48 protein-coding genes (1 of these 48 running past the window's edge) are annotated in these 48,547 nt (G+C 56.1%); 11 read left to right on the top strand and 37 right to left on the bottom strand.

What is annotated here, in order from left to right; genetic code table 11:
- Positions 1-491: the beginning of a malto-oligosyltrehalose trehalohydrolase gene (gene treZ, locus COMA2_RS18580; RefSeq protein WP_342672630.1), read on the bottom strand. Its footprint begins 1,450 nt before the window's first position; only the first 491 of its 1,941 coding nucleotides appear in the window; its start codon is at positions 489-491; its stop codon lies off the left edge, out of view.
- A 184-nt stretch (positions 492-675) separates the two neighbouring features.
- On the opposite strand from treZ, the gene glgX reads away from it, so the two are divergent.
- Positions 676-2,817 carry a glycogen debranching protein GlgX gene (gene glgX / locus COMA2_RS18585; protein ID WP_175304725.1) on the top strand — a complete coding sequence of 714 codons (2,142 nt, stop codon included), beginning with the start codon at positions 676-678 and terminating at the stop codon, positions 2,815-2,817.
- A 79-nt stretch (positions 2,818-2,896) separates the two neighbouring features.
- Positions 2,897-3,433, top strand: coding sequence for a hypothetical protein (locus COMA2_RS18590; RefSeq protein WP_090902018.1), 537 nt, complete (start codon positions 2,897-2,899; stop codon positions 3,431-3,433).
- A 228-nt stretch (positions 3,434-3,661) separates the two neighbouring features.
- Here the strand turns inward: COMA2_RS18590 and COMA2_RS18595 are convergent, their stop codons facing one another.
- On the bottom strand, positions 3,662-4,009 hold the full coding sequence (locus tag COMA2_RS18595) for a hypothetical protein (protein WP_090902021.1): 348 nt from the start codon (positions 4,007-4,009) through the stop codon (positions 3,662-3,664).
- Between the two features lie 590 nt (positions 4,010-4,599).
- Between COMA2_RS18595 and COMA2_RS18600 the strand changes: the two genes are divergently transcribed.
- Positions 4,600-5,085, top strand: a complete 486-nt coding sequence (locus COMA2_RS18600) for a universal stress protein (protein WP_090902024.1) — start codon at positions 4,600-4,602, stop codon at positions 5,083-5,085.
- A gap of 241 nt (positions 5,086-5,326) precedes the next feature.
- Complete coding sequence (locus COMA2_RS18605; protein WP_090902029.1) at positions 5,327-5,710, top strand: hypothetical protein; 384 nt, start codon at positions 5,327-5,329, stop codon at positions 5,708-5,710.
- Positions 5,711-5,869: 159 nt separating this feature from the next.
- On the opposite strand, the gene COMA2_RS18610 is transcribed toward COMA2_RS18605, so the two are convergent.
- From COMA2_RS18610 to COMA2_RS18690, 16 genes are all read right to left on the bottom strand, one after another.
- Complete coding sequence (locus COMA2_RS18610) at positions 5,870-6,856, bottom strand: hypothetical protein (RefSeq protein WP_090902031.1); 987 nt, start codon at positions 6,854-6,856, stop codon at positions 5,870-5,872.
- A 5-nt stretch (positions 6,857-6,861) separates the two neighbouring features.
- Entirely contained in the window at positions 6,862-7,728 is an 867-nt protein-coding gene (gene ku / locus COMA2_RS18615; protein WP_090902034.1) for a non-homologous end joining protein Ku, read from the bottom strand.
- 6 nt (positions 7,729-7,734) lie between these two features.
- Positions 7,735-8,727: a YihY/virulence factor BrkB family protein gene (locus COMA2_RS18620; RefSeq protein ID WP_090902039.1), complete on the bottom strand. Its 993-nt coding sequence runs from the start codon at positions 8,725-8,727 to the stop codon at positions 7,735-7,737.
- A 92-nt stretch (positions 8,728-8,819) separates the two neighbouring features.
- Entirely contained in the window at positions 8,820-9,380 is a 561-nt protein-coding gene (locus COMA2_RS18625; RefSeq protein ID WP_090902041.1) for a mechanosensitive ion channel family protein, read from the bottom strand.
- A 233-nt stretch (positions 9,381-9,613) separates the two neighbouring features.
- Complete coding sequence (locus COMA2_RS18630; RefSeq protein ID WP_139077490.1) at positions 9,614-10,357, bottom strand: hypothetical protein; 744 nt, start codon at positions 10,355-10,357, stop codon at positions 9,614-9,616.
- The gene (locus tag COMA2_RS18635) at positions 10,321-10,749 is read right to left on the bottom strand and encodes a phage holin family protein (RefSeq protein WP_175304726.1); all 429 of its coding nucleotides are present in this window, start codon (positions 10,747-10,749) and stop codon (positions 10,321-10,323) included. The genes COMA2_RS18630 and COMA2_RS18635 overlap by 37 nt, the downstream gene beginning before the upstream one ends.
- A 166-nt stretch (positions 10,750-10,915) precedes the next feature.
- Positions 10,916-13,822 carry a malto-oligosyltrehalose synthase gene (gene treY, locus COMA2_RS18640; protein ID WP_090902050.1) on the bottom strand — a complete coding sequence of 969 codons (2,907 nt, stop codon included), beginning with the start codon at positions 13,820-13,822 and terminating at the stop codon, positions 10,916-10,918.
- Positions 13,819-15,054, bottom strand: coding sequence for a glucose-1-phosphate adenylyltransferase (locus COMA2_RS18645; RefSeq protein WP_090902186.1), 1,236 nt, complete (start codon positions 15,052-15,054; stop codon positions 13,819-13,821). The genes treY and COMA2_RS18645 overlap by 4 nt, the downstream gene beginning before the upstream one ends.
- A gap of 103 nt (positions 15,055-15,157) precedes the next feature.
- Entirely contained in the window at positions 15,158-15,706 is a 549-nt protein-coding gene (locus COMA2_RS18650) for a gluconokinase (protein ID WP_090902053.1), read from the bottom strand.
- A gap of 310 nt (positions 15,707-16,016) precedes the next feature.
- Positions 16,017-16,298, bottom strand: coding sequence for a hypothetical protein (locus COMA2_RS18655; RefSeq protein WP_090902057.1), 282 nt, complete (start codon positions 16,296-16,298; stop codon positions 16,017-16,019).
- Between the two features lie 575 nt (positions 16,299-16,873).
- On the bottom strand, positions 16,874-17,266 hold the full coding sequence (locus COMA2_RS18660; RefSeq protein ID WP_175304727.1) for a response regulator: 393 nt from the start codon (positions 17,264-17,266) through the stop codon (positions 16,874-16,876).
- Between the two features lie 928 nt (positions 17,267-18,194).
- Positions 18,195-18,416: a CsbD family protein gene (locus COMA2_RS18665; RefSeq protein WP_090902062.1), complete on the bottom strand. Its 222-nt coding sequence runs from the start codon at positions 18,414-18,416 to the stop codon at positions 18,195-18,197.
- A gap of 44 nt (positions 18,417-18,460) precedes the next feature.
- Positions 18,461-18,778, bottom strand: a complete 318-nt coding sequence (locus COMA2_RS18670; protein WP_139077493.1) for a hypothetical protein — start codon at positions 18,776-18,778, stop codon at positions 18,461-18,463.
- A 239-nt stretch (positions 18,779-19,017) separates the two neighbouring features.
- Positions 19,018-20,319, bottom strand: a complete 1,302-nt coding sequence (locus COMA2_RS18680) for an ATP-binding response regulator (protein WP_090902071.1) — start codon at positions 20,317-20,319, stop codon at positions 19,018-19,020.
- A gap of 31 nt (positions 20,320-20,350) precedes the next feature.
- On the bottom strand, positions 20,351-21,841 hold the full coding sequence (locus COMA2_RS18685) for a DUF7125 family protein (RefSeq protein ID WP_090902074.1): 1,491 nt from the start codon (positions 21,839-21,841) through the stop codon (positions 20,351-20,353).
- Complete coding sequence (locus tag COMA2_RS18690) at positions 21,838-22,263, bottom strand: hypothetical protein (protein ID WP_090902077.1); 426 nt, start codon at positions 22,261-22,263, stop codon at positions 21,838-21,840. Before COMA2_RS18690 ends, COMA2_RS18685 begins: the two co-directional genes overlap by 4 nt.
- 707 nt (positions 22,264-22,970) lie before the next feature.
- On the opposite strand from COMA2_RS18690, the gene COMA2_RS18695 reads away from it, so the two are divergent.
- On the top strand, positions 22,971-23,642 hold the full coding sequence (locus tag COMA2_RS18695; protein WP_139077495.1) for a hypothetical protein: 672 nt from the start codon (positions 22,971-22,973) through the stop codon (positions 23,640-23,642).
- Between the two features lie 14 nt (positions 23,643-23,656).
- Here COMA2_RS18695 and COMA2_RS18700 read toward each other — a convergent pair whose 3' ends face one another.
- From COMA2_RS18700 to COMA2_RS18745, 10 genes are all read right to left on the bottom strand, one after another.
- A complete protein-coding gene (locus COMA2_RS18700) occupies positions 23,657-23,890 on the bottom strand; it encodes a hypothetical protein (RefSeq protein WP_090902084.1) in 234 nt (77 codons plus the stop codon).
- Positions 23,891-24,063: 173 nt separating this feature from the next.
- The gene (locus COMA2_RS18705) at positions 24,064-24,495 is read right to left on the bottom strand and encodes a hypothetical protein (RefSeq protein ID WP_139077497.1); all 432 of its coding nucleotides are present in this window, start codon (positions 24,493-24,495) and stop codon (positions 24,064-24,066) included.
- Positions 24,496-24,597: 102 nt separating this feature from the next.
- Positions 24,598-24,927, bottom strand: coding sequence for a ribonuclease H-like domain-containing protein (locus COMA2_RS18710; RefSeq protein WP_090902089.1), 330 nt, complete (start codon positions 24,925-24,927; stop codon positions 24,598-24,600).
- A gap of 74 nt (positions 24,928-25,001) precedes the next feature.
- A complete protein-coding gene (locus COMA2_RS18715) occupies positions 25,002-26,171 on the bottom strand; it encodes an outer membrane beta-barrel protein (RefSeq protein WP_175304728.1) in 1,170 nt (389 codons plus the stop codon).
- Positions 26,140-26,409, bottom strand: a complete 270-nt coding sequence (locus COMA2_RS20385) for a BON domain-containing protein (RefSeq protein ID WP_175304729.1) — start codon at positions 26,407-26,409, stop codon at positions 26,140-26,142. The genes COMA2_RS18715 and COMA2_RS20385 overlap by 32 nt, the downstream gene beginning before the upstream one ends.
- 262 nt (positions 26,410-26,671) lie before the next feature.
- Positions 26,672-27,526 (bottom strand): SDR family oxidoreductase, encoded by an 855-nt coding sequence (locus COMA2_RS18725; RefSeq protein ID WP_090902098.1) that lies wholly within the window; start codon positions 27,524-27,526, stop codon positions 26,672-26,674.
- Between the two features lie 97 nt (positions 27,527-27,623).
- The gene (locus COMA2_RS18730) at positions 27,624-27,887 is read right to left on the bottom strand and encodes a GlsB/YeaQ/YmgE family stress response membrane protein (RefSeq protein WP_090902101.1); all 264 of its coding nucleotides are present in this window, start codon (positions 27,885-27,887) and stop codon (positions 27,624-27,626) included.
- 464 nt (positions 27,888-28,351) lie between these two features.
- A complete protein-coding gene (locus COMA2_RS18735; RefSeq protein ID WP_090902104.1) occupies positions 28,352-29,299 on the bottom strand; it encodes a hypothetical protein in 948 nt (315 codons plus the stop codon).
- Positions 29,300-29,870: 571 nt separating this feature from the next.
- Positions 29,871-30,356, bottom strand: coding sequence for a hemerythrin domain-containing protein (locus COMA2_RS18740; RefSeq protein ID WP_175304730.1), 486 nt, complete (start codon positions 30,354-30,356; stop codon positions 29,871-29,873).
- Between the two features lie 208 nt (positions 30,357-30,564).
- Positions 30,565-31,176 carry a cysteine hydrolase family protein gene (locus COMA2_RS18745; RefSeq protein ID WP_090902110.1) on the bottom strand — a complete coding sequence of 204 codons (612 nt, stop codon included), beginning with the start codon at positions 31,174-31,176 and terminating at the stop codon, positions 30,565-30,567.
- Positions 31,177-31,371: 195 nt separating this feature from the next.
- Here COMA2_RS18745 and COMA2_RS19925 point away from each other — a divergent pair, with 195 nt between their 5' ends.
- A complete protein-coding gene (locus COMA2_RS19925; RefSeq protein ID WP_139077499.1) occupies positions 31,372-34,617 on the top strand; it encodes a PAS domain S-box protein in 3,246 nt (1,081 codons plus the stop codon).
- Positions 34,618-34,653: 36 nt separating this feature from the next.
- Here COMA2_RS19925 and COMA2_RS18770 read toward each other — a convergent pair whose 3' ends face one another.
- From COMA2_RS18770 to COMA2_RS18795, 6 genes are all read right to left on the bottom strand, one after another.
- Positions 34,654-35,760, bottom strand: a complete 1,107-nt coding sequence (locus tag COMA2_RS18770) for a YihY/virulence factor BrkB family protein (protein WP_090902113.1) — start codon at positions 35,758-35,760, stop codon at positions 34,654-34,656.
- Positions 35,761-35,912: 152 nt separating this feature from the next.
- Complete coding sequence (locus COMA2_RS18775) at positions 35,913-37,109, bottom strand: DUF1207 domain-containing protein (RefSeq protein ID WP_090902115.1); 1,197 nt, start codon at positions 37,107-37,109, stop codon at positions 35,913-35,915.
- 198 nt (positions 37,110-37,307) lie between these two features.
- A complete protein-coding gene (locus tag COMA2_RS18780) occupies positions 37,308-37,529 on the bottom strand; it encodes a CsbD family protein (RefSeq protein ID WP_090902118.1) in 222 nt (73 codons plus the stop codon).
- Positions 37,530-37,690: 161 nt separating this feature from the next.
- The gene (locus tag COMA2_RS18785) at positions 37,691-38,239 is read right to left on the bottom strand and encodes a ferritin-like domain-containing protein (protein ID WP_090902120.1); all 549 of its coding nucleotides are present in this window, start codon (positions 38,237-38,239) and stop codon (positions 37,691-37,693) included.
- Positions 38,240-38,408: 169 nt separating this feature from the next.
- Positions 38,409-38,807, bottom strand: coding sequence for a CBS domain-containing protein (locus COMA2_RS18790; protein WP_217490829.1), 399 nt, complete (start codon positions 38,805-38,807; stop codon positions 38,409-38,411).
- Positions 38,808-38,926: 119 nt separating this feature from the next.
- A complete protein-coding gene (locus COMA2_RS18795; RefSeq protein WP_090902125.1) occupies positions 38,927-39,409 on the bottom strand; it encodes a PRC-barrel domain-containing protein in 483 nt (160 codons plus the stop codon).
- A gap of 365 nt (positions 39,410-39,774) precedes the next feature.
- Here COMA2_RS18795 and COMA2_RS18800 point away from each other — a divergent pair, with 365 nt between their 5' ends.
- Positions 39,775-40,146 carry a hypothetical protein gene (locus COMA2_RS18800; RefSeq protein ID WP_090902129.1) on the top strand — a complete coding sequence of 124 codons (372 nt, stop codon included), beginning with the start codon at positions 39,775-39,777 and terminating at the stop codon, positions 40,144-40,146.
- A 150-nt stretch (positions 40,147-40,296) separates the two neighbouring features.
- Here COMA2_RS18800 and COMA2_RS18805 read toward each other — a convergent pair whose 3' ends face one another.
- Positions 40,297-41,769 carry a B12-binding domain-containing radical SAM protein gene (locus COMA2_RS18805; RefSeq protein ID WP_175304731.1) on the bottom strand — a complete coding sequence of 491 codons (1,473 nt, stop codon included), beginning with the start codon at positions 41,767-41,769 and terminating at the stop codon, positions 40,297-40,299.
- A 281-nt stretch (positions 41,770-42,050) separates the two neighbouring features.
- Between COMA2_RS18805 and COMA2_RS18810 the strand changes: the two genes are divergently transcribed.
- Positions 42,051-42,467 (top strand): hypothetical protein, encoded by a 417-nt coding sequence (locus COMA2_RS18810; protein WP_090902135.1) that lies wholly within the window; start codon positions 42,051-42,053, stop codon positions 42,465-42,467.
- Between the two features lie 385 nt (positions 42,468-42,852).
- Here COMA2_RS18810 and COMA2_RS18820 read toward each other — a convergent pair whose 3' ends face one another.
- A complete protein-coding gene (locus tag COMA2_RS18820; protein WP_090902141.1) occupies positions 42,853-43,983 on the bottom strand; it encodes a Gfo/Idh/MocA family protein in 1,131 nt (376 codons plus the stop codon).
- A gap of 275 nt (positions 43,984-44,258) precedes the next feature.
- On the opposite strand from COMA2_RS18820, the gene COMA2_RS18825 reads away from it, so the two are divergent.
- The 3 genes from COMA2_RS18825 to COMA2_RS18835 all read left to right on the top strand — a co-directional run bounded on the left by COMA2_RS18825 (position 44,259) and on the right by COMA2_RS18835 (position 46,631).
- The gene (locus COMA2_RS18825; RefSeq protein ID WP_139077503.1) at positions 44,259-44,528 is read left to right on the top strand and encodes a hypothetical protein; all 270 of its coding nucleotides are present in this window, start codon (positions 44,259-44,261) and stop codon (positions 44,526-44,528) included.
- A 74-nt stretch (positions 44,529-44,602) separates the two neighbouring features.
- Entirely contained in the window at positions 44,603-44,983 is a 381-nt protein-coding gene (locus COMA2_RS18830; RefSeq protein ID WP_139077505.1) for a hypothetical protein, read from the top strand.
- A 295-nt stretch (positions 44,984-45,278) separates the two neighbouring features.
- A complete protein-coding gene (locus tag COMA2_RS18835) occupies positions 45,279-46,631 on the top strand; it encodes a hypothetical protein (protein WP_090902149.1) in 1,353 nt (450 codons plus the stop codon).
- 87 nt (positions 46,632-46,718) lie between these two features.
- On the opposite strand, the gene COMA2_RS18840 is transcribed toward COMA2_RS18835, so the two are convergent.
- Positions 46,719-48,530: an ABC transporter ATP-binding protein gene (locus tag COMA2_RS18840; RefSeq protein WP_090902152.1), complete on the bottom strand. Its 1,812-nt coding sequence runs from the start codon at positions 48,528-48,530 to the stop codon at positions 46,719-46,721.
- Between the last annotated feature and the right edge of the window lie 17 nt (positions 48,531-48,547).

Genomic DNA, 48,547 nt, shown 5'->3' on the forward strand with positions numbered 1-48,547 from the left:
ACTTCCAAGAGAGTCACGCCCAAGCTCTTGAGCCCGTCCAATTTCTCAATCGCCGCATCGAACGTGCCTTCCCGTGTGAACGCTCCGATATGCATTTCATACACCACCTGTCCCTGCATACGGACGCCTTCCCATTCTTGATCGGTCCATTCGTATTCAGACGGATCGACGATGAGCGACGGGCCATGTGGCCCCTCAGGCTGGAATCTTGAACAGGGATCGGGAAGGGCTATTCCCCCGTCCATTCGATAACGATATGTCATTCCTGCTTGGGCATCGGCCACCTGTCCTGAAAAGTATCCCCTCGCCTCTTTGGTTAACGGACAGACGCGGTTATCCGGCAGCAGCACGTCCACATCCGTCGCCTTGGGGGCCCACACTCTGAAATGCACGCCATTCTGCTCGACAGTAGCCCCTAGCATCATTCGCCATGGACTGACATTCGACCGGTGTGAATCAGCACTGCCTGCCACAGTCATACTTGATTGCATCGATCCGCCCCGAAACCGCCGTATCGTGGTGTCGCCAGCATACCCCCTGTTGGATATCAAACCTCCACCAGGTCCCGTACTGGGGAACCCACTAGTTTCAATCGAACCTTCCACACGTTACACGTACTGACTACGTACCTGATCGTGGACAGATCCGCGGCAGGAGCCTTTGGAGGATACCCGTATGCGAATCTGGCCTGGCAGTCCCTATCCTCTCGGAGCGACATGGGATGGACAAGGGGTGAATTTCGCGATCTTCTCTGAAAACGCCACCAAGGTTGAACTGTGTCTGTATAACGAACCGCAGGACACCCAACCCATCGCGTGTATCCCGATCGAGGAACGGACCGACGAGGTCTGGCATCTCTATTTACCCGAGGGGATGCCCGGACAGTATTATGGCTATCGCGTCCATGGCCCCTATGATCCGGCGCAAGGCCATCGCTTTAATCCCGCCAAGGTCCTCCTTGATCCCTATGCCAAGGCCCTATCGGGAACCATCCATTGGTCGGATGAAATGTTCGGGTATCCCATCGGCCATGAGAATGCGGATCTCGAGCGTGACGATCGTGACAATACGGCCTTTATCCCCAAAAGCGTCGTGGTGGACACGGCCTTCACGTGGGGCAACGACCGCCTCCTGCGCACGGCCTGGGATCGGACGGTGATTTATGAAGTTCACGTCAAGGGGTTGACCGCTAGGCATCCGGACGTGCCGGAATCGCAGCGTGGAACATACCTTGGCTTGACCTCACCGGTCATTTTGGATCATTTCAAGCAGCTGGGCATCACGGCGGTTGAGCTGCTTCCCGTCCAACATTTCGTCAGCGATCGGTACTTGACGGATAAACATCTCAGCAATTATTGGGGCTACAACTCCATAGGGTTTTTTGCGCCGGATATCCGGTACGCATCGGCGCACACGCACGGTCGCCATATCCGTGAATTTAAGACGATGGTGAAGACCCTTCACAATGAAGGGATCGAGGTGATTTTGGACGTGGTGTACAACCATACGGCCGAGGGCAATCAGCTGGGCCCGACTCTCTGCTTCCGGGGCATCGATAACGCCGCGTACTACCGATTGGTCGATAACGACAAGCGGTACTACATGGATTACACGGGCACGGGAAACACCTTGAATATGAATCACCCGCGAGTCCTCCAGCTCATCATGGACAGCCTTCGATACTGGGTGCAGGAGATGCACGTGGACGGCTTTCGGTTCGATTTGGCCTCCACGCTCGCGCGCGAGCTTCATGACGTCAACCGCCTCGGCACGTTTTTCGACATCATCCATCAGGATCCCGTGCTGTCCCAGGTCAAGCTCATTGCGGAGCCATGGGACTTGGCGTCCGGCGGATATCAAGTCGGCAACTTCCCATTGGGCTGGGCGGAATGGAACGATCGTTATCGAGACACGATTCGTCGGTATTGGAAAGGAGACGGAGGACAAGTCGCCGAGTTGGGTTATCGATTAACAGGGAGCAGCGACTTGTATGAACAAAGCGGCAAACGCCCCTATGCGAGCATTAACTTCGTGACGGCACACGACGGTTTCACATTGAAAGATCTGGTTTCCTACAATCAGAAGCACAACGAAGCCAACCAAGAAGAGAACCGCGACGGCAGCGACAATAACAACAGCTGGAATTGCGGGGCTGAAGGCGGCACGGAGAATCCTGATATTTTGGCCCTTCGAGAGCGGCAAAAGCGCAATCTCATGGCGACCCTTTTTCTCTCTCAGGGAGTTCCCATGCTCTGTGGAGGAGACGAGATCGGGCGGACTCAACAGGGGAACAACAATGCGTACTGTCAGGACAACGAGACCAGCTGGTTCGACTGGAAGCTCCACAAAAGTGCACGGGAGTTCTTGTCGTTTACGCGGCAGTTAATCCGCCTTCGCAGGGAACATCCGGTGCTCCGGCGCCGTCTGTTTTTTCAGGGGCAACGTATCCATCGTTCGGAAGTGAAGGATATCGAGTGGTTCAAACCCGACGGCCAGGGAATGACTGATCAGGACTGGCATGGCGATCATGCGCGATGCTTGGGGGTCCGGCTGGCGGGAGATGCCATAAAGGAGAAGGATTACAAAGGCCAACCTATCACGGGAGACACGCTCCTGATTCTCTTGAATGCTCATCACGAAGCCGTTCCTTTTATACTGCCCGCGCATCGCAGCGGGGTTCGATGGGAACCTATATTAGACACGGCCATCCAAGAGATCGATGAGAATGGGGACGAGTATCGCCAATTCCACGGTGGAGAACCTTACAATCTTCAAGCGCGATCCCTGGCAGTGCTCCGGTTGAGACGGAAACATTAGGGCTGGTCCGAGTGATTCGGAATCATCATCATGTGTTTTGGCATGTGTTGTAGATAGATGCATGGAAAGGAGATCGCCAATGGTAATCAATCTTCTGCGTGACGGAATCTTTGCGCTGATGGTCGTCGTGCTAGGAGCATACACCGCACAGTCCGAAGAGACCGCTCCACTTCACCGAAGCCTTCAAGGCACCGTCGTCGAGAAAGGCGGCGCTCTTGCCGTGAAGGTCCCCGACGGCACGGTCTACCAACTGAACACCAACCGATCGCTCCGGCATGGTCATAAGCCGCCGCAGCTGGGAGAGGAAGTGACGGTCGTCATCGATGAAAATAATGCGGTACTCGAAGTCCATCCGAAGGGAAGCAAGATGAATCATAGGTTTATAACCGGGGATATAGTGTCGGTAGGGCTTCGACAAGGAACGATCACCTTGAAGACGGCGAAAGGGGAACAGTCTTTTCCTTTGGAGAAACGGGAAATGTCGGCATCGGTACGGGATGGATCGACGGTGACGGTAGAAATCAATGAAGCGGGAAGTGTCATTGACGTACATCCTGAAGAGCACCGGCAGCTGGATCCCAACGAGAAAAGCACGCCGATCAACCGATCGCATTAGCTGAACGCTCCGGCAGGGCGCCGGAACCGTTTTCGGACGCATCCCGCATCCGATACCGACTACCGGCGCCCATGCTCGGGTTTGCAATTCCGATTGCGGCAGCGTGGCAGGCGAGATTCTCAGCATGACAACCATTCACTTCGCCGCGCCCTTCGCACGCATGGAGAGAATGGCCCGGTCCGGGAGAAACCTCTTTCAAACTATGCGGCCGGCGCAGCGCGCTATGAATCATGAATCACGAATCATGCGGTGCTTATTGATATTCACTGTTCCGTTTCGATGTAGAATATCGGTTATCTCGTTCATGACACTATCATTTGCCCTGACACTCATCACTGTTCCCCCCTGACGGACATCGTCCTGATCCAGAGCCTGATTGGAGGGACCGAACACGAGGGTCTCATAGAGCTTTTCCCAATAGTCTATCGTCGAGGCCTCGCTTCCTCCCATGAGCTGAACACCCGTCCGATCATAGATCTCGATATCGATGGTGGGAATCTGTAGAGCCATTATTTCCGATCTCGCCTGCTCCGCCTGCACCAGATCCTCGAATACTCCTATAACCGTACTGTCCATCACTAATCTCCTTTCGTGAGGAGGATTATGCGTCCGAGGTGGCGAACGATTCGAGCGCGCGTCCTTCGCAACAGCCAAAGCAACGGTTATGCCCTGCATTCTCTTTACTCGAACCTGCATACTGAGCCCACAGCCCCCTCGGAAGCGCATTTCATTCGGCAAGGTTGATAACGCGCGTGAACGATGCCAGACAGATTGTCGGCATCAGGACAATCTGTCTGGTGAGAGTGATACGATCTTCAGAAAGAACAAAAGACCCGCTTGTCCAGGGCATCACGTCCAGATCAGCACGTCCGCAGACTGAATATGAAGGGGGACCGCAGTCCCGATATGCTCCTGCCCTTTCCTCTATCTGCTCTCGCTTTTCTTATCTTAGGGACTTTCCGAGTATCGGATGACAGAGAGCCGCGGTATCGTATGATCAGAACAAGCAATGGAAACATTGTGAAGGCATAACGGAAACGTTATCCACGCATAATGTAAAAATTGCGTGTTCGAAGGCTCCGTCCTTGAAAAGGGGCGGAGCCTTTCAAGGACCGCACAGCAGTCCACATGTCACTCATCGAGAAGGGCATAGGTTTGAGGCCGGGATGCGGCTTCTACTAGCCATCGACGACTCCGAAAATGCCCAACGTACCGTCCGGTACGTGGGAACACTCCTGAAAAGCACTCCGGATATCGCTTTGACGCTGTTTCATGTGTTGAAGCCGATGCCGCGCGCGCTGTTGGAACACGGAGGTTCGGAGGATCCAGTCATCGAAGCACAATTGAGCGCCCACTTGCGCGAAGATCGGGAAGCCTGGCTCCGGAAGGAAAGGGAAACCGAATGCCCGATCCTGCTGAAAGCCTGCGAGACGCTGGCGCAATCCGGGTTTGATACGAGCGGCGTGACCGTGAAGTTCGGTCATGAGGACGATGTCGCCGCGAATATTCTCGACGAGGCGCGAAGCGGACGACACGACACGATCGTGATGGGCGGCCACGGGATGTCTCGCGTCACGCGGATGTTCGGGGGCGGTGTCACCAATCGATTACTACGCGACGCGAAGGGGTTTACGATTTGGATTGTCGAATAGCGATGGCGCGCGAATTCATCATCGAACCAAGACATTCATTCCCTATGCGGACAGATTGCCTTGCCTCGCGAAGCGCTTCTGAAACCGTGCGCCGCAATTGAATTTTCGAAACCCTTCAGTCTTCACGTATCTAGATGCATTACCATGCAGGAGGTAACGGCATACCCTTTGCACTCTTGTCTTACGGTCGCGCGACGATGGGTGTACTTCACATCTTGGTGCAATCGAAACGGAGGTTACAATGATGAGAGGAGCGTTGATATTGGCAGGACTGCTTGGCCTGGGCGCGATGTCCGCCTATGCCGCGGCAGACATCGAATTGAAGACAGTGGACAAGGCTTGTTGGGCCGAGATTTACGAGGATACCGGTTTTGACCTGAAAGATCCGCATGTCAAAATCCAAGGCCCTGCGCAGATCGCGACATTGAAGGATTACAGCGGCCGAAACTGGAGTAATGAGATTCAAAGCATTGTCGTGGGCCCCAATGCACACCTCAAGGCCTATTCGGATAAGGATTTCAAAGGAACAGAGTTGGAATTGACGCCGAATAAGCGAGCCAACGACTTGAGTGAGTTGAATATGGGCGATGAAATTGAGTCGTTGAAGATCACCTGCGGTGGGTGACCCACCGCAGGACTATCCGCAGGGCTGGATCCGGCAATGAGTGGGGAGGAGAGTCAGGTCTTGCCGGACCTGCTCCTCCCATGGTCCACTTCGTCATATCCGCTTCGTCATATCGAAATCATTATGGATCTGTCCAACCGTCAGAAACTTCAGTATCCGTTATTCTTCCATCGCCTGCCTGATCAGCACTTCACGCAACAGGGTTTCTAGGTCTTGATGCATAAGTTGGATACTCGATTCCAACTGTTGCAGCATGGCCTCCCGCCTGTGTAAATCTTCCGCGTCGTAGAGCCCCCCACGACCAAAGATCAAAGATTCACGTTCTTGTTCTCGTCTGGAACCAGACTCGCCAAGTCGACTCTCCTCCCGCCATGCTTGGAGCAGCACATCGCGCAAACTATGTCCTTCCAGGTCACGCATATCCGGTTGAGTCAGAAACCGCCAGACCCGCGGCGGAAAATAATCATTGTTTTGTGCGCCCTCCAGAAGGGCTTCGAGATGATTGCGTGGGTGGCTGAACTCTTGCCGCACTTTTGCAAAGTTCGCGGATGTCCCGAACAGGACCTCCAGCCCTCCTCCCACGACTGTAACGATATGCGCCGTATCCCCTGCTCCGGTTGCCGACCCTACCCCCCCGGTGATCACGTTCGTCACACCTCCGAACACCACTGCGAGGATGGTTTGGAAAGTGGTCCGCTTGGTTTGCGCCTGTTTGAGTCGATCCTGCACCTCGTCCGCCCTTTGAGTTTCACATTCGATTTCCGCCACCAAGCTGGACACTTCCATGGTTGCCAGCTGAATCCTCGTTGTCAGCTTTCGGCGTGCCCGATCAATCTCCGTGGGATGTATCGACTCATTCTCCAGTCGCGCCAGTCGGTTGAGCAGCGGAAGCTCGTCGAGGATCTCCGCGATGTGTATCGCGATGGGACTGTACAATTTGGCGGCTTCGCCGTCGGTGATTATTTCTTCCTTTGCGGGAACAGGATCGACGTCGCTGACCGGGATGGTTTTCAGGTTTGAACCGACCGGTGTGCAACGACGGTCAAAACTGTAAGTCGCCTTGACCGGCGGGAGCGTCGTGGCGCAGCCACCGTTGAAAAACGCCGAACAGGCTGAGAGCAGGCACGCAAAGGGAACCGCTCTCATGCGCCTCACGCGATCGCGCGGCGAGGCCGGCGTTTCCGGTGGGAATGCTTTCGCTCCAATGATCGGCGTCCTTCGCCTTTCGTCTCCACGCTCCGTTTTAGGAGCGCCATCAAATCGATGATCTCACCTTTGGTGGACTGCTTTTTCTCCTTTTCCGGCGGGGTGACTATTTCAGTCCGACCGGTTTTGATGCGCTTCTCGATGAGCGCCATCAGATCTTCATGGTAGGTGTCATGGAATGCTTCCGGCTTCCAGACCTCATCCATCTCCTCCACCAGGCGGCGAGCCATTTCGACTTCCCGCTCTTTCACACCGACTGTTTTGAGAGTGCCCGCGGGCGCTTCTATCTCGCCCACCGCTCGCAGTTCATTGGCATAACGCAGTGTGTTCAACACGATGACGTCGCCGACCGGGATCAACGCGGCGACATATTGCCTGGTTCGGATCACCACGTTGGCGATGCCGACCCTTCCTGTCTGCGTCAAGGTCTCGCGCAACAGCGCATAGCCTTTGTACCCCCGTTTGTCGGGCCCAAGATAGTACGGCGTCTCGAAATACATGGGCGCGATTTGCTCTTGCTTGACGAAGCACAGGATATTGATCGTCTGTGTCGCTTCCACATTGGCCCTTTTGAAGTCCTCCTCCGTCAGCACCACATACCGATCTTTCTCGTATTCATAGCCTTTGACGATCTCGTCCCATTGGACGTCCTTGCCCGTTTCTTTGTTGTATCGTTTGAATCCCACGGGCGTCATCGTGCGACGATCAAGCATGGTGAGGTCGAAGCTGTTGCGTTCCTCGGCGGAATAGAGCTCGACCGGGATATGCACAAGTCCGAAACTGATGGCGCCTTTCCAGAGGACGCGAGACATGGCCTGTCATCCCCTCGTCATTCGGGACTCATCGCTCGCGCAGAGGCTGTCCTCCTCCGTTTCGCGACCGGCATTCGCTATCCGGGCGGCCGCCGAGCGCGGCCCTTCGGTCGCGGCCTGTCGTATTTCAGCGTTGATCTCCCCCCCGATCAGAAGAACGACGCCGCTCCAATACAACCACAGCATCATCACGATCGTTCCCGCAAGCGACCCATAGACCTTGTTATAGTGGCCGAAATTGTCGACGTACAATTTGAACCCGAGGGACACAAGAAGCCACATCGCCACCGCGAACACGGAGCCAGGGGAAAACCATTGCCAATTCAGTTCGATATCGGGACACACATAGTAGACGACGGCGACGGCGACGAGCATCAAACTCACGACGACCGGCCATTGCAGCACGGACCAAGCCCAGCTGAATGCCGTGCCCAGCCCGACGAAGGCGGCGAGCCATTCTCCGAGCGGTCCGCCGTAAAGAATCAGCGACATCGAAAGAATAAGAAACACGGCCAGCCCGATCGTCAAAAGAATCGCGGTCAACCGGACTCGCCAGAACGGCCGCGAATCTTCCTTGACGTTGTAGACCACATTCAGAGCTTCCATGATGGCGGTAACCCCGCTCGACGACGCCCACAATGCGCCCAGTCCCCCGAGCGAAACGATATCAGCGCCACTGCCCTCCGCCACCTGATCCAGGAAGCGCTCAACCATGGACAGAGCATCCTCGGGTAGGACCGTGCGGAGATAATTCATCAATTCGGGCATGTAACTTTGCACGGAGAGCAAACCCATCGCCGCCGTGAGGACGATCAAGGCGGGAAACAATGCCAGCAGGACGTAATAGGACAGTTGGGCGGCGCGGCCCAGCACTTCGTCCTTTTGGCTCTGCTGCCAGAGCCGATGACCCAATTCCGTCAATGTCAGACCGCCAAGCTTCCATGGATTGTAGTTCGACGAGGGACCGGAGAGAGATGTATCGGCGGTGGTGGAGCTCATACGTAGCCTTCAAGCGGGGAAAGCCATCGCGTCAAGAGAAGCGTTCCGGACAAGACCGATTGCGTCCGTATCCATTACCATGTTCCAGCAATTTACGACGGCGCGAGCGGTTGTTGCTGGAGATCGGTTTTTACCGGACCATCCGCCTGTAGCCCGATCGTATTCGTAATCATCATCGAGTTAGGAATAAGAAACGCTTTCCCCTCCTTCTCCAGTCGCGTGTACCGCAAGTCGATATCCGTCACAATGCCTTCCATCCCGGCCACAGTGATTCGGTCATGGATCGAAAAGGGTCGATACAGCAGAATCAAAATGCCGGAGACCAAATTCGACAGAATATCTTTCAACCCAAAACCCAATGCAAATCCCGTGAGTCCCAATCCGGCAACGAGGGCGGAGACATTGATGCCCATCGTGCCCAGCGCCGTGACTCCCCCCAACAACACCATTCCAAAGGACAGCGTCCGTCCGATGACCTTGAGAACATATCCTGTGTTGAAGTCAGCCCGTCGACCGAGACGGACAAACAGATTCCACGCGAGGAGGCTTCCCAGCCAGAAGCCGAGAAACACGAACACGCCGACGGTGAACTTGGGCACCCAGAGAATGATCTGGCCCGCCAACTCTTGGAGTGAATGGTTGAAAAGTTGCATGGTCGATAACGAGCATCAGGGGAATTCCCTTCCCCACAGATGCTTTTCGTCGACGGTGTTGAAACTGCGCCGTCATGAGCACTCCTGATCCGGCGAAGGCCATCACGGTATATGCACAGCCGACACACAGCGTACCGCCGCGACATGCCCTGTTCTCGAATAGGCCGGCGCATTCACCTAATGAGTCTAGAGGCTGCCCTCCGGCATTCGCACACCTTCGCCGTCGGATGACTTCATCGGCCTCTCGGCTGATGTTGCCTGCTCTGATCGCGGCCTGCATCGGTCAATTGCTCCATGAACGAAACCAACGATTGGCCGGCGATGTGCACCATGTCCTGAGCAAAGGAACGCCCTATTTGCAGAGCAGCCTGTTGCAGGCGCACTCGCTCCTGGGTTAAATCGTCCTTCAAACCGTGCAAGAATGTCGACAACTGCCGGGGGAGCGAGAATGAATTGTCCTCGCCGTCGTTTTTCTTGATCTCGCGGTTCGGATTCGACTGACGCGCGTGAGTCGAATGCGGCTCGCCACTCCCCCTCCGCCGTGCATCCTCGCTCTGTGGCATGACGTCCGCGCCCTCGGCTCGAGGAGGAAAGTAAGGATAGACTCCCGATCTTCCCTTCCGTGGCACACCGTCCGCGTCCCCAGCGTGGGGATAGTAGGGATAGACACCTGATCTTCTATGTGGTTTCTGTTGTGTCATCCAGATCGCCAGCAGGCCGATCGCTATCACACCCCCCGCAATGACCGGGGGCCGCCGCCCCAGCATTTCAATGGGACTGAGCCGGCCTCTGCTCGACGTCATCCACTCCATGGCCTTGTTTTTGGCGGCTTCCATGGTATTCATGGCGTTCTCCCTCGCGCCTCGCGCCGTATCTTCCACCCGTTGCTCCAGAGACTGCACTTTGTCCATGAGAGCCATACGGGTGCGTATGATACTTTTTAGGTCTTCCTCGACGTCATGTTCTCTTTGATCCATTGTATGTTTTCCTTCATCGAAAAAATGGTCCGACGCGGGATCGGTTCCACGCTTCCGGCCAATGCCTGAGCCTTCATCACACAGGCGAGGCCGATAGCGGCGAGAATGAAGCCGATCAGCCCGTAACTGGCCCATAGAGGCAACGCGAGCCACTCGTGCAACCCATGGACCAGCATGAGGAACAGAAAGATTCCCCCTACGCCTGACAGTGCAACCCCTACTCCAAATCCTGAGGCGGCACGGCCTACTTTGGACACCTCCAATTTGACTTCGTCTCGCAGAAGCTGTGCTTCCTGTTGCATAAGAGACTTGAAGTCGTGCAGGATCCCGTTAAATAGATCCATCAAACCCACACGTCGTGGTGGAGTCGTCTGCTCAGATGTCTGATTCATAATCACCTCATCTCGTTCTATGTTTACACTACCGTTTGGCATCGGAGCCCCCAACTGGGATCGTCCCTAGCTCTTGGAAGCACACCATGACGAGTGGATTGCAACTACAAACCATGGAGTGAGACATTTTCCCGCACAGGCCGTCTACTCCCAGCCAGTGTCTCTATCAGGAGAGTCTCTCGAGGAGCGCGATAGGGCAGTGCTGGAAGACTTTTGCCAGGGGCAGGACCCACCGGCCACGTACCGATTCGGTGATCACAATCTCCCCGGTGAAAAGATGACGAAACTCGCTTGGCCCCGGCCAAGGCGGGGCGGCGATACAACTGCCCTCCCACACGGCCTCCCCGATCGGAGTCTGTTGCGAATCAGGGTTCAGCACGGCCACAAGCCGGGGCACCACCGCGACGAGCGCTTTCCCCTCTTGAATGCGAGCGAAGGCGCAAACATGCTGTCTTTTATTTCCGTCACACTCCAACGGCTGATATTCGCCGCGCTGGAACAGTTCCGGTCGGAGACGTCGACAGTCCAAACCCATCATCGAGATATAGAGCTTGATTCGCCCGTCATGGGCTTGTTCGAACAAAGACTGAACGAAGCGCGCGCGGTTCCAGCCCAATTGCTCGACCGTCCGCCGCAGCTGCTCGATCATCGTCGTTCGGATATGATAGTCGACGGCGCTACGATTGTCGGGATCGACCAGGTGGAGGCTCCACAACTCCGTTCCCTGAAAAAAGTCCGGAATGCCGGGCGCCGTCATTTTCAGGAGAAGCTGCGAGAGCGAATTGTACAGCCCATACCGAGCGACACGCGCCTGGAACGGAAGAAAATCCTCCAGGAACCGATTCGTCTTCGTGCGATCCAACACCGCCTCGACGAAGCCTTGCAACGCGTGATCATACGTCGGATTAGGATTGATCCAACTTGTATGCACCTTGGCCTCGTTCGCCGCCTTCCGCATGTACCGTTGCACTCGTGCACAGAAACTGCGGTACGCGCCGTCGTTCATCGGTTCGAACGGCCATATGCCGATGAGTGTCTGGTAGAACAAATACTCGTCGTTCGGGTCCGGCAGGACTTCGCCTTCGGTTTCACGCCGGTGCCGCCGATTCAAACGCTTCCAGCGTCTGACGCGCATGTTCCACTCTCGCGGCAGCTCGGACAGCACATTGATCCGAGCCCTCGCATCTTCGCTCCGCTTGGTATCATGCGTTGAGGAGGCGGAGAGGGCATAGGGCCACCGCACCTGCCGGTCGCGCATGCGTTTATGAAAGTCTTCCACCGGCATTCCGAAATGCTCCGGATCTCCGCCCACTTCATTGAGTGAAACCAGTCGGTGATAGCGATAGAACGCCGTGTCCTCCATGCCTTTCGCCGTCACCGGACTCGTCGTCTGCTGAAACTTCATGACGAACCGGATTTGGTTGTCGGAGTCGTCCGTATTGCGAGCGTCACGTTGTTTCAAAAGAATCGACCGAACGAAATCGAACACCTGCCCGCTGATGGCCGGATTTCGTCGCTTCGCCTGCGCCACCGCCATATGGATGTAGGAGGCATCCCGTTCGGTCACGGGATCCGGTCCTTCGGTCACATAGGTCCGATATACCGAAAAACAGGCGATGATCTCTCGGATGGCATGCGTGAGATTGTTCAGCGTGAAGTCGCGCGACCGCCGGTCTCGCTCCGAAATGTGGTTGAGTTGGTTGCCGAGGACGTTGAGCTCGCTGGCCATCGACGCGCGCATGATCAATTGCTTGCAGCCGTAGGCGAGGTCCGCGTAGGACACTTCGCGACCCAGCGCTTTCGAATAGAGATCAGTGAACAACTTCTCATGCATGCACGCGACGAACAGACCGTTGACCTGATTCAGGAAGTCGTAACCGGTCGTGCCCTGTATCGGCCAGTCCGGCAGCGGCTCCTCTCGGCCGAGGATCTTTTCCACGACGATGTAGAACGGCGTGGAACCATCCTCCTGCTTGAGTCTCGTCAGCTCTCGCAGCCGCGCGAGGTATCGCCCAGGATCATAGAGCCCATCCACGTGATCGATACGACATCCGCGCACCACGCCGTCGCTCACCAGCTGGAACAACAGTCGGTGAGCTTCCTGGAACACCGTTTCGTCTTCCATTCGAATCGCGGCCAGCTCGTTGATGTCGAAGAACCTGCGATAATTGATCTCCTCGGACGCCACCTTCCATGACGCGAGACGATACACTTGATCGTTGAGCAACGCATCGAGCTGGTCGAAGCTTTCCGAGCGACCCTTCTCTCCATTGAACAACCTCACGTTCTCCATCACGAAGGCGCGAATACCCTCGTCCTCCTCCATCAACGCGGCCAAACGTTTTTTGATGATTTCTTTTTCGCGATACCGTTCCGCAACCCGTTCGAGCTCCCGCTCATCGCGACTCGGCAAGTTCCTGATCGCCGTGAGGATGCTTTGCAATTCCAACACCGGCATCGTCGGCTCGCTCTTCTCGATCACACACTCCAACCGATACGAAAGAAGATTGGCCCACGACTTCGGAGCCAACGGCAAACGATAGTCCTGGCACTGCAAGAAGAAGGCGCCGTCCTCATACACGACCTGCATGTCCTGTTCTTCCAGGACAGCGCCGTACTGATCCGGCAAGATGGGCAGCAATACTTTATCCGTCAATTCTCGCTTGATCGGATGCCAATCGATGTCGAACGCAGAGGCATAGCGAGAACTCGGACCGTTTTCCAACACATCGAACCACCATCGATTCAACGCTTTGGTGATGCCCATATGGTTCGGGACGACGTCAAGAATCACACCCATTCCATGCGATTTCACGGCGGCAATGAATTCCGCGAACTCTTCATCGGTGCCGAGCTCGGGATTCAGAACGGTAGGATCGATTACGTCGTACCCGTGATCGCTGCCGGGAACGGCCTTGCTGATCGGAGACAGGTAACAGTCCGAGATTCCCAAGACGTGGAGATAGGGAACGATCGCGCGGGCATCGTTGAAGGTGAAGCCACGGTGGAGTTGCAGGCGGTAGGTCGCGCGAGGAAATGATCCAGGCCGACATTCCCCTGCTGTGGTCGTCATGATACGCGCGCGGCTTCGACTTCCAGAACGGATGAATGCGGCAGCACGACGAGCCCCTCCGTCGCATACTGAAACCTCGCGCGATCATGCGCCGGATCGTACCCGAGGCGACTGTGCGGCGGGATCACGCTGCGTCGATCAGCGATGACGCGACGGAGGCGCGCATGCGAGCCGATCCGCACATCATCCAAGATAATACATTCTTCCAGTCGAGCCCCCCGATCGATACGAACCCCTCGTCCGATGATCGAGCGGCGAATGTCCGCGTCGACGCAATGGCTGGCTTGCCCGATCATTGACTCATCCGTGGAGGTGCGCACAAGGGATGCCATCGGACCGTCATAACAACCGGAAAAAATCGGCCATGCGCGGTTACGAAGGTCGAAAGCCGGCGCGCTTCCAAGCAGATCCATGTTCGCCTTCCAATAGGCGTCCAGAGTTCCGACATCTCGCCAATAGGCCTGTTCTTCGTACGGCTGAAGATCGGGGATCTCGGTTTTCCGAAAGTCATAGACCTGCACGCGATGATCGGCCAATAGTTCCGGCACGATGTTACGCCCAAAATCGTGGGTCCCCGGTCTGGATGCGTCACGCACCAGCATCGGGATAAGCGTCTCGGTCTTGAATAGGTAATTCCCCATGGACGATAGGGCGAACCCCGGCCGATCCCGCATCGGCTTTGGGGCGGCAGGTTTTTCTTCAAACCCGATCATACGGCCGCTCGTGTCCGCTTCAACAATGCCGAAGCCGCTCGCCTCCGTTATCGGAACGGGCAAGGCCGCGACCGTCGCATCCGCGTCGGTTTCGAGGTGATACCGTATCATCCGGCCGACATCCATCCGGTAAATATGATCGGCGCCGAAGACGGCAATCACGTCGGGGGCGAAGTCGGCGATGAGATTCAGGTTTTGATAGACGGCGTCTGCCGTGCCCTCATACCAGCCGTCCCGAGCCCGCATTTGAGGAGGGACGACGCTCACAAAACTATCCTGCGCGCGACCACCGATCTGCCACGCCGCTCGAAGGTGTTCGATCAGCGATTGCGAACGATACTGCACGAGGACATGGAGGGCCGTGATGCCGGAGTTGATGAAGTTGCTCAGGACAAAGTCGATGATTCGATAGGTGCCGCCGAACGGAACCGCGGGTTTGCTGCGAGCTTCAGTGAGAGGAAGAAGGCGTTGGCCTTTTCCTCCTGCCATGATCATGGCTAGTGTTCGGACCTGGCGCATCGAACCTACCATAGTCAGGAGACGTGTTTTCTAACACTCGTGAAATCCCTAGTGACATGTCAAAACATCCGAGCCCCATGGGGCCCAACGCCTAGGAACCCGGCTATTCATGAGATACCCTTTGCGCCGGACTACATCCTTGCGATATCAGCTGCCTTCGCAGCCCACTCACGATATCACGTGGTTTCCGCGCGGCATTCACCACGATGGCATCATCCCTCGGCTCCTCAAGCGCAGCGAACTGAGACTGGAGCAAGTCCGGATTCATGAAATGTCCCGTTCGTTGCCGGAGCCGGCGCTCGACCAGAGCAGGTTTGACCTTGAGATACACAAACATGACCCTGTCGGCGATGCGCAGATGCCGACGATACGATCGCTTCAAGGCTGAACAGGCAAGGATCATGGAATGATGTTCCGTCAGGCAGTGCTTGATGGTCCGCCGCAACCGATTGAGCCATGGCCATCGATCCCGATCCGTGAGGGGGATACCTCGTTGGAGTTTAGCGCGATTCTTCCGCCCGAGAAAATCATCGGCATCGTAAAACGTCCAGCGAAGCGATTTCGCCAAAGCAGCCCCGATCCGCGATTTCCCTGATCCGGAGACTCCGAATACAACAACAACGCATGTTCCAGCAGCGGCGCCACGAGGCATTTCCGATTCCGCTCCTTGCACAAAACGACCGACTTGTTGGCCGAGGAAAAGGCGAAAGAGAAGTCGGCTATGGGACTTCCTAGTACTCATCCTTAGAATCTGAATTACACTCTGTCTAAGAATTCACAAAGGAGGACACATGGGAAAAGCATTCATATTATGGCTGCTAGGCGTGCCCGGCATTCTTATCATTCTCTTGTGGGTGTCCGGAATCCTGAGGTAACACACGCCTTCGACAATCGAGCACCGGCTGTAAGACTGCGTTCCGCATGTGAATGCGGCTCCCTCGCTGCAAGCACACTTGAGGGTGTCATTGAATGCCGGGCGGCACGGTCGGAGCGTTCGTTCCAGGATCTTCCTGCTTCACTGCGGGAACATTATTACCGATAAGTTCCCCTGCTTTTTTAAGCGCAAGGGACTCAGCCGCATCACGACTGGTTGCTCCGTCTAACTCGAACCTCGTAGTCCGTTTATGATCTTGCTCTCCTGAGGACACGCTTCCTTCAACCGTCCAGTGACCTTTCGGCGACCGCCCGAAATGAACCGTCACTTTGCAACCGGCGATCATGAAGGTCTTGGTTTCTTCGGACATCACAATACTAGTTCGGCGGCGTTGCGCCTGGCGAAGGCACGGATGGTGGCGACGGAAACGACGGCTGCTTGGTTGTGGGAGCATCTTCGGGATGAATCGACATTTTTGGGTCAATAGGTGGCGGTGTGATCACTGACTCCGGATGTGGCTCCGTGGGAGGGGGAATGGCGATGCCCGGATCAATGCTTGGGCGCTGTTGAGCCGGAGGAACAGGAGTCGGAGCAGGATTCTGTTCGCGTTGTTCAGGCGGTGGAGGAGCCGGTATGACGTCAGCCGCGAAGACAGTCGATGACTCCCCGGCCGGGTATATGCAGAGTAAGAATGAGACGAGCAAAAATGATGAAAGGCAAAGTTCTCGTTGTTCCAAATGTTTCATAGGTTTACTGTAATTTACCTCGCTCTTTTCGCCACTAGGTAACCCCCTTGATCCTTCTTCTCTGTGAAATGAAGCGGCGAGATGCGTTGCGCGCCTAACGGAGCGGAATGGAAAACCCTACTCTCGATCGTTACGCGCAGCTTGAGCGGATCGTGAGTTCTGAAACGACGATGGCCGGGAGACGAGTATGAGTGTCCTCCTACGGTCCGGAAGGAGTTGCTCCTTTATCTCTTTCAGTTACCGCGGCATAGACCGCATCATACAACTGTTCGACTGCTACTTCCTTGCTCAGGAGGCGGGAGGCTCCCGCTCGCGTCATAGCCTCTTGATTGTCATCCGTCGCGTTCACTGATAACCCAATGACGATGGTCTCTGGAAAATATTCCGTAATCTTCGCGGTTGCCTCGATCCCATTCATCCTCGGCATATTGATGTCCATCAACACCACTTGAGGCCGTAACTCGCTGACAAGCTTCACCGCCTCCATTCCATCCCGCGCCTCTCCGACCACCTCAATATCTTCATAGGCATCCAGCACAGAACGCAAGCCTTGCCGCATCATCGCATAATCATCCACGACTAATAGCTGCACGATGTTCATCTCTTTTAGTATGACCACCGGAGTCATCAGCGTTGAGTGCCGTTGACGCTCTGAATGTCGCCCACGGCCCCCTCAGCACTCCTGGTCCATGGAGACCGACAAGGCGGTAGTCTCTTCTCTCGGAGCGGAGTCCATGCTACACGAGCCACTTATAGTCCGCATCCGGTCCTAAATCTATATAGACCATATTGGAGAGAAACCGCGCTACTAGGAAGTTCCAGAGCAGCAGCGCAACCGAAACCCAGTCCTTCAATGCACTGCGCCGCCCTCATGGAGCAAACGTTGAGCGTTCGAGCGTCGCGAGAGCGCGCTCGGACTTCGTCAACAGCCCGCGAGCAGGGCCGCCGAGAAGAGCCACGGTTATCGATGTAGCGGCCCTTTACCGAGTCTCACGTATCGTGGCCTCACGTATCGTGATCTGAGCATGGATGTAACAGCCGTCCGGTTTTTCAGGATGGTGGGATCGACCACATCTCCACACTGCACGCAGCGAGAGGCGACAGGGAGTCCGCCGTCGCGCGTCATGAATCCATTGCATCGTCTGCACCGGCTAAGCCGCCGTTGCATAAAGTCGTGGATGTACGGAGTATATTCCAGGTTCTTGTATTCCGTGAGTTCCCTCTCTGCGTTCGTCCGTCTGGTCTCTCTGTTCGCACGGAGAGCGGTTTCCATGAGGTCTCCTTTCAGCGCCTGTTGCGGCTTCGTCCTGACCTTTCCGTACGTACTTTAATATTATCTTGTGTGTCGAGAACCTCGGAGATTCCCTAGTCGAACCCGGGCCGCGGCTACAAAGGCCGGCCTTCGATTACCGCTTGAACTGTTCTTTATTTCCGAGGGGACAACGGCGGGGAGGCAATAGGGCAGCATCTGACAGTCCCCCGGACCCCAGTGCTGTTCAGCAGCGGGATCCGCCTGACGATTATCGCTGCGAGCCGGACTGGGTCTTTTGCCGGTCGAACCACTCATTGGTCCACTTCAGCACATCTTCCTTCTTGTCACCGTAGCGCTCCTGCACGCGTCCGACGAACTTGTCGTAGTTGCCTGCCGCTTCCGTCATATCGTCATCCGTGAGCCGGCCCCATTGACGTTTAACCTCTCCCTTGAACTGAGTCCACGTCCCTTTGAATTGTTCTGCGTTCATGTTCACCTCCGGCTATAGGCTTTATCGCGCGCTCTTGGATGCTGCTAGTCCGATTCACGCTGAATCGTCGTGGCATAGCCGTCTTCCGAGACGTAGGCCTTGACCTGGTCCCCGACTGCCACGCGATCCATCTTGGTGTGGTCATCGACCCTGACACGTTGTGTTTCCCCATCGCTTTGCCGAATGGACACATACTTGGCCCCGACCTCATGAACCCGCCCGGTGACCGCGTCCTGTTTGACACGCTCCGCCAAGGTCGGGGATGCGGCGCGCCGTTCCGCCGCTGTTTGGCTGCACCCGAGCGCGGCGGCCGATAGCGCGATTGTCGCCACGAGCGCCATATGAAAAAGTTTGTGTCTCATGGTCTATGCCTCCTCGTTGTCTATAAGATTGTAGACCGAATGGGCAATTGTTCCCCTCTGGGAAAGACCCTAAGTCAGAGTCGCGCGATACCGATGGACGCCACGTGTCTTGGCGTAGGTATTGATCTCGGCCTTTATAAGCGGCAGGCGAGTGGAGTCTATTTTAGGAAAGACCTGTTTGCTTGTCGTTATGGCCAGGTGGGATCTAGTCGAAAGAAAGACGCTCCGTGAAAGCCCGGTTACATTGCCAGCGGATGACACATCGTGAGGGCATCGTGCAACTCGTCCGCCGCGGCATCTTTTGAAATGAAGGCCGCCGCGGCATCTTTTGAAATGAAGGCCGCCGCGCCGGCGGCCTTCATGGCATCGATGATGGGTATCGAATTATTGACCGAAAGACCGATCACGATCGTCGAGGGGTGCCTGTCCTTGATTCGTTTTGTGGCTTCGATCCCATCCATCTTCGGCATATTAACGTCCATGATGATCACATCGGGAACGCACTCGTCGACCATGGAGACGGCCTCCACTCCGTTGCATGCCTCTCCCACGATGGACACATCCTGAAATCCTTCGAGAATCGCGCGCAGACCCTGGCGAACCAGAGCGTGGTCGTCCGCCAGGAGGACCCGATGCACGTCGCGTATCTTCTGAGCGGAGGTGTCCGGCGATCGACTGCCTGTAGTCGCCGCCCGCGCATGCGGTGATTGCAAAGTCTTGGCCAGCGGCAGTCCTAACGCAAGCGTGGTGCCTCTGCCGGGAGCGCTCTCCACCTGAAACGATCCACCCATGGCCTCCATGCGTTCCCGGATGCTCATGAGGCCAAAATGCTCGCCTGGTGTCCTCTTGTCGATCGCAACAGGGTCGAAGCCTCGGCCCTGATCCGTAATGTAAATGTGCAGCACATCACTCGATTCCAGCGTGAGCGCAATCGTGACCTGGGAGGTCTGCGCATGCTTCACGACATTGAGCACCAGCTCACGGACGGCTCGGTACAAAAACAGCGCCTGATCCTCGGACACGATCACAGGTTCCGGCGGCAACTGGATGTCGACGGTGATCGACAATTGTGTTGAGAGCTGTTCCGACATCCACTTGAGGGCGGCGAGGAATCCCAGGTCCTGCAAGACGGGGGGACTCAGTTCGGACATCAGCGTTCGAGTGTACGAGAGGGACTTGGAGAAGATGTCATTGATCTCATCGATCAGCATGACCAATGTCGCGTCGCTCAGCGCCTTGGGACGCGCCTGGCCGACCTTGAGACGTCCGATGACCATCAATTGGGCCAAATAATCGTGCAGTTCAGTGGCCAGGCGTTTGCGCTCGCGTTGTTCGGTCAATGTCAGCTCCGATGCCAGGACTCGCAGCAGCCGTTGCTTCCTCACCAATTCGTCGTTGAGATTCCGCTGATCGAGCCAGCGCTGTTCGGACGCGTCTGCTTCATGTTGGAACTGTAACGCCTTCAGCGTGAGTTGTTCGTTGGCCTCGCGGAGGAGATCGTCCGTCCGCCGCGGCTCGTCTGATCTCGTGTTATCCGACATAGCGTCCCCCTCAACCCGAGCAAAGCCTGGTTCATTCCGGCTTCCGGATTCGTCTCGGCGCGCCGCTCATCAACCCTTCATAGCCGGTGAGTCCGTTTCCGATCACGAGGCCCTCGTTCGTCACTTCATAGAGCCTCAATTCCTTGCTGTGTTGGCTCCCGCGTAATTTGATGACGCTCAACATGCGTTGGATCTTCCCGTCGAGTTCGATGTAGCGATGGAGCAGAATCCCGTCTGTCAAAAAGGCGGTCCCATGCGGGCTGAATCGCAAATCGACGTACGAGTCCGCCAATTCCACCGTCAAGAGCAGCGTAATCCCCATGGCGGTGAGCATCGCCACCATGCGGTGCAACGTTTCCCGAAAATCTTCACGAAAATGCGGCGCGAGCGCCAGTTCCAAGCCTGAGAGCGAGTCGATGACCACGCGTTTCACCCCATGCTCGTTCACCAGGGTGCGAACCTCTTCCAAGGTTTCATCCAGGGATAGGTCGAGCGGGCGCAAATACAACACGTGCAGCAGACCGTCCTGAATATGCCGAGCCAGGGACCGGCCCAAGGAGTTCGCTTTGAGGTAATCCGATGGTCGCTTCTCGAAGACAGCGAGCAGTCCCGGCTCGCGCCGGGAGAGGCCCTCCGCGAGAAATTGCATGGACAGAATCGTTTTCCCCGAGCCGGACGGCCCGGCGATAAGCATGGAGGATCCCATCGGAATCCCGCCGTTCATCATGTCATCCAGCCCCCGCACACCGGTGGAAAGTCGATCGATCTTCGCGGGCAACATCTCGATCCTCCGTTGCTCGTCCGCGCTGATATCAAGGGGAATCGGGAGGCGTGGAAACACGGTAATGCCTTTCTCGGTAATCCGGAGGGTATGGAGGCCAGGCACCGACGCTTGGCCACGCATCTTCACCACCTGCAGCTTTCGCACGATGGCATTCCGTTCTTTGCTTTGAGAGAGCCATAGCACGCCGTCAGCCACCGTGAAGATCGGATTGTCCTCCTGTTCGGAATCCAGGTATTCTCCGACCAGGAACGTCGTCGCCTGCCACGACGTTAAATGCAACGCCAGCCGTTGGACGAACGCCTGCAAGGACAATTCCGCCTCCCCCTGTTTCGAGGCGCGAATGACGGATCGAAAGGAATCCACGACCACCAGGCTGGGATTCGCGGCTTCCACTTCCGTTACGATCTTGTCCAACACCTTTCCCAATCCTGCCGCCAACACATCGTGTGGAATGGAGAGAAAGCGCAAGCTGGAATTGATCTTGGATGGATCAAAGAAATCGAACTGCTGCTGATAGCGAAGCAGCTTCAACGGAGGTTCGCCCAAGACCGTGATGTAGCGAGCCGGCCGCTCAGGCGTGGCGAGGGCAAAGGAGATTTGCTGGACCAGCGTCGTCTTCCCGGCTCCTGGTCCGCCCGCGAGCAGGTTGAACGAAAACTCGGGAAGCCCACCGCCGAGCACTTCGTTGAGCCCGGGAACTCCGGTATCGAGTTGGACGATCGGCACTCTCTCATTCATGCCTGACTCTCCTCTGGATCGGAGGTGCGCAGATTCGGCCATGCCTCCTGTAATAATTGTTTGGTGACCCGTGGGCCGATAAATGTGGCCAGTAACTCGAGATGGATCCCGAGCAATTCCACGGAAGCCTCATGCGCGACCTCGGCAGGTTGCGCTTGCAGGCACCGGCTCACTTCTGAGAGCAAGATATCCAAATCGGCATTCCGAGCGTCTGAGAAAAACGGAAAGGTGGTCTCGGTTAATCGCAGACTTCGACGGAACAAACCCACGCTTCCGGCGTTACCCAAGACGGCGGATATACATGCGAGCAACCTCGTATAGATGCGTTCCGCCGAAGCCGCGACCTCTTGTGGCGCGTGGGCAGTACGTGGCTCCTGCGTCATGATTTGGCGAGCCGTCTGACGAAACTGCGATGGTGTCATTGCCGAGCAAACCTTAATGGTTCAAGAAATTCTCATCCCGTTGATGTGAATGCCCAGATTACAGGACAAGGAAGCTGGTTCATCGTCGACTACCGAGTGGTTCGTAAATATAAGCACCAGTTCTGGGGAACGGTTCAGACTTTTTGCATGGAACATAATCCTTCGAAACGCCGTGAAGAGATGCGTAGTTTACCATGTTTATAGTTCCTCCCCCCCCCCCAGAAAATTTCAGGGCTAGGGGATTTCCTAGTCCGCATTAAACTTCCCCCCATGCGCATTCCTAGTAGGACCTCACTTGGATGTTCCGTTATGATGGATACGGCCAGTCAGAGTGGAAGCCATGCCGGAAAGCGGGCGACAGGCTGTCATTGGGTTGGTCATAATTGCAATACGGGCGAGGCTGAGCTACAAACCCCATAAAGAAGGAGAAGCCCATGCCGGGAATGTTTGGAGCGCATCCTCCGCTCATGTTGATCGCTATTGCGATCGTGGTTCTCGCGATCGTGGTCTTCGCCTTGATGACCGCTGGTTATTGAGTGAATGGTTTGAGAATCGGATGGCAGCGTGGGCGATTGATCGCCGTTCGTCATAGTCTTGTCTCCAACGTGTTCCGCGACAATGTCGACCGATCTCGAAGCAGCTGAGCATACGGATGCGCGGTGAACTGTCGCTCATGCATCGGTTCACAGGTCACGAGGAGCATGCTCGTGCCGCCCCGCGCCGTCGCTTGTCAGGATCTCATGAAGATTTTGGTTCTCTCTATTCTCACCCTGTTGATCTCGGGATGCGCGCTTGAACAGGAAGTGTCACGCACTCCCCGGACGGCGGTCGAGCAGGTCCTGTTGACGCAGGCGGTTGAGCAAGCCCTGGAGAATCTGTCGATACGACTGCCCGAGGGCGTCAATGTGGACGTGGATGCGACAGGGCTCGAAAGTGATCGGTCCCGACTTCGCAAGACAAATGCGGACCTCGGCGCGATCGATCGTCCGTCGCGCGACATTTTCTATATTCGAGACCTCGTGGCCGCCGAGTTGGGACGACGAGGCTATCGCGTCTCCGCGCGAGACACCGACTCCCCATATTTGGTTCGCGTGATGGCGGAATCGTTCGGGACAATGCAAGGCACCGTATTCGTCGGCATGCCGCCGGTTCAGAGCCTGTTGATTCCCTTCTCGCTCCCCGAACTCACGCTCTACAAGAACCAGAGCCAAAGCGGCTATGCTCGCCTGCATGTGGATTTCTACGATAATCGGACCGGTGAGTTTCTCGGTTCGACTCCTAAATTGGTCGGACGAGCGTTTTACAATCAGTACACGGTGCTGTTTTTCGCGACCTGGCACCGCACCGATGTGACGGCCCCGCCCGTAGCGGGGAAGTAAAGGTCCGTGAGGAATCAGCGTAAATCGATCAATGCTTTGGCCTTTTGCACCGCGGCCAATTCCGCGGCTTCTCGGGAAGGGAAGCTCCCGTCCGCCAGGCCTGTCACGGACTTTGTCTTTGGTTTGCCGGCTTCCACGATGGAGTATCGACATACCCATGCTGCATCGGCTTGTTGATGCGAATTCACGACGATCTGGTGTTCCCTGTAGTCGATGGATGCCGCAGGTCGAGATGATTTATCGTTCATAGTTCCCTCTTCTTTTGCGGACTTCATGCTCAGTGACGTTCTTGATTTTCCTATGGCTACACGCCGCAGCTTATCGGCTATCGAAACCATCGTTAACCGGATGCCGGCCGATCGACTGGATTCGCGCACTTGATTGTCGCGCATGACATCGGCCGACGTCAGGACAGGACAGGTCACCGCTTGGAAGGTTTGATGTGGGTAGGAATGCCGGCCGAATCCACCGTAGCCTCCACGGTTTCACCCATCTGGATCATGGAAGGCATTTCGGTGTCTTTCGTGGATTTGAGTATCACTTCATGGCCGTCCGACTCTCGCACGATAAATGTCTCGCCTTGGATGGAAAGGACTTGGCCTTTGATCGTGCCTGGGCCGGAGGGCTTCGACCGTACCCGGCTCGGATCAATCAACGGGCGTCCAGGCTCGCCGGTGCCTCGATTGCCGAGACCCAATCGTGGATTCTGTTCATCAGGCCGTCCACCCGTGACCGGACTCTTCCCGCCACCTGGCGCGATCGTGGATGGCTCCGTCGCGGCCTGGACATCCATCCCCCCTAGTAGGACCAAACCGACTGCTGTTCCCAGCCATCTTCTCCACATAGCACGCATCGCCCCCTCCACGAATTCACCTCCACAATTACTACCAAGATAGGCATTTGTGGTCTCGTAAAGAACCTAGGGCGTGGACAAGTGGTCTGTTTCCACACTCGATCAAACGGCATCCCTCCTCTTCATTTCTCCTCGATACCACTGAACCATCCGGCAATAAAACCCATCCGCCAACGGTTCTAAATTCATGCAATCCGCCTGATTGTAGGCCAAGAGGCGCGTCCTTGCTGCTTGATCCCGGCGATGGCGCCAGCGATTCCACAGTAGGACGGCATCTGATCCGGTCATTCCCCGCAGTTGAGATTCGCGTTGCAGGCCGAACTGCAGCTCAATGGCCTTCAGACCCCCTCGATAGCCAAGCTGTCTGCCGATCATACAGAGATCGAGGTGTGGCTGGTCCAATGGCAGGTCGGGAAAGGCGGCAAGCAACATGGGCACGGCCCCATGCGATAAGATAGCGCGACTGCCGAGCCGGAGTCGATGCGTTCACTTTGTCGTCAGGATGTTTATGAATCGTATGCCCATAAAAAGCCGACCCACGCCACATGTTGGTCGGCTACGAGACGAGAGACGGCGGTCGTTTGGTCGTTCTTAAAGAACCCCCCCTCGGGACCGGTGGAACGATCGAACCGATATTCCAAGCGAACGATCAATTCGTGACAACCGATGTGCCTCCTGTAGCCGAGCGTTGAGGTGACGCCCACCAACAGCTGGCGAGCCTGCGTGAGGATGCCGTCTCGATCCCAAAAGACTTCAGGACGGAAGCCGATCGTCCAAGGACCGCCCAGGTCATACTGTGTAAACAGGGCGGAGGCCATCCAGAATCGACGCGGGTTGGCGGGCTCATCGGCGGTTCGTTCTGTCCCGATGTCGTACGTAAGCGCCACGGTCCAGTCCTGAGCGCGCCACTGGAGAGTGCTGTCCGAAAAGAAGCGCCAGAATTTCATCCCGGTGTTCGTTTGATCCGGGCCATAATACACGTTTTGATACCAGGTGAGGCGCGTCGCGATCCGCCAGTCGAGTTCGGCCGCGAAACTTGGCAGATCATTGGAATGGGCCAGATGGTGAAACCCGTTCAGCGCATGCAACCCGACATCGACGTTGGGGGTAACGGTATAGCGCCCTCCGACGGCGAACATGAAATTGGGATTGAAGTCGGTCAAGTAGGCACGCGTGTAATTGAAGTTGTTCTTGGCATAGAAGGATTCGTAATTAATGAATCCCTTGATAAGGCCGCCGGTGAACTCCAACCCCTTCCCGATGGGGGCCAGATAACTGACATTGGCACGCGCCAGATGTCGGAGCGCATCGGCCCCTGACATCGGATGTTCGTGTGGGACCAGATCCTCGGTGTCGTACCCGCCTTGGGCGGCCAACTCCATGCCCCAGCGAGATTGCTCATTGGGTTCTTTTCTCAAGTAGGCCAAGGCCATGTTCGGGGACAATATATTGGTCCGCTCAGTCGTCTCCTTGCTACGCCACCGATGGTTGTCCGGCAAGTTAGCGTTGATGCCGTAAGAGACATCCAGATAGGCCCCATAATGCCAAGATCGCTCGGTCTCAGCGGCATGGGACAGAGAAGCAGCGAGCAGCAGCCCGCCTCCCATCAACAGAAAGACATGCACCGAGTCGCAGGGCTCGATCTTAGGGGATGACTTGAAGTTTATTGATGACACGTCGTACACCCGGAATCCGGCTCGCGATCCGGCCGGCCTGTATGTGCTCTTCTCTATTCTCGACTTCGCCACTGAGGTATGCGGTTCCTTCCTCAACATACACGTCCACTCGTTGAAGGTTGACCGACTGCTCCTCGATGAAACGGGACGTGATCGCGCTGGAAATGTCTGCATCCTGAGGGGAATGACGACAGGAGAGCGACAGCAGCATGGAAAGAATCAGCAAGGAAACAGGCATACGGGGAGGTAGATCACGACGCGTCCATCCACGCCAACTAGGGGATGCCCGAGCCTCGTGCGCGATCTGTTGCCTTTTTTCACCCTCCGCTTGCTGGCACTCATCGAAGAGTTTTTCAATTTTCCGGTGATCCGCGTTTCGGCATTTGTTTCGCATCGGAAGCGGCATCTTCGTTGTCGACGTTTTGGCTTTATGAGTGCTTGAATTTCTGCTGGGACATGACGGTCTTCTTTCTCTGTTGTGTTGTTAATTGCATGATCGACTAACCGTTTATGACCGTTCCTCCGTTCGGGTGTAAAACTTGTCCCGTCATGTAAGAGGCATCCTGCGTGGCTAAAAACACGTAACAAGGAGCGATTTCTTCCGGCTGGCCGGCACGTTTCATCGGGACGTCCGATCCGAACGTGGCGACTTTGTCCGGAGGAAAGGTCGAGGGGATCAACGGTGTCCAAACCGGACCTGGAGCGACGGCGTTGACGCGAATCTTCTTCTCGGAAAGTGACAGGGCCAATGATCTTGTGAACGAGACGATGGCACCCTTAGTCGAGGAATAGTCCAGTAGCTGAGGGCTTCCCTTATAAGCCGTGACGGACGTAGTATTGATGATGTTGGCTCCTTCCCCAAGATGGGGAACCGCCGATTGGGCCATGAAGAAATAAGAAAAGATATTCGTGCGAAATGTCCGCTCGAGCTGAGCTGGTGTGATGTTTTCGAGGCTGTCTTGAGGTTCCTGCTGAGCGGCATTGTTAACCAAGACGTCCAAATGCCCGAACTCGGCCAGAACCGTGCGCACGACGCTCATGCAATGCTCGTGGCTCCCCACATCGCCGGGTATGAGGATGCAACGTCGCCCTTCCTGTTCGACCATGCGTTGGGTTTCTTCCGCATCTTTATGCTCGTCGAGGTATGCGATGGCGAGATCCGCTCCTTCGCGCGCAAAGGCCACGGCGACAGCCCGACCGATCCCGCTATCACCACCAGTGATGAGAGCGATCTTCCCATTCAACTTGCCCGTACCGTGATGTGCGCGGTTCTCTACCTTGGGCCGAGGCGTCATCTCAGATTCGATACCTGGTTGTCGTGTTTGTTGTTGAGGGGGACGTTGTTGTTCCGGCATGAGCTGCTCCTTTCTAAATAAATGGTGACATGCGCGCCTTATTTTCGGCCTCGTCCGTACAATACGTCCTGATTCCACTTCTTTATCGGCCACAATCTCAGCTTCCTCCCACACTAGGAGATCCGCTCATTTTGCGATAGGCGAATAACAGCAAAATAGCCCCAATTACGGCCATGATGAAACCGACTGGATCGCTTTCCTCATACCAACCAAGCCCACGGCCGATAAAACCCCCGATCAGTGCGCCTGCAATCCCAAGAAGGATCGTCACGAACATCCCCCCAGGGTCGCGCCCAGGCATTAACAGCTTCGCCACCACGCCGACCATCAATCCAAATAGAATCCACCCCATAATTGACATGTGTCTCTCCTTGCTTTCCGGCATTTACATGAATGCATGTTTGGAAAATGCCGATAGTATTTCCCGCGCCGGCCGTTGCGAACTCGATCACACAGCCGCCCCTCACGATTCGATAAACATCCAGCGAGCCCGAAATATTTCAGTGAGTCTATCCACCGTTCGCGACTGCCGTACAATCGCACAGGTCCGCTCGATCAACTACTCGGCCGGTGGAGGAAGCGCAGGTCTACGAATTGATGGCCCTACTCGAAGGTGGCATTTCTCCACATCCTCCGTCCGTACCCCCGTGTACGTCCGTTTCGACGGCATAACCATAGCCATGAGTGTGACTACGCCCAACGTCTGAAAGGATGGTACGAGACACTGGAGCTGAACTCGGGACCGACGATGCATCCGTCGGTCCCGGTTCGAATGAGGATGCAGTCCAACGCCTCCCTACAAAATAATGTGATTCCGGTCAAATCCTAGAAGTGAACACCCAGCCCTCCCACGAAGTGGCTCGCCTTGTAATTGCCCGAGATACCCCCGGAACCGCCGACCGACGCGGGGGTTCCGTACTGTGCAAAATCGAAACCGGCATAGTTGAACTTGTATTCGCCGAAGATCGACACGTTGCGATGCACGAAATATTTCACCCCGGCCAGCGCGTTGATACCGACTTCACCATTTTCTGAACTCGATGCAAACTGATTGGACGTCTCGGCAAAGAATATCGCCGGACCGGCGCCGGCATAGACTTGTAGCGGGCACCGTGCATTCTCGGCTTCCGGCGACCAATCATCATCGTAATGCCGGCCATCCTTATCGTAATCGTAATGCCCACCGTCCTTACCGTAATGTCGACCATTCTTGTCGTGGACCGTCGGGTGGCGCGTGGGATCATGGCGATCGCGATCGTCACAGGCCAGTCTTTTTCTCGCAATCACATTGATGGCCACCGTGGAAACGCGGAGATTGGATCCATCCGCAAAGCCGTTTTGCCGCTCCAAATGCGGCGAGGTGCTGAATCCTTCCAGTTCAAACCCCAGCCAATTTAATTTGCGGGTCGGGAGGAAGTACCCGGCTTTCATACCGTATACCGCCGAGTTGGCCAGGTCTAAACTTTCGACACCTGTCCCCGAGAGCGTTCCTGTGCCATCGACGTTCGTAAAACTATGCCCCAACGTGAATCCACCGAAGCCGGCTACGTAGGATTCGCCCTCGTGTTTCCGATGCACAACCCGCTCTGTCACCACGATTCGATCGTGCGGCCCGCGCTCTTCCACTACGCCTCCATCACGCTGTATCGTACGCTCCGTCCCTGGGTCGACGGTTGGGGACCGATCCGGAAAGGTCGTCTGCGCATATGAGAGCGAGACTCCCGCCAGGATGCTGAGAACCCCGGATAGAAGAACCCTTGTCATTGATTTCATAAAGAACCTCCCGTTAAACATGTCATGAAGAGTGTGTCAGCGCTTGCGCAGGGAGGTTAGCAAGATGCACGCCTTTGCGGCCTTGACTCGTGGCGATAATGACTTTCGATGAAATGTCACCGGTTTGCACCGACAGTATCAAAAAATAAGGCCGTCACAACCGATGGGAACGCACCGACGATTCAAGATAGAGAGGATAAACTGTCCGAATCGCGCACAATATCCATCCGGACCATAGCTCTGAAAGCCTCATATGCCAGAATGCGCGGGAGGCTCGTAATCGCCGGGTGGTGACATTCACACGATCTTGGCTTCTAAACCGGAAACGGCGGGAGGAATTCTGCGAATCCAAATTGAGCAATCGTAGCGGGGGAGTAACGTCCTCTGCCTCGAACCAGCGAGAGGTTGGGGATGACATTGGGATTGGCAATTACGAAGTCGCCGGACAGACAGATAGTCGCTCCATAATAATAGACCCCGAATAATAGAGCCCGCTCAAGTTGACCAGGACAATATGGAGAGGGTAAGCCGCTTCTCCCAGGCTGTTCTGAAAGAAGCGGCTCTTATAATTCTAACTTTTCGAGAAGGGCTTCTTGCCTCCGGTGAGTTTGGTCACCACGGTGTCCTTCCGCTTTAGTACGGCAGCCTCCAGCGCTTCCCAATCGATGTCGCTCTTTTGTGCCGCAGGCAACATCTCCCCTTCTTCTTCCTCGATATGGTGCTTCACCAATTCAGCCAGTACTTTGAACTTGGCCTGAAACACTGCATCGTGGGGTTTGAGTTTCTTGAGTTCCTTGATCAGGACATGGACGAGATGGTGCTCCTCAAGCGCCTCATTCATCTTCTCATCTTCGTCGATGTGTTCTCGAATGGCCGGGTAGATCAGTTTTTCCTCCAAGTCGGCATGGACTTCGAGCTCCATAATGGCGGTGGCTGCGATGTCCGCCTGCTCTTTCCCCTCAGCCGATTCGAACTCTTCGAACAGACCTTTTACCTTTTCATGATCCTCTTTCAACATCTCTATCACTCCTGCTGCCAATGCTGTATTGCCTGTCATAGGACCTCCCATATTTTTAACGTCAGATGAATTCGGCCACCGACATCCCAACTTTCCTACCCTAACGGCATTTCGATGGCCGTCATACTAGGGAAGCCCATAGGAAAAAAATCGCTGGCTCCTCGATAATCTCAGAATCGAGTAAGGGGGGACTGACCGTCACCGTCCAGATCTCGGCGAAGCCAGCGAGGGGCATGGCGTTCCAGCGTCACCGGATCCAGTTGCGAAGAATCGTTTCCGTCTCTACCGGCTCAACCTGACCGCGGTAGCGCTGGTGATAGAGATCGATTGCGGCATCATGAGCTTCGTCGGACGAACTACATAAGGCATCTTTAGCCAAAACAACCCGATATCCTAGGTCAACCGCTCCCAGAACGGTGGCAAGCACGCACACATCCGTTTCCCCGCCGGATATGATCAGGGTCGTGACGCCCCGTTTTTGCAAACGTTGATGGAGATCGGTTTCCATCCAGGGTCCATAGACATGCTTATCGATGACAGCAGCAGGCGGTGTGAACCGGGCTAAGGCAGGGACGAGTTCCAGCATGTCCGCGCCTAGATTTTCCACTGTCATTGAGGCCCAACACTCGTAGTATTGTTTCCACATCCCCTGCCCTTGACCTGCTCTGTGCGCGGGAATGAAGCGGGTGAACATCGTTTTCTCTGGTTGGTATTTCACGAGGGCCGTGACTTGCGGCAAGACTTTTGCCGACCACGGCATCATCCATTCGGTGGGCTCGGCAAACATGCGCTGCATGTCCACGCACAGATGGACGGTATTCCTGCCTAAAGATCCAGAAATACGGTTATCTTCTGTCATGGATGAACGTATTCTCGTTTGCGTCAGGCGGTCTACTAGGTGTTTGCCTTGCACTTGGTTTTAGACGGAACTCCCGCCGCATTTGGCATTGATCTTCATCAATAACGGCCCGTACAATTACGAGCTGAAGACCGTGTCCCTAGGTCTTAGGTGCCTAAGCAATGATGTCTTTTTCTCCGAAAGACGCGCACAGGCATGGCGGTGTCTTCAGCACTCAGCAGACATAGCGCGCTGATTTTAGTCGTCGACGCTGTCGAGGCGATCCGTTATGCCCGCAGCCAAATACTGAGCCAAGCCGGCCACAGTGTGATCGAAGCTTCCACCGGCGAAGAGACGTTGCTCATGACGGCCTCGCATCGACCGGAATTGATCGTCCTTGATATCAGCCTGCCCGGCATCGACGGCCTCGAAGTCTGCCGACGCCTTAAAGCCGATCCCGACACTTCTCACATCATGGTATTGCAGGTCTCCTCTCCGCGCACGTCCAAGATGGAGCTTCCAACCAGGCTTGAAGTCGACGCCGACGGCTATCTGATCGAGCCCATCGATCCGATGGAGTTGCTGGCCACGGTGAACACGCTGCTACGGTTGGCGGATCGTGAGAAAGAAAACCTCAGATTGATCCGGACGGCGAGAGGACGGTTCTTGCATGACGATGCGGGCCATGCCGTTCGCATGACCGGTGTGGAGCAAGACATCACCGTCCGCAAACAAGCGGAAGACAAGCTCGCTCTGTATCGCACCATCATTGCCGCTGCCACCGATGGCATTGCGCTCATCGATCGGAACAGCCGGTACATTGAACAGAACCTCGCCCACCGTATCCTGCTGGGGTATTCCGATGAGGAGATACTTGGCCGGACGCCGGCTCTCTACCTCGGGGAAGAAACATTCCAGCAAGTCGCCGGAGAGTTGATCGATACCGGACGTTTCCGGGGTGAGGTCCGATCACGCCGCAAAGACGGCCGATGGATCGATATCGCCTTATCGGCCTTCGGCATCTATGACGATACAGGCGAGGTGCTGTGTTACGTCGGTATGAAGCGGGACATCACCGAGCAGAAGCGGCAGGAGGCGACGCTGAAAGAGAGCGAAAAACGGTTCCACAATATGGCGGATAACGCTCCGATCATGGTGTGGGTGACGGAACCGGATGGGACATGCTCATTTTTGAGCCGGTCATGGTACGACTTCACCGGCCAGACCCCGGAGACCGGCTTGGGATTCGGATGGACCCATGCCGTCCATGCGGACGACCGCGCATCGGCAGAGCGGACATTTGTCCGAGCGAACAAAACACATGGCGCATTCAGGCTCGAATATCGCTTGCGAAGGCATGACGGGGCCTATCGCTGGGCGATCGATGCCGCCGCGCCTCGGTTCTCGCCTGAAGGGCGATTTCTCGGCTACATCGGGTCCGTCATCGACATCACGGAGCGCAAACAAGGCGAGCAAGCGCTGGCAGAGAGCGAAGAGAAATACAGGCATATGTTTGAAAGCGCCGGGGTGTCGTTGTTTGAAGAAGATTGGTCGAACATCCGACGGTGGTTCGAGGATCTTCGCTCGGAAGGCGTCACGGATCTGAGCGGGTACCTCGATGCGAATCCCGAAAAGGTGGCGATCTCCATTCCACTGATCCGCGTCACGAATGTGAATGAGTACGCGATCAGGCTCTTCCATGCGACGTCGAAAGAGGCGTTGCTCGGCGCCCTCGATCGCATCTTTGCTCCCGAAACGACCGCGGTGTTCAGGGAAGAATTGATCGCATTTTGGGAAGGGCGGGACTTGCACGAACGACCCGCCTCGCTACGCGCGGTCGACGGGCAAAGTCTCTCGGTGTTGTTCACCATCAAGGCGCCCCGTCCCGGAGACGATTGGCGGCGGGTCTTGGTGGCCGTGACGGACGTGACGGCGTTGCGTGAAGCGGAATCGGCGGTTCGTGAAAGCGAGGAACGTTTCCGCACCTTGGCGGACCATATCTCGCAGTTCGCGTGGATGGCCGACGCCAAGGGTTGGCTCTTGTGGTACAACCGGCGCTGGTTCGACTATACGGGCACGACGTTGGAGCAGATGCAAGGTTGGGGATGGAAAGCGGTTCACCATCCCGACCATCTGCAACGCGTGATCGACAAATGGCAAACAGCCCTTGAGGCAGGTGAAGAATGGGAGGACACGTTCCCTTTGCGTGGACGGGACGGCCGATACCGGTGGTTCCTGTCTCGCGCCATGCCGATCCGGGATTCCGACGGGCGGATCGTCCGCTGGTTCGGCACGAACACCGACATCACGGAGTTGCGCGAGGCGGAACTGGCGCAAGCTCAGTTGGCCGCGATCGTGACATCGTCCGATGACGCCATCATCAGCAAAGATTTGAACGGTATCATCACGACCTGGAATCGTGGAGCGGAACGTCTTTTCGGTTACACCGAGCATGAAATCGTGGGTCGCTTGATTACCATCCTTATGCCGCCGGAACGCATTCATGAAGAGCCGGGTATTCTGGCCCGCATCAGGGCGGGAAAATCAGTCGAACATTATGAGACCGTCTGGCGACGAAAGGACGGGACATTGCTCAATATGTCTTTGACCGTGTCTCCCATCAAGGACGAGCACGGTCGAATCACCGGCGCCTGCAAGGTCGCGCGCGACATCACCGACCGAAAACGACAAGAAGCGGAGTTGCGTCGGTGGAAAGACGAGCTGGAGATTCGGGTTCAAGAACGGACCGGCGAATTGCTGGCGACGCAAGGTCGGTTGATGACGGTCACCTCACAACTCAGTCTGACGGAGCAGCGGGAGCGCCGCAAGCTGGCTCGTGATCTCCATGATTATCTGGCGCAGATGCTTGCCGTCGGACAGATGAAAATGAGCATGCTGAAGAAACAGAGTCCGTCCCATCCGGGAAGCGCGACCCTCATGCAGGATTTGGACAAGGTGTTTCAACAGGCCTTGATCTATACGCGCACGCTGATCGCCGAGCTGAGCCCGCCGTCGCTCCAGGATTCCGGTTTACCGGCTGCGCTCACGTGGCTGGGTGAACGATTCGAAAAGGATGGGCTACGGGTGGACATTCAGACCGACTGCGACTCCGTGCCGCTGCCGGAAGAACAGGCGGTGGTGGTGTTTCAGGCCGTGCGCGAGTTGTTGTTCAATGTGATGAAACATGCGGGCGTGGATCGAGCGACCGTGACCGTATCGCTCGGCGTCGGCGATATTTTGCGCGTCGCGGTGTCGGATGGAGGCAAGGGATTGTCGCCTGAGGTATTGCAACGCTCCGCCGAACCCGGCCATCTGGGGCTCGTCAGCGTACGCGAGCGTTTTCGCGCCATGGGCGGCCGAGTTGATCTGGAGTCCCTGGCGGGGAAAGGCACGACGGTGACGCTGGTATTGCCGGTGACAGTCGGTGCCGAAGTGACCGTGAGGCGTCCTTCCGGTGGATGACCACAAGCCGGCTTGAAGTCTGAGGGAACCTCTGAGTTACTTCGCCGACTCGCGTGAAGATCGGAGCAGCGACAGGCCAATCACGGCGAGTCCAAGCCACCAGGGGAATCGCCCAACGGATCCCGACGAGGGAGCCGGTGAAAGAGGGGCTCCAACCCCGGCGAGTGATCCTGAGTGTGTGTGGCTGCCGGTATGTCTACCGGGAGACAGGGGACTCACACCTCCGACATCTTCAGCCTTGTGGGGATCCTCGACCACTGCATTTTCTGACGGGACGATACGCGCCCCGACTGCATTCGCATAGACTTGTGTAAATTCAGCGCCAAACAGCACGATTTGCGCCGAGTAATAGACCCATACGAGCACGATCACAAGGGAGCCGGCCGCCCCATACGCGGAGCCCACGTCGCTCTTACCGAGATACAATCCGATCGCGAATTTCCCGATCGTAAAGAGCAACGCCGTCAGAGCCGCGCCCACCCACACATCACGCCATGCAACGTGCGCATCGGGAAGCACCTTGAACATTAAGGCAAACAGTCCGGTGATGACGGCAAGCGAAATGAGGAGCTCCGATATTTGCAATACAAATTCAGGAGCTGGAAGCCACCCCCCAAACCATTTTCCGAATGCCGACAACGCGGCGCTCAGCGCGAGAGACACCAGAAGCAAAAATGCGGTTCCGAGGAGGGCGGCGACTGACAGAAATCGATCATGGATAAGTCCCCACAGTCCCCGACCCTCTTTGGGCTTGACTCCCCAAATCGAGTTCAAAGAGTCTTGGAGTTGCGCAAAAACTCCAGAGGCGCCGAGAAGCAACGTTCCTGTGGCTAGCACGGTGGCCATGATTCCTGTCGAGGGTTCACTCGCCCGTTGAATCATCTCCTTGATGGCCTCCGCGCTTTGCGGACCCACCAAACTTCCAATCTGTTCTAAGATGTAGCCTTGCCCGGCTTCGCGGCCGAATATGACCCCGACTATCGCAATGATCACGACCAGCAATGGCACCAAGGAGAGGACGGTATAATAGGCGAGCGCCGCTCCGTGACGGGGGACCTTATCGTTGTTCCAGGCGGCAACGGTATCTTTGAACAATGTCCAGAGCTGAGCTGGTTGCAGTAGACTCTTCCACGACGGCGTCATAGTGTCTCCTGTCCTCCTCTTTGTATTCCCTCTTGTCGAGAATGTCAGTCGCCACTATCCCACCATGACAACCTACGATGGACATCTGGGAAAGTCCCTGAACCGACAGGCGCGGGCTGGAGGGTCGACTTGAGAAGAGACCGCGATCGCATTCAATAGAAAAAGTGTAGCCCTACCCCATACCATTCGACCATTCTCCTATAGAACTGCCCGTCCGGAGACGGGCCGAAGTAATACTCGAAAAGCAGCTGTAAGCGGCGATCTCCGATGCGGGCATTTTCAAGCTGCAAGCCCGCCATCAATGAACGCGAGACCGACCAATGTGCCCGTTCATTCGCTTGAAAATCTCCATACGCGACTGGGCGCACACGTCCCTCCAAGAAAGTGACGGGACTGGTCATCTCGATTCCCCACTGGGCCGTTCCGCGCCCGATCTGTGGTTCTCGACGGAGCAACACACCACCGCCGCCATAGACGCGCAACCAGGTTGCAGCGTCATAGGCTATTTTCATATCCAACTCTTCGAAGCTCAGATTGATACGTGTCACCTGGGGGTTATTCAGAATGAATTCGTCTCCGAGATGCGAGCTTTGATGCAGGAGACGCACAAACCCGGACCAGGCATTCGCGCGATAACCGGACACCACTCCTACTCTGTAGTCGGCATTGACCAAATCGATCGATTGTTGCCCGAAATCAAGCAGACTGAATACTCCCGCTTGCACACCGAGTTCCCATTCGCCGCCGAACAGAGCCTTGTTTCGGTAGAGCGCGAATGTTTCACCGAAATTTCCGGCGAATCCTCCGGACAGATCCAACCCCGTCGCAAATGAGCGGTACGCGGCCGAAAAGCGTGGCCACCGGAGATCGGCATGCAGGGGATCGAACAACAGTCCGTGCGGCATCCACTTGGAGGTATGGTTTTCGATGGCGGTGGTTATGGCGCCGCTAGGCTGCTTTTGCGCATCGCCGGCCTGTGGATCACTTATCGAACGCTGTTGGAACTTTTCCGCTGTTTCGCTCCGGATGTCCACCCGTACCACACCGGGAATCCGTTTTATCGCTGCTTCCAATTTCTCACGATCGACCTGCGATCCCGCAACCAGGAGAACCGTGACCATGCCGTCATGTACTTCCAGCGCGGCGTCGCGAAGACCGAACTCATGCTCGAGTGATGAAGCGGTGTACCCCGCGATATACGCATCCTCGACCGTCCCTGCGCCCAGCACATAGGGGAACAATAGAAACCATATCCACAACAGGCTTGCCGTAACGGCGCTCCGTGCCTGGCGGCAGGTAAAGCGGTGATGTGAACGCCGCTCGACCTCAAGACCAGATCGATTACACATTGCGACGTCGCACAATCACTGATGGCATAGCGCGTTGATCCCTACTCCTTCGCTCGCCCGTCCCCTTTTGCCGACAGAACCATGCGACATCGAGCGTACGCTCCTTGTAGGAATCGGACCTGGTGACGGCGGTGACAGGGGGTTGAGCGGCCTGGTCTGCTCGACCAGGCCGCTCGAAGGAAAAGCAAGAAAAGGCAGTTACGGTTTCGCGCCGGCAGAAGGCTTCTCCTTCTCATACCAATCCGTCGTCCATCGGATCACTTCTTCCTTTTTATCGCCGTAGCGTTCTTGAACTCGCCCCATGAATTTATCGTAATCTCCTTCGGCTTGCTTCAAGTCATCGTCGGTGAATGCGCCCCATTTCTTTTTGACTTCTCCTTTAAATTGATTCCACTTGCCCTTGAATTGGTCCGCGTTCATATCTTCCTCCTCATCGATATGGTTATGAATGAAATCCCTTCGGCGCGCTGTGGTCGATGGTGCGCTCCGCATACGCATCGATACCGTATCCGCTTCCGTGCTTCGGTCCCACTAGGGATTCCCATAGATGTGGAGAGCGCACCCCCTTGGTTGTCCATCGGTCATTTGAGGAGACCGACGAGATCCTCCGCATGCTCCTCTTCTTTGGCCAGGATTTCTTCCAAGAGCCTGCGGGTGGTCGGGTCGAAGCTCCTGACATACTCAATCATGTCCCGGTAACTGTCGATGGCAATGCGCTCCGCGATGAGATCTTCCTTGATCATCCCTTCGAGACTCTCACCTTCGATATATTCGGAATGGCTCCGACTGAGCATCCCATCCGGAGAGAGATTCGGTTCGCCGCCTAACTGAACGATCCGCTCCGCCAACTGGTCCGCATGGCCCTGTTCTTCATTCGCATGCTGAAGAAATTCATTTTTCACGCTCTCCGAACTCATTCCCTGAGCCATGAAGTAATGCCGTCGATAACGCAGCACGCAGACGATTTCAGTGGCCAATGCGTCATTGAGCAGTCGCACGACCGTCCTGGAATCTCCATCGTAACCCTGCGTCACAGCGCCTTCTTCGATCTGTTGCCTGGCTCTTCGGCGAATGGTTTCTAAATCGGTGACAAAGGCCGTGCGATCGGTGACCGGGTTTTCCTGTTTCATGGTTTAGCTCCTTATTGAGAAGTTGAAGAGGTCATGCAGCAGTATTCCACCTTTTTTGATTCCTCCACAGGTCAAAGCCCTAGCGCCTGTGCATTTGAGGTGGCGATATGACGGAGACCGCGGAAAATCACGAACCTGCGCGTACACAGATGGTTCTAGACGGTTCTCATCAAGAGAGCACCACTCCGGCTAACTTGCATCGCTCATCAAGAACAGGAAGCCAGGAGAGCCCTCTCTTCATCATCGCTGCGCGCACTGTCCCTAATCTGTCGTACACTCTGGCGCGGAAGGGGATGGGCAACATGACATCACGGAGCAGCGCTGGAGGGGCCCCCTCCAGCCGTTCTTCGGTATATCGATCGAGCTGAAGACGGCTCAACATTCCCACAGGTTCAGAACCGTCGAATACGACGATGTAGTTGCAGCCCGTCTTGCTGAGAATATAGACCGCCTCCTGAATCGTGGAAATGGGACTGAATACCGTGACATCGACCACGATTGCCTCTCTTACGCTCTGACTATTGGATCGGAATTTCCTCCCATAGTCCTGTTCGCTCGACCTCAGCATAACCATTCCCATCACAGTCCCCCCTTCGTACGCATGACCAAGAAGAGTCTTGTTCGCTGCGGACCTTGCTGATGATCGGCAACCTTTATGGCATAAGATTGCTTCATAGCCTCCTGCCCTTATCTGGTCACACCGGCAGGGGCTCTTTCTTTTACGACCACTCCATCCTGTTCCTTCGAAGCCCGGACGGGAATGTTATAAAATTCATAAATGGTGACATGGTAATCCGGGTCGGCGAAGTCCGGCCATTTATCCTTGTTAAACCCAGGGGCCTGCGTTAAGACCTTCTCCTCCAGATCAAGCACGAAATGTTTTCGATCGTTGCTGAGGGTCAACGCTTCCCAGGGAATCGCAAAGTATTTTTCTCCGAGCCCGAGCACCCCTCCAAACGACAGCACGGCGTATCGAACGGAGCCGTCTATTTCATCAATCGCAAAATCTTCGATCTTACCCAGATTCCTACCTTGCAAATTTTGAACAGGTTTCCCGATGATCTTCGTCCCCTTCACAATGTCCGGCAACGTGTGGTCGGCCCAGGACGTTTGTCCGGCACACAACAACAAGCCCGCAACGATCGCACATGTGACGATTTCTTTTTTCATGGTTAGTCCCTCTTGAAATAAGTCTGTACATTTCCCTCTTCATTTCCTGCCGTCATATCCGCAGGATCGCGCTCCTTGCCATGTTCAGTTCGGCTGCCGAAACTAAACGATACTCCCTGGCAGAGTCATGCTCACACTGGGGAAAGCCCTGAGTCGATCGGTCCGCCGTTCGTTATTTGCGACGGCTTCCGCACAGTCTGACTCCTCGATGTCAGGGTGAAGCAAAGCGATTGCGAGAAGCGGGTCAGCTCGCGGCTCCGTGCTAGGGATAGATCCAGGTGCTTGTTCCACATCTCACCCATATAGTTGGCTTACGTGTCAGTAACGGTTGCTCCCCTGCAACCACTTCCTCAAGGAGGTCCAGCATGCGCAGCCTATGCAAACGAATGAGTATAGGATTTCTCACTCTCCTGTGTGGTTTGACGCTTTCGCTCGCGGGTCTGGCTGCTGATAGGGCGGTCTACGACAAGCCGGATGTCGAAGTCCCGGGCACCACGATCTATGGCAAGGTCGTCAAAGTCATGGAGCGCGACGCGGCCAAGCACTCATGGCAAGTGTCGGTAGAGAACGTCGCGACGGGTGAGGTGGTCCAGCTTCATCTCGATAAGACGACTGAGAGGAAGGAGAAGGACCCGGATCCTGCCATTGGAGACAGAGTCGTTGTGAAGTATGATGATAAAAGCAAGCATGCTCTGACTTTTGTGCATGACGTGCAAACCCAACCGATAAAACCGTAGGGCCCCTGATAACAATCAAAAAGCGGTGATTCCGTCTCGTGCTCCCTATCGCCTCGCTCCTCTGAATGTGCCACCACCCAGTGGCTTCGGGGAAGCGAGGCTCCCCCACCGTCTCACAGGGTCCGAATTTCCGGGGCCGATGTTATCCAGTCACTTATTGATCCTCGGTCTCGGCTGCACCTTGGACCGGAATTGGTCCAGTCGATCGGTGATAAAGCTGAACCTCTTCGGGGATGGATAGGGAAACCGGTATGCGACCGGCTCTTCTTGTGGCGGTAAATGGTGAATGTCTCTATAGACGTTCACCGGCGCCGAGTCGGCCGCCAGGTGAAACATGGAACGGTAGCCCAGGCCGCAACCGGTAATGTTGAGCAGCTCGCCGAACCCGTTCTGCGAAGCGCGCTGGATCGCCCGTTGTCCGATAGAGCGATACGAATAAAATTGCCCCTTGGCCCATTTGTGCCCCCAGTACAATTGCTCGACGGTCATCTTGGCTGGCTTGTACACCACATGTTCGCCTGTGTAGGCCGTCCAGTTCTCCGTGAGGATCCGACCGGCCGCCTTGAGCTCCGCAAACTGTTTGGTCCCAGGATAGGGCGTCAGGATCCGCCACAGGGCGCCCGCCAAGCCCATCTTGGTCGCCCACTCGGCCGTACGCTCGAAGTCATAGACATCTTCATGGTCCAAGCCGCAGATAAATCCCGCATGGATGTCGATCCCCTGGTCGTGGATACGCTTGATCATTTCTTCATACAGTTTCGCCGAATTTTGCTTCTCGACGGACTTGAGCGAGTCTTGGTTGATCGATTCGATCCCCATGAACATCGCCGAGCAGCCGGCCTCCTTCAGCGTCTTGAGCAACTCGGGATGATGGGCGACGTAGGTCGCGCTCATTTGGCTCATCCATTTCTTTCCGAGCGGTTTCATGGCCTGGCAGAGCTCACGCGCGTAGGCCGGGTCGGACAACAGGTCATCGTCCCAGAACATGACCATCGGTCCGTTCATTTTTTCGACGAGCTTCACGACATCGGCCGGTGGTTTTTTCCGGAATCCATACTGGCCGCCCCCTAACGCCAAATGAATCGAGCAAAATGTGCAGCGGTAGTTACATCCTCTGGTCGCTGTCAGCGCGTCGCGGAACATATACCCCGGCGGTAACAGATCCCAGCGCGGCGGCTTTTCATCCCATTGTTGAACCATGTGGGGCATGCGGTACTGGGGTTGCAGTTTGCCTTTCTTGAAATCCTCGAGCACCCGCGGGACCGTCAGCTCGCCCTCGCCGATGACGATGGCATCGGCATGTTTGATCGCTTCATCCGGAAGGGTGGAGGGATGAATCCCGCCGAGCACGACTTTGGCCCCTCGCTCACGGAACAGTCGGGCAACCTCATAGGCACGAATGGCGACGACGGTGGTCACGGTGATGAAGACCAGGTCATAGTCGCGCTCGAAGTTCAGAGGGCCGACAATTTCGTCTTGAATCTCAATATCCCACTCATCCTCCGGGATGAGGGCGGCGAGGGTGGGAAGGTTTAAATTAGGGGTACGGAACAGCTTCCAGACCGAATCCCATTTCTGATCTTCAGGATGGGGAATAATGAGACCGACCTTGTAGTGCCCCATAATGTCTTCTCCTTCCCGAGGTTTGATGCATATGCCTAGACGCCCCCCGAAATTATGAACGTGGAGCGAATCATCCATCCATCCGTGAACATTGCCGTCCCCGGCCATTGCTTTCGGATCGAACCGAGCTCTGCCCATGATAATGGAGCAGAAACAACAAAGGACTGGTGAATCCCCTAGTATTGTTTCAACCAGATGCGTTGTAGGGTGCATAACAGGCAGCAAGTGAAGCGCTGATTCATACCCTCACTTGTTTTGATGAATGAAAGAAGAGTGAAGATATGCCAACCCCCAATAATTCAATAAGTTCACAGCCTGAAACCAGTCGAACTCATCGACTGGAAGCGTTGGTACAACAACTGGAAGATCTCTCTCAATCTCAAGAAGGCGCCTTGCACGAACCAAATGAGGCATTGGCCGCATTCGATGGAGAGGTCGAGCAGTTGCTTACCAAGCTCTATGGTGCGGAGCATGAACGACTGCAATCCTACAAATATGCGACGCTCGGAGAAGCAGAAGCCATGGTCAACCTTCCGGAATCCGCCCAGCTTCCGACGGAAAGTGACGATTTCAAAAAATCGCTTCAACAGAGACGACAGGTGCTACAAGGCTGCATATCGGAGCTCCAGGAAGCAGAAACCGTAGAAGTGGAGGCTCTGACTGGTGAGGACCGCGAGGATCCTCCGGCCTTAGGGTGACGGCTCCGTCTACGATTTCGGCGCATCCCGTAATTGCAATAAGCGCACGAGAGCGCTTTTTCTCGGTTGCATGAACTTTGGAAGGCTGATATGCGATTCAAATCCATTTTGGGGTTATCTCAACTTATCCTATACGGAGTGGTGTTCTCCGCCCAGATCGACCAGAGTCTTTGCACACAGTGTCTCGCGCAAGCCAAAGAGAAGTTGAAACAATGCCTTGCCTCGGCCATCAGCCGGGAAGACAAGACGTCATGTGAGGAGAAAAGCGACGTACGAACACAATCTTGTCACGACGGGCAGTGTAAAATCGAAAAAGCGGCACACGGAGGAAACACAACGGATGGTTCTCAGGAGCGGATGCATCTTCCTCCGCCATAAAATCAGTCTATCGTGTCGGCGATTTGACACGGACCCGGGACGGCACTCGGGGCCGCGCGATCCGCATTCCTTGGTGAGGCGACGGGCGATTTCGCTTTGATGGGACTCTGACTGTTACCGGTTTGCCGGAGCGAGCTGATCGTTGAAGCGCTTCGATGATCGCCACATCGATCAGGCCTTCAAGGCCGGAGGGCTCAGGCTCCTTATCCTTCAAGATACAGTCGGTAAAATATTTAAGCTGGGGGGCGAATTGATCATGTACCGGATAGCGGCGAGTCGTGATCCTCTCCCCGATCTGGGTGATTTGTCTCATATCGGCCGAATACTTATAAGCAGATTCGAGACGCGCATTCCCTTTTGTGCCGACGATGTCGACATCCACTCTGTTTGAGGCTCCAAAACTACAGATGAATGAGGCCAGACGCTCCCCAGGAAAACGTAGACAGACGCCGTCCATCTCTTCTACTCGCCGAAATCTTGCATCGTTATTGCTGAGCTGCATGGCGAAGGCTTCAGATGGTTCCGCTTGGAAAAAGTAGCGGGCGGCATTGATACAATAGATGCCGATATCCGGCAACGGCCCTCCTCCGACCTTTGGGTCCAATCGTGTATCTCCCTTGCGCACCTGTTGCGTAAATAACGATTGAATGATCCTCACATCGCCCAGTCGTCCGGATTGCACCAGCCTCATGAGATTCAAATGGGCATCGTCAAAGTGCAGGCGGTAGGCCACCATAAGTTTTGCGCGACGACGAGCCGAGGACCGGATCATCGCCTTGCATTCCGTCGCCGTGAGGCCCAGCGGCTTTTCACACAGGACATGAATGCCTTCGCGCAAGGCCGCGATGGCATACTGTTTGTGGAGATGATTGGGCAGCGTGAGATAAACCGCATCCACGAAGCCGCTCCGCAGGCATTCATCATATTGGTCGTAAGTATACGTATGCTCTACTCCGTAGCGCGACGACAGCTTCGATAATTTCACCTCATCGCCTGAGACCAATGCACTCAGCACAGAGTTCGCCCGCGCATGCCCGAATGCCGGCAAGACGGCCGCTTGCGCGATGTGCCCCAACCCTACGACCGCGTACCGAATGATTTTGCGAGGCGCGGACATTTTTCTTTTTGTCATATTCATTGGTTATCTCTGCTCAGGCGACTGAGGGAGCTCGTTATTTACGCACGCGCGTCTCTTCTACAACACCGCGTCTCGGCGAGCATTACGATTATCAGTCCCATGGGAGGGGAACCAAACAAACTAGGAGACTCCCTCAGTGCACCCAGGCGTGATTACCTAAGTTTGGCTCCATCAGGCTACTTACCCTGCCCTGTAAAAACTAGGGTCTATCCTAGGGGAGTCGGGGAAGGAGTTAGATATTATGAGTTTGGTCGACAAACCAAAGGATGGAATCGATGCAAGAAATCTACAACGTCTCGAAGGATCGACAAGGCACGCAAAAGGTTCGTCACGACTCAGGCAGGGAACCGGAAGGTTATTTGTGCGCGGTCTGTGGAGGCGAGCGATATCACCTCGTCCTCACAGCCGAAGCATTGAACAATCGCGTCGGCCTGAAAATTCGATGCGGGACCTGCAATGCTTCTCAGGATGTAATTGATGGGCGCGCGGGCGCCTTGGCCACACGTTATTTCCATGATGGCGGGCAGCGCCCCAAGGAACCGTGATCCGGTGAATGTCACCGCAATGAGCGATGGGTGACCTACTCGGTCGACTTAACTTTCAATCAGGGGAGGCTCTCATGGGCACTTGGAAAATGGCTGGTTTTATTTCATGTGTGGGGTTAGTGGGTCTTGGCTTATTCACCGTGGCGGAGGCTGAGAATGAGCCCTCCCCATCCGACAACATGAAGCCGTTCTCTGTCACAGATCAAACAGGTTTTAACGAAAATAGATTCCGAGGGAAGATAGTTCGCATCGATGGAGCAGATTATTTCATTAAGACAAAGGAGGGCACGGAAGTACAATTACATCGTGACGAAACCACTAAGGTTACTGGGGCGATTAAGCAAGGGGACATGATCGAGGCGAAAGTCGACGACAACAACCATATCCTTTCCATTCAACCATTCTCAAAAGGCGCGATGGAAAAGACGAACGCGGGGAAATCAAAGCAGAAGTGATCTCCATCCAGCCATCGGACGGCATCCGGGCCTCTCGCCGGACCATCGGGCCGCCGTCCGGTGGAAGGCGGTTCGGTGTGGGGAACCTCCGATGAACACTGGCCTGTGCTGACTCCGAACGCTGTGCCGCTGGCGGTGTACGCGCGAAAGCCGTAGAGAGTTGGTACCGACTCCCATCACAACTCTCCTGCAATCACGCGGTTTTCGGGATGAACAAATTCGGTTGTAGTCAGTCTCGTATGTCCCCCCACAGAGGCAGTTGGGGGAACGGCTGTTCTGTGTACGACAAGACGCGATGTCCTCACGATGGTCTAATCCCAAAATCCTCCATGCCCTATCGCGGTCCGTTCTCTGGTTCGCGCTTGCCGTCATGATCCCTGGGCTGAGCGAAGCCCAACCCTCCGCGCGAGAGCCGACGCCGATGGAAGAACCCACACCACTGGCCGGGGGAGATTTTCGCACAAAGCTTTTTGGAGAGGAGATCCATGTCGCTCCAAGAGATCGCCGCTCGGTCACAGCCGCGAGCTTCGGATTACAGTGGATTCCCGACGGCCCGTCCCAACTCGAATTACTCCCCTTCGGAGCGCTCTATGTCTGGCGAAATTGGGACGATGACAATCGTCGATTTCGTGGAACCGTTTCGGGCGTGGTCAATGACCTGAGTTATTCCATCGGGCTCCGGGCCTATCCCAATTGGACCCTGCTCTTTACCTTGAACAACTTCATCGCGCCATTGGGACGGTCTGAGAATGTAGAGGGACAGCGAATCCGCGAAACGGAGATTGAGTGGAGTTACGCCTTCGGTGGAGTCGGGATCGGTTACCGTCTCCCTGTTCGTCCTTTCAGGCAAGATAGCGCCGTCAATCTCTTTGTAACGTACGAGCCCGGGTTCCGTTGGTTTAAGGGCACCGGACATACCTCCTCCCAGTATGGCGTCCCCGCCGATACCTACGAAGGACGGATTCACCTCAAGGTTCGCATCGATGCCATGACCCGCAATCTCATGGAACTGCCACATGAGGGAGTAACTCTGGGCGGAGATGTGATCCATGGGCATCGCGCCAAATGGTCCGCGTGGGGGGGGCCTCCCTTTGACACACCCGATTTCAAGAAAGAACGCACCTACTTGGCATTCAGCGGATATCTAATGGCTGCATCAGGGCTGCCTTTCGTGGGCAGTGAGAAACACCGGCTGGTTTCCAGTATCCACGCCGGAATTGGGAAGGATCTTGATCGGTTTTCGGCATTTCGTCTCCCTGGCCGGCCGACAGGCTATGAATGGGACGCAGTATCCTTACCGATGATTCATGGCGTAGCATTTAATGAACTCTTTCCTCGGCACTATGCGATTGCGAATGTGCAATATCGTTACGAAGCCCTTTTTTTCCTATATCCCTACGTGGAAGCGGGCTGGGCGTTCGTTGATCGTCCGCGCTTTACGGCAGAGGGACGGATCACACAATCGACGGACTCTATGCCCACCGTGGGTGTCGGTGTGGTGTCCGGTGCCCCTTGGCGGTCACAAATTGAACTAAATTATACCTATAATTTTGGAGTCTTCCGCGATTCGGAAGGATCACCCGCAAAAGGCGGCCATGGGATGTTCTTGTTTTGGTCAAAGGAACTGGGCTCAAATTCACGGAGGTAGCGGAACGGCGAGCGATTCCGTAGTTTACTCTTGTCTTGCAGCTTGGAACGGTGGGGAGAATCAGCAGCCGCGCAACCAATTCTGACGCTAACCATCTACTTTGGCCATAGCGCGAAAGACCTTGTTGCGGGCCAGGAGTTCGGCATAACTCCCCTGATCGGCCACCCCGCCGGCTTCGAGCAGATAAATCCGGTCGGCCTGGTGCACCGTCCCCAGGCGATGCGCGATCATAATGATCGTTTTTTCATGGAAGATCGTGCGGATCGCGTCCGTCACCGCGTCTTCGGTGATGCCGTCCAATGCGCTCGTCGCCTCGTCGAGAATCAGCACGTCCGGGTCGCTGTACAGAGCCCGCGCGATGCCGATGCGTTGCCGCTGCCCCCCGCTGAGGGCCACCCCCCGCTCCCCCACCCGGGTGGCATACCCGTCCGGCAACTCCTCCCGCACAAACTCGTCCAGATTGGCGATGCGCGCGGCCTCCCGCACCCGCTCCATGTCGATCTGGTCGGGGAGCACGCCAAAGGCAATATTCGCCGCGAGGCTGTCGTCGGCGACATAGATGTGCTGCGGCACATACCCCAGTTGTTGCTGCCAGGCCGTCACATTCGCCGCCGTGATCGGCAGGCCGTCCACGAGCAGGGAGCCGTGTTGCGGGGCAATCAGCCCCAGAATGAGATCCACGATCGTGGTCTTCCCGGCCCCCGTGCTCCCGACCAACGCGATCGTCGCATTCCGCGGGATCGTCAGCGTGAACTGATCGAGCACCGGCGCGCGCCCCGGGGAGTAGGCGAAGCGAATGTTCCGGAGGACAATCTCCCGCTCAAAGGTCACGCGGGGCCGGGCCTCGGGCCCCCGCGGCGGGGCCTCGCGGACGGGGACGCGCGCCGACCCTGTCAGCTGCGCTTCCAGCGCCTCCAAGGAGCTCAGATTGAACCGGATCTGCGTGGCGCTACTGAAGAGCTGCTGAAAGGCCGGCAGCAACCGGTAGGCCGTGAAGGCATAGAGGACCAGCACCGGCATCGCGTCGGTGAACGCTCGGTGCGTCGCCAGCAGATAGAGCACCACCCCGATCATCGAGCCAAACGCGAGGCTTTCGATCGCGTAGCGCGGCACCAGCGTCACAGTGGCGCTGAGCCACTGATTCCTGGCATACACCGCCGACCAGTGCGCAAACCGTTGGGGATAGGCTTGATCTTGGCCCAGAATCTTGAGCTCCTTGATCCCATGCAACATCTCGGTGGCCAGGCGCACCCGTTCGCGGTGGGCGTGTTTACTGGCCGCGCCCAGGCGGGTCACGAAGTGCCGCACCCCGAGAAACACGCCGGTGTAGAGGGTCCCAAGCACCAGCCCGACTGAGAGCGCCAACCAGGGATCGACCCACAGCACCAGCAGCAGGAGGCTGAGGACGATGACCCCTTTGGCCAGCGCCTGGAGGGTCGGCGCGACGATGCCGTTGGTGACGCGGACCACATCCTCCGTGCAGGACACCACCAGGTGTGAGGTATTGTGGTCCAAAAAATAGGCGTAGGGTTGCCGCAAATAGCTCGTGAGGATCCGCCGGGACAGGTGGTGCCCCAGCCGGCTCGCAAACCGCAAGATGGCCGCCGCGGTGGCGAGCGACACGGCGTTACTGAGGAGCAGGAGCCCCAACGCCCCCAGCCCCAAACCGATCAGAAAGCGCTGGGGGGAGTCGAATGCCAGCCCGGTAAACAGCGTGTGCAACCAGCGATTCGTCTCGATCACGGCCGGGTTGGCCACCACGGCCATGAACGGCAAGATCGAGGTCACGCCCGCGACGTCGATGAAGCCGGCCAGCACCATCGCCCCGAGCAGCAGCGCCGCGCGCCGTTGGTCCCGGGTGGTCAAGAGCTGCCGCAGTCGTGTCAGGGGAAGCCCCATGCCTCCGTCTCCATTCA

The sequence above is a fragment of the Candidatus Nitrospira nitrificans genome, assembly GCF_001458775.1.
GTDB classification, from domain to species: Bacteria; Nitrospirota; Nitrospiria; order Nitrospirales; family Nitrospiraceae; genus Nitrospira_D; species Nitrospira_D nitrificans.

Coding starts and splice junctions, on each gene's coding strand:
- COMA2_RS18635 (WP_175304726.1), bottom strand. CDS start 10,749: ATGAATCAGACATCTGAGCAGACGACTCCACCACGACGTGTGGGTTTG.
- COMA2_RS20385 (WP_175304729.1), bottom strand. CDS start 26,409: ATGCCTGTTTCCTTGCTGATTCTTTCCATGCTGCTGTCGCTCTCCTGT.
- treY (WP_090902050.1), bottom strand. CDS start 13,822: ATGACGACCACAGCAGGGGAATGTCGGCCTGGATCATTTCCTCGCGCG.
- COMA2_RS18725 (WP_090902098.1), bottom strand. CDS start 27,526: ATGCCGGAACAACAACGTCCCCCTCAACAACAAACACGACAACCAGGT.
- COMA2_RS18790 (WP_217490829.1), bottom strand. CDS start 38,807: ATGCTGAGGTCGAGCGAACAGGACTATGGGAGGAAATTCCGATCCAAT.
- COMA2_RS18600 (WP_090902024.1), top strand. CDS start 4,600: ATGCGGCTTCTACTAGCCATCGACGACTCCGAAAATGCCCAACGTACC.
- COMA2_RS18805 (WP_175304731.1), bottom strand. CDS start 41,769: ATGGGGCACTACAAGGTCGGTCTCATTATTCCCCATCCTGAAGATCAG.
- COMA2_RS18690 (WP_090902077.1), bottom strand. CDS start 22,263: ATGACACCATCGCAGTTTCGTCAGACGGCTCGCCAAATCATGACGCAG.
- COMA2_RS18785 (WP_090902120.1), bottom strand. CDS start 38,239: ATGAAACAGGAAAACCCGGTCACCGATCGCACGGCCTTTGTCACCGAT.
- COMA2_RS18745 (WP_090902110.1), bottom strand. CDS start 31,176: ATGACAGAAGATAACCGTATTTCTGGATCTTTAGGCAGGAATACCGTC.
- COMA2_RS18610 (WP_090902031.1), bottom strand. CDS start 6,856: ATGAGAGCGGTTCCCTTTGCGTGCCTGCTCTCAGCCTGTTCGGCGTTT.
- COMA2_RS18740 (WP_175304730.1), bottom strand. CDS start 30,356: ATGACAGGCAATACAGCATTGGCAGCAGGAGTGATAGAGATGTTGAAA.
- COMA2_RS18825 (WP_139077503.1), top strand. CDS start 44,259: ATGCAAGAAATCTACAACGTCTCGAAGGATCGACAAGGCACGCAAAAG.
- COMA2_RS18680 (WP_090902071.1), bottom strand. CDS start 20,319: ATGTCGGATAACACGAGATCAGACGAGCCGCGGCGGACGGACGATCTC.
- COMA2_RS18735 (WP_090902104.1), bottom strand. CDS start 29,299: ATGAAATCAATGACAAGGGTTCTTCTATCCGGGGTTCTCAGCATCCTG.
- COMA2_RS18730 (WP_090902101.1), bottom strand. CDS start 27,887: ATGTCAATTATGGGGTGGATTCTATTTGGATTGATGGTCGGCGTGGTG.
- COMA2_RS18830 (WP_139077505.1), top strand. CDS start 44,603: ATGGGCACTTGGAAAATGGCTGGTTTTATTTCATGTGTGGGGTTAGTG.
- COMA2_RS19925 (WP_139077499.1), top strand. CDS start 31,372: ATGGCGGTGTCTTCAGCACTCAGCAGACATAGCGCGCTGATTTTAGTC.
- glgX (WP_175304725.1), top strand. CDS start 676: ATGCGAATCTGGCCTGGCAGTCCCTATCCTCTCGGAGCGACATGGGAT.
- COMA2_RS18795 (WP_090902125.1), bottom strand. CDS start 39,409: ATGAAAAAAGAAATCGTCACATGTGCGATCGTTGCGGGCTTGTTGTTG.
- COMA2_RS18835 (WP_090902149.1), top strand. CDS start 45,279: ATGTCCTCACGATGGTCTAATCCCAAAATCCTCCATGCCCTATCGCGG.
- ku (WP_090902034.1), bottom strand. CDS start 7,728: ATGTCTCGCGTCCTCTGGAAAGGCGCCATCAGTTTCGGACTTGTGCAT.
- COMA2_RS18810 (WP_090902135.1), top strand. CDS start 42,051: ATGCCAACCCCCAATAATTCAATAAGTTCACAGCCTGAAACCAGTCGA.
- COMA2_RS18605 (WP_090902029.1), top strand. CDS start 5,327: ATGATGAGAGGAGCGTTGATATTGGCAGGACTGCTTGGCCTGGGCGCG.
- COMA2_RS18700 (WP_090902084.1), bottom strand. CDS start 23,890: ATGAACGATAAATCATCTCGACCTGCGGCATCCATCGACTACAGGGAA.
- COMA2_RS18840 (WP_090902152.1), bottom strand. CDS start 48,530: ATGGGGCTTCCCCTGACACGACTGCGGCAGCTCTTGACCACCCGGGAC.
- COMA2_RS18710 (WP_090902089.1), bottom strand. CDS start 24,927: ATGTTGCTTGCCGCCTTTCCCGACCTGCCATTGGACCAGCCACACCTC.
- COMA2_RS18595 (WP_090902021.1), bottom strand. CDS start 4,009: ATGGACAGTACGGTTATAGGAGTATTCGAGGATCTGGTGCAGGCGGAG.
- COMA2_RS18590 (WP_090902018.1), top strand. CDS start 2,897: ATGGTAATCAATCTTCTGCGTGACGGAATCTTTGCGCTGATGGTCGTC.
- COMA2_RS18650 (WP_090902053.1), bottom strand. CDS start 15,706: ATGCCTCGTGGCGCCGCTGCTGGAACATGCGTTGTTGTTGTATTCGGA.
- COMA2_RS18775 (WP_090902115.1), bottom strand. CDS start 37,109: ATGTGTAATCGATCTGGTCTTGAGGTCGAGCGGCGTTCACATCACCGC.
- COMA2_RS18645 (WP_090902186.1), bottom strand. CDS start 15,054: ATGCGCCAGGTCCGAACACTAGCCATGATCATGGCAGGAGGAAAAGGC.
- COMA2_RS18685 (WP_090902074.1), bottom strand. CDS start 21,841: ATGAATGAGAGAGTGCCGATCGTCCAACTCGATACCGGAGTTCCCGGG.
- COMA2_RS18780 (WP_090902118.1), bottom strand. CDS start 37,529: ATGAACGCGGACCAATTCAAGGGCAAGTGGAATCAATTTAAAGGAGAA.
- COMA2_RS18655 (WP_090902057.1), bottom strand. CDS start 16,298: ATGTCCGAAGAAACCAAGACCTTCATGATCGCCGGTTGCAAAGTGACG.
- COMA2_RS18630 (WP_139077490.1), bottom strand. CDS start 10,357: ATGGATCAAAGAGAACATGACGTCGAGGAAGACCTAAAAAGTATCATA.
- COMA2_RS18665 (WP_090902062.1), bottom strand. CDS start 18,416: ATGAACGCAGAACAATTCAAAGGGACGTGGACTCAGTTCAAGGGAGAG.
- COMA2_RS18625 (WP_090902041.1), bottom strand. CDS start 9,380: ATGCAACTTTTCAACCATTCACTCCAAGAGTTGGCGGGCCAGATCATT.
- COMA2_RS18770 (WP_090902113.1), bottom strand. CDS start 35,760: ATGACGCCGTCGTGGAAGAGTCTACTGCAACCAGCTCAGCTCTGGACA.
- COMA2_RS18820 (WP_090902141.1), bottom strand. CDS start 43,983: ATGAATATGACAAAAAGAAAAATGTCCGCGCCTCGCAAAATCATTCGG.
- COMA2_RS18670 (WP_139077493.1), bottom strand. CDS start 18,778: ATGAGACACAAACTTTTTCATATGGCGCTCGTGGCGACAATCGCGCTA.
- COMA2_RS18620 (WP_090902039.1), bottom strand. CDS start 8,727: ATGAGCTCCACCACCGCCGATACATCTCTCTCCGGTCCCTCGTCGAAC.
- COMA2_RS18705 (WP_139077497.1), bottom strand. CDS start 24,495: ATGCGTGCTATGTGGAGAAGATGGCTGGGAACAGCAGTCGGTTTGGTC.
- COMA2_RS18800 (WP_090902129.1), top strand. CDS start 39,775: ATGCGCAGCCTATGCAAACGAATGAGTATAGGATTTCTCACTCTCCTG.